The sequence below is a fragment of the Synechococcus sp. SynAce01 genome, from assembly GCF_001885215.1.
In the GTDB taxonomy this organism is placed as follows: domain Bacteria; phylum Cyanobacteriota; class Cyanobacteriia; order PCC-6307; family Cyanobiaceae; genus Regnicoccus; species Regnicoccus frigidus.
In genome coordinates, this window is sequence record NZ_CP018091.1 from 501,032 (window position 1) to 555,859 (window position 54,828).

General features: G+C 65.4%; 59 protein-coding genes, 1 tRNA gene, 1 other RNA gene and 1 pseudogene (2 of these 62 only partly in view). 34 read left to right on the top strand and 28 right to left on the bottom strand.

From position 1 onward, the window contains the following. On the top strand, positions 1-259 hold the 3' portion of the coding sequence (locus BM449_RS02600; protein WP_071799948.1) for a DUF3386 domain-containing protein. The gene continues 428 nt to the left of window position 1, outside the view; the window shows 259 of its 687 coding nt (coding positions 429-687); the start codon falls outside the window, past its left edge; the stop codon is at positions 257-259. Positions 260-325: 66 nt separating this feature from the next. Here the strand turns inward: BM449_RS02600 and BM449_RS02605 are convergent, their stop codons facing one another. After that, positions 326-556 (bottom strand): DUF6447 family protein, encoded by a 231-nt coding sequence (locus BM449_RS02605; RefSeq protein ID WP_071799949.1) that lies wholly within the window; start codon positions 554-556, stop codon positions 326-328. 45 nt (positions 557-601) lie between these two features. Further along, positions 602-2,341 carry an ABC transporter ATP-binding protein gene (locus BM449_RS02610; RefSeq protein ID WP_071799950.1) on the bottom strand — a complete coding sequence of 580 codons (1,740 nt, stop codon included), beginning with the start codon at positions 2,339-2,341 and terminating at the stop codon, positions 602-604. Positions 2,342-2,391: 50 nt separating this feature from the next. Between BM449_RS02610 and BM449_RS02615 the strand changes: the two genes are divergently transcribed. Together BM449_RS02615 and tpiA are read left to right on the top strand one after the other, a co-directional pair. Next, entirely contained in the window at positions 2,392-2,577 is a 186-nt protein-coding gene (locus BM449_RS02615) for an RNA-binding S4 domain-containing protein (RefSeq protein WP_071799951.1), read from the top strand. A 31-nt stretch (positions 2,578-2,608) separates the two neighbouring features. Then, the gene (tpiA, locus tag BM449_RS02620) at positions 2,609-3,349 is read left to right on the top strand and encodes a triose-phosphate isomerase (RefSeq protein WP_071801892.1); all 741 of its coding nucleotides are present in this window, start codon (positions 2,609-2,611) and stop codon (positions 3,347-3,349) included. On the opposite strand, the gene BM449_RS02625 is transcribed toward tpiA, so the two are convergent. Further along, positions 3,325-3,585 (bottom strand): hypothetical protein, encoded by a 261-nt coding sequence (locus tag BM449_RS02625; protein ID WP_071799952.1) that lies wholly within the window; start codon positions 3,583-3,585, stop codon positions 3,325-3,327. The two genes, tpiA and BM449_RS02625, sit on opposite strands and share 25 nt — an antisense overlap. Between BM449_RS02625 and BM449_RS14390 the strand changes: the two genes are divergently transcribed. The 6 genes from BM449_RS14390 to BM449_RS02650 are packed head-to-tail and all read left to right on the top strand — an operon-like array spanning position 3,578 to position 9,670. After that, a complete protein-coding gene (locus BM449_RS14390) occupies positions 3,578-3,814 on the top strand; it encodes a pentapeptide repeat-containing protein (protein WP_233830996.1) in 237 nt (78 codons plus the stop codon). The genes BM449_RS02625 and BM449_RS14390 overlap by 8 nt on opposite strands. Next, positions 3,805-4,944: an HlyD family efflux transporter periplasmic adaptor subunit gene (locus tag BM449_RS02630; RefSeq protein ID WP_083544355.1), complete on the top strand. Its 1,140-nt coding sequence runs from the start codon at positions 3,805-3,807 to the stop codon at positions 4,942-4,944. The genes BM449_RS14390 and BM449_RS02630 overlap by 10 nt, the downstream gene beginning before the upstream one ends. Next, the gene (locus BM449_RS02635; protein ID WP_071799954.1) at positions 4,922-6,868 is read left to right on the top strand and encodes an ATP-binding cassette domain-containing protein; all 1,947 of its coding nucleotides are present in this window, start codon (positions 4,922-4,924) and stop codon (positions 6,866-6,868) included. The genes BM449_RS02630 and BM449_RS02635 overlap by 23 nt, the downstream gene beginning before the upstream one ends. Next, complete coding sequence (locus BM449_RS02640; RefSeq protein WP_071799955.1) at positions 6,865-7,992, top strand: ABC transporter permease; 1,128 nt, start codon at positions 6,865-6,867, stop codon at positions 7,990-7,992. The genes BM449_RS02635 and BM449_RS02640 overlap by 4 nt, the downstream gene beginning before the upstream one ends. Continuing rightward, a complete protein-coding gene (locus BM449_RS02645; protein ID WP_233830998.1) occupies positions 7,989-9,125 on the top strand; it encodes an ABC transporter permease in 1,137 nt (378 codons plus the stop codon). The genes BM449_RS02640 and BM449_RS02645 overlap by 4 nt, the downstream gene beginning before the upstream one ends. A 41-nt stretch (positions 9,126-9,166) precedes the next feature. Beyond that, positions 9,167-9,670, top strand: a complete 504-nt coding sequence (locus BM449_RS02650; protein ID WP_071799956.1) for a cation transporter — start codon at positions 9,167-9,169, stop codon at positions 9,668-9,670. 276 nt (positions 9,671-9,946) lie between these two features. Here the strand turns inward: BM449_RS02650 and BM449_RS02655 are convergent, their stop codons facing one another. After that, positions 9,947-11,110 (bottom strand): glycoside hydrolase family 10 protein, encoded by a 1,164-nt coding sequence (locus BM449_RS02655; protein ID WP_071799957.1) that lies wholly within the window; start codon positions 11,108-11,110, stop codon positions 9,947-9,949. 271 nt (positions 11,111-11,381) lie between these two features. Between BM449_RS02655 and folP the strand changes: the two genes are divergently transcribed. Beyond that, positions 11,382-12,257, top strand: coding sequence for a dihydropteroate synthase (gene folP, locus BM449_RS02660; protein ID WP_233831000.1), 876 nt, complete (start codon positions 11,382-11,384; stop codon positions 12,255-12,257). Between the two features lie 5 nt (positions 12,258-12,262). On the opposite strand, the gene katG is transcribed toward folP, so the two are convergent. The 3 genes from katG to BM449_RS02675 form a co-directional block, all read right to left on the bottom strand. Next, positions 12,263-14,464, bottom strand: coding sequence for a catalase/peroxidase HPI (gene katG / locus BM449_RS02665; RefSeq protein ID WP_071799958.1), 2,202 nt, complete (start codon positions 14,462-14,464; stop codon positions 12,263-12,265). A gap of 222 nt (positions 14,465-14,686) precedes the next feature. After that, a complete protein-coding gene (locus BM449_RS02670; protein ID WP_071799959.1) occupies positions 14,687-15,457 on the bottom strand; it encodes an SDR family NAD(P)-dependent oxidoreductase in 771 nt (256 codons plus the stop codon). A gap of 103 nt (positions 15,458-15,560) precedes the next feature. Then, the gene (locus tag BM449_RS02675) at positions 15,561-16,166 is read right to left on the bottom strand and encodes a nitroreductase family protein (RefSeq protein WP_071799960.1); all 606 of its coding nucleotides are present in this window, start codon (positions 16,164-16,166) and stop codon (positions 15,561-15,563) included. Positions 16,167-16,296: 130 nt separating this feature from the next. Between BM449_RS02675 and BM449_RS02680 the strand changes: the two genes are divergently transcribed. After that, a complete protein-coding gene (locus BM449_RS02680) occupies positions 16,297-17,250 on the top strand; it encodes a glutathione S-transferase family protein (protein WP_071799961.1) in 954 nt (317 codons plus the stop codon). Positions 17,251-17,254: 4 nt separating this feature from the next. On the opposite strand, the gene BM449_RS02685 is transcribed toward BM449_RS02680, so the two are convergent. Next, positions 17,255-21,277 (bottom strand): magnesium chelatase subunit H, encoded by a 4,023-nt coding sequence (locus BM449_RS02685; protein WP_071799962.1) that lies wholly within the window; start codon positions 21,275-21,277, stop codon positions 17,255-17,257. 160 nt (positions 21,278-21,437) lie between these two features. Between BM449_RS02685 and dapB the strand changes: the two genes are divergently transcribed. From dapB to BM449_RS02710, 5 genes are all read left to right on the top strand, one after another. Then, a complete protein-coding gene (gene dapB / locus BM449_RS02690; RefSeq protein ID WP_071799963.1) occupies positions 21,438-22,310 on the top strand; it encodes a 4-hydroxy-tetrahydrodipicolinate reductase in 873 nt (290 codons plus the stop codon). A 4-nt stretch (positions 22,311-22,314) separates the two neighbouring features. Next, on the top strand, positions 22,315-22,959 hold the full coding sequence (locus BM449_RS02695; RefSeq protein WP_071801895.1) for a hypothetical protein: 645 nt from the start codon (positions 22,315-22,317) through the stop codon (positions 22,957-22,959). 68 nt (positions 22,960-23,027) lie between these two features. Continuing rightward, positions 23,028-23,294 carry a high light inducible protein gene (locus tag BM449_RS02700; protein WP_071799964.1) on the top strand — a complete coding sequence of 89 codons (267 nt, stop codon included), beginning with the start codon at positions 23,028-23,030 and terminating at the stop codon, positions 23,292-23,294. A 127-nt stretch (positions 23,295-23,421) separates the two neighbouring features. After that, positions 23,422-24,594 carry an FAD-dependent monooxygenase gene (locus tag BM449_RS02705; RefSeq protein ID WP_071799965.1) on the top strand — a complete coding sequence of 391 codons (1,173 nt, stop codon included), beginning with the start codon at positions 23,422-23,424 and terminating at the stop codon, positions 24,592-24,594. Between the two features lie 25 nt (positions 24,595-24,619). Then, positions 24,620-24,832: a DUF2949 domain-containing protein gene (locus tag BM449_RS02710; protein ID WP_071799966.1), complete on the top strand. Its 213-nt coding sequence runs from the start codon at positions 24,620-24,622 to the stop codon at positions 24,830-24,832. Positions 24,833-24,869: 37 nt separating this feature from the next. Here the strand turns inward: BM449_RS02710 and BM449_RS02715 are convergent, their stop codons facing one another. Next, positions 24,870-25,427 (bottom strand): adenine phosphoribosyltransferase, encoded by a 558-nt coding sequence (locus tag BM449_RS02715; protein ID WP_071799967.1) that lies wholly within the window; start codon positions 25,425-25,427, stop codon positions 24,870-24,872. Between the two features lie 50 nt (positions 25,428-25,477). Here BM449_RS02715 and BM449_RS02720 point away from each other — a divergent pair, with 50 nt between their 5' ends. From BM449_RS02720 to BM449_RS02735, 4 genes are all read left to right on the top strand, one after another. Beyond that, positions 25,478-26,053 carry a DUF3038 domain-containing protein gene (locus BM449_RS02720; protein WP_071799968.1) on the top strand — a complete coding sequence of 192 codons (576 nt, stop codon included), beginning with the start codon at positions 25,478-25,480 and terminating at the stop codon, positions 26,051-26,053. Beyond that, positions 26,050-26,697, top strand: coding sequence for a DUF4335 domain-containing protein (locus BM449_RS02725; protein ID WP_071799969.1), 648 nt, complete (start codon positions 26,050-26,052; stop codon positions 26,695-26,697). The genes BM449_RS02720 and BM449_RS02725 overlap by 4 nt, the downstream gene beginning before the upstream one ends. 109 nt (positions 26,698-26,806) lie before the next feature. After that, entirely contained in the window at positions 26,807-27,052 is a 246-nt protein-coding gene (locus tag BM449_RS02730; RefSeq protein WP_071799970.1) for a hypothetical protein, read from the top strand. 42 nt (positions 27,053-27,094) lie between these two features. Next, entirely contained in the window at positions 27,095-27,541 is a 447-nt protein-coding gene (locus tag BM449_RS02735) for a hypothetical protein (protein ID WP_071799971.1), read from the top strand. 12 nt (positions 27,542-27,553) lie between these two features. On the opposite strand, the gene BM449_RS02740 is transcribed toward BM449_RS02735, so the two are convergent. Beyond that, entirely contained in the window at positions 27,554-28,006 is a 453-nt protein-coding gene (locus BM449_RS02740) for an EF-hand domain-containing protein (RefSeq protein WP_162922834.1), read from the bottom strand. 268 nt (positions 28,007-28,274) lie between these two features. Between BM449_RS02740 and BM449_RS02745 the strand changes: the two genes are divergently transcribed. The 4 genes from BM449_RS02745 to BM449_RS02760 are packed head-to-tail and all read left to right on the top strand — an operon-like array spanning position 28,275 to position 31,732. Further along, complete coding sequence (locus tag BM449_RS02745; RefSeq protein ID WP_071799972.1) at positions 28,275-29,000, top strand: response regulator; 726 nt, start codon at positions 28,275-28,277, stop codon at positions 28,998-29,000. A gap of 3 nt (positions 29,001-29,003) precedes the next feature. Next, positions 29,004-30,425 (top strand): ATP-binding protein, encoded by a 1,422-nt coding sequence (locus BM449_RS02750; RefSeq protein WP_071799973.1) that lies wholly within the window; start codon positions 29,004-29,006, stop codon positions 30,423-30,425. Between the two features lie 19 nt (positions 30,426-30,444). Continuing rightward, positions 30,445-31,386, top strand: a complete 942-nt coding sequence (gene ppk2 / locus BM449_RS02755; RefSeq protein ID WP_071799974.1) for a polyphosphate kinase 2 — start codon at positions 30,445-30,447, stop codon at positions 31,384-31,386. A gap of 1 nt (position 31,387) precedes the next feature. Beyond that, the gene (locus BM449_RS02760; RefSeq protein WP_071799975.1) at positions 31,388-31,732 is read left to right on the top strand and encodes a hypothetical protein; all 345 of its coding nucleotides are present in this window, start codon (positions 31,388-31,390) and stop codon (positions 31,730-31,732) included. A 235-nt stretch (positions 31,733-31,967) separates the two neighbouring features. Here BM449_RS02760 and BM449_RS02765 read toward each other — a convergent pair whose 3' ends face one another. Continuing rightward, a complete protein-coding gene (locus tag BM449_RS02765; RefSeq protein ID WP_145536622.1) occupies positions 31,968-32,414 on the bottom strand; it encodes a hypothetical protein in 447 nt (148 codons plus the stop codon). 95 nt (positions 32,415-32,509) lie between these two features. Between BM449_RS02765 and BM449_RS14900 the strand changes: the two genes are divergently transcribed. After that, on the top strand, positions 32,510-32,926 hold the full coding sequence (locus tag BM449_RS14900) for a hypothetical protein (RefSeq protein ID WP_071801897.1): 417 nt from the start codon (positions 32,510-32,512) through the stop codon (positions 32,924-32,926). Here BM449_RS14900 and BM449_RS02775 read toward each other — a convergent pair. From BM449_RS02775 to BM449_RS02785, 3 genes are all read right to left on the bottom strand, one after another. After that, entirely contained in the window at positions 32,862-33,083 is a 222-nt protein-coding gene (locus tag BM449_RS02775) for a hypothetical protein (protein WP_071799977.1), read from the bottom strand. The two genes, BM449_RS14900 and BM449_RS02775, sit on opposite strands and share 65 nt — an antisense overlap. Before the next feature lie 188 nt (positions 33,084-33,271). Further along, a complete protein-coding gene (locus tag BM449_RS02780) occupies positions 33,272-33,562 on the bottom strand; it encodes a DUF6737 family protein (RefSeq protein ID WP_071799978.1) in 291 nt (96 codons plus the stop codon). 70 nt (positions 33,563-33,632) lie between these two features. Then, positions 33,633-33,875 (bottom strand): hypothetical protein, encoded by a 243-nt coding sequence (locus BM449_RS02785; RefSeq protein WP_071799979.1) that lies wholly within the window; start codon positions 33,873-33,875, stop codon positions 33,633-33,635. Positions 33,876-33,980: 105 nt separating this feature from the next. Here BM449_RS02785 and BM449_RS02790 point away from each other — a divergent pair, with 105 nt between their 5' ends. Both BM449_RS02790 and BM449_RS02795 read left to right on the top strand, forming a co-directional pair. Continuing rightward, positions 33,981-35,174, top strand: a complete 1,194-nt coding sequence (locus tag BM449_RS02790; RefSeq protein ID WP_071799980.1) for a glycosyltransferase — start codon at positions 33,981-33,983, stop codon at positions 35,172-35,174. Between the two features lie 196 nt (positions 35,175-35,370). Further along, the gene (locus tag BM449_RS02795) at positions 35,371-36,075 is read left to right on the top strand and encodes a sugar transferase (RefSeq protein WP_233831224.1); all 705 of its coding nucleotides are present in this window, start codon (positions 35,371-35,373) and stop codon (positions 36,073-36,075) included. Here BM449_RS02795 and BM449_RS02800 read toward each other — a convergent pair. From BM449_RS02800 to BM449_RS02820, 5 genes are read right to left on the bottom strand one after another with little or no spacing between them, the layout of a single operon-like run. Then, positions 36,069-37,142, bottom strand: coding sequence for a CobD/CbiB family cobalamin biosynthesis protein (locus BM449_RS02800; RefSeq protein ID WP_233831002.1), 1,074 nt, complete (start codon positions 37,140-37,142; stop codon positions 36,069-36,071). The genes BM449_RS02795 and BM449_RS02800 overlap by 7 nt on opposite strands. 44 nt (positions 37,143-37,186) lie before the next feature. Then, entirely contained in the window at positions 37,187-38,182 is a 996-nt protein-coding gene (ilvC, locus tag BM449_RS02805; protein WP_071799982.1) for a ketol-acid reductoisomerase, read from the bottom strand. Between the two features lie 53 nt (positions 38,183-38,235). Next, entirely contained in the window at positions 38,236-38,838 is a 603-nt protein-coding gene (locus tag BM449_RS02810) for an ATP-dependent Clp protease proteolytic subunit (protein WP_071799983.1), read from the bottom strand. A 57-nt stretch (positions 38,839-38,895) separates the two neighbouring features. Then, entirely contained in the window at positions 38,896-39,570 is a 675-nt protein-coding gene (locus BM449_RS02815; protein WP_071799984.1) for an ATP-dependent Clp protease proteolytic subunit, read from the bottom strand. A 31-nt stretch (positions 39,571-39,601) separates the two neighbouring features. After that, positions 39,602-40,714, bottom strand: a complete 1,113-nt coding sequence (locus tag BM449_RS02820; RefSeq protein ID WP_071799985.1) for a hypothetical protein — start codon at positions 40,712-40,714, stop codon at positions 39,602-39,604. Positions 40,715-40,820: 106 nt separating this feature from the next. Here BM449_RS02820 and hemW point away from each other — a divergent pair, with 106 nt between their 5' ends. Beyond that, complete coding sequence (gene hemW / locus BM449_RS02825; protein ID WP_071799986.1) at positions 40,821-42,113, top strand: radical SAM family heme chaperone HemW; 1,293 nt, start codon at positions 40,821-40,823, stop codon at positions 42,111-42,113. Here hemW and panB read toward each other — a convergent pair. Continuing rightward, a complete protein-coding gene (gene panB / locus BM449_RS02830; RefSeq protein ID WP_071801899.1) occupies positions 41,998-42,807 on the bottom strand; it encodes a 3-methyl-2-oxobutanoate hydroxymethyltransferase in 810 nt (269 codons plus the stop codon). The two genes, hemW and panB, sit on opposite strands and share 116 nt — an antisense overlap. 46 nt (positions 42,808-42,853) lie before the next feature. On the opposite strand from panB, the gene ffs reads away from it, so the two are divergent. Further along, positions 42,854-42,950, top strand: an RNA gene (gene ffs / locus BM449_RS02835) — signal recognition particle sRNA small type. 143 nt (positions 42,951-43,093) lie between these two features. On the opposite strand, the gene ftsZ is transcribed toward ffs, so the two are convergent. From ftsZ to miaB, 5 genes are all read right to left on the bottom strand, one after another. After that, the gene (ftsZ, locus tag BM449_RS02840; RefSeq protein ID WP_071799987.1) at positions 43,094-44,218 is read right to left on the bottom strand and encodes a cell division protein FtsZ; all 1,125 of its coding nucleotides are present in this window, start codon (positions 44,216-44,218) and stop codon (positions 43,094-43,096) included. A gap of 171 nt (positions 44,219-44,389) precedes the next feature. Next, complete coding sequence (locus BM449_RS02845; RefSeq protein WP_233831004.1) at positions 44,390-45,211, bottom strand: FtsQ-type POTRA domain-containing protein; 822 nt, start codon at positions 45,209-45,211, stop codon at positions 44,390-44,392. A 50-nt stretch (positions 45,212-45,261) separates the two neighbouring features. Continuing rightward, positions 45,262-45,672, bottom strand: a complete 411-nt coding sequence (locus tag BM449_RS02850) for a hypothetical protein (protein ID WP_071799989.1) — start codon at positions 45,670-45,672, stop codon at positions 45,262-45,264. Beyond that, on the bottom strand, positions 45,669-46,775 hold the full coding sequence (locus tag BM449_RS02855; protein WP_071799990.1) for a D-alanine--D-alanine ligase family protein: 1,107 nt from the start codon (positions 46,773-46,775) through the stop codon (positions 45,669-45,671). Before BM449_RS02855 ends, BM449_RS02850 begins: the two co-directional genes overlap by 4 nt. A 66-nt stretch (positions 46,776-46,841) precedes the next feature. Further along, on the bottom strand, positions 46,842-48,209 hold the full coding sequence (miaB, locus tag BM449_RS02860; RefSeq protein ID WP_071801900.1) for a tRNA (N6-isopentenyl adenosine(37)-C2)-methylthiotransferase MiaB: 1,368 nt from the start codon (positions 48,207-48,209) through the stop codon (positions 46,842-46,844). A 34-nt stretch (positions 48,210-48,243) separates the two neighbouring features. On the opposite strand from miaB, the gene BM449_RS02865 reads away from it, so the two are divergent. Together BM449_RS02865 and BM449_RS02870 are read left to right on the top strand one after the other, a co-directional pair. After that, positions 48,244-49,347 (top strand): dipeptide epimerase, encoded by a 1,104-nt coding sequence (locus BM449_RS02865; RefSeq protein ID WP_071799991.1) that lies wholly within the window; start codon positions 48,244-48,246, stop codon positions 49,345-49,347. Then, positions 49,341-50,312: pseudogene (locus BM449_RS02870) on the top strand (DUF1611 domain-containing protein); the annotation flags it as partial. The gene BM449_RS02865 and the pseudogene BM449_RS02870, both read left to right, overlap by 7 nt. Positions 50,313-50,398: 86 nt before the next feature. Here BM449_RS02870 and BM449_RS02875 read toward each other — a convergent pair. After that, a tRNA-His gene (locus BM449_RS02875) sits at positions 50,399-50,471 on the bottom strand. A gap of 62 nt (positions 50,472-50,533) precedes the next feature. On the opposite strand from BM449_RS02875, the gene BM449_RS02880 reads away from it, so the two are divergent. From BM449_RS02880 to BM449_RS02890, 3 genes are read left to right on the top strand one after another with little or no spacing between them, the layout of a single operon-like run. After that, the gene (locus BM449_RS02880; protein ID WP_071799992.1) at positions 50,534-50,959 is read left to right on the top strand and encodes a DUF4359 domain-containing protein; all 426 of its coding nucleotides are present in this window, start codon (positions 50,534-50,536) and stop codon (positions 50,957-50,959) included. A gap of 54 nt (positions 50,960-51,013) precedes the next feature. Further along, on the top strand, positions 51,014-52,342 hold the full coding sequence (locus BM449_RS02885; protein WP_233831006.1) for an amidohydrolase family protein: 1,329 nt from the start codon (positions 51,014-51,016) through the stop codon (positions 52,340-52,342). Between the two features lie 53 nt (positions 52,343-52,395). Beyond that, complete coding sequence (locus BM449_RS02890; protein ID WP_233831008.1) at positions 52,396-53,841, top strand: FAD-binding oxidoreductase; 1,446 nt, start codon at positions 52,396-52,398, stop codon at positions 53,839-53,841. Between the two features lie 45 nt (positions 53,842-53,886). On the opposite strand, the gene BM449_RS02895 is transcribed toward BM449_RS02890, so the two are convergent. Continuing rightward, entirely contained in the window at positions 53,887-54,423 is a 537-nt protein-coding gene (locus BM449_RS02895) for a pentapeptide repeat-containing protein (RefSeq protein WP_071799995.1), read from the bottom strand. A gap of 58 nt (positions 54,424-54,481) precedes the next feature. Beyond that, on the bottom strand, positions 54,482-54,828 hold the end of the coding sequence (locus BM449_RS02900) for a Mur ligase family protein (RefSeq protein WP_071799996.1). 961 nt of this gene lie beyond the right edge of the window; the window shows 347 of its 1,308 coding nt (coding positions 962-1,308); its start codon lies beyond the right edge, outside the window — the gene reads right to left on this strand; it ends in the stop codon at positions 54,482-54,484.

Genomic DNA, 54,828 nt, shown 5'->3' on the forward strand with positions numbered 1-54,828 from the left:
GATCTACACCGGCAGCACCACCGACACTGGTGCCGGCTACCTCAGCCACACCTACAGCAGCCTCTACACCGACCCCGCCAGCGGCGCGGCCAAAGGTGGCAAGAGCAGCTTCACCGACACCTTCGTGCCACTCGGCGGCCAGGGCCCCTGGGTGCTGAGCGAACGGGTGATCGCCACCGAGGCCTTCAGCGGAGCCGATGGTGAAAGCCAGCCGGCCAGCCGTCAGACCTTCCGTTTCGAAGAGCTCACGGCCCATTGAGCCCGCTGGCTTGAATCCCCAACGGTTGCTTCACGAAAGGTGGCTGAATTAGCCTTCAGCCGCCATTCAGCCGCCTTCGGGAAGCGCCGTGATGCCCTTGAGGCGTTCGTTGAGCTGGAACGCCATCGACTGCCGCCCAACCGCCAGCACCTTGAGGGTGTCTTCGTGGAAACGCAACTGGGCATCCGCCACCTGCATGCCACGCACCAGTTCCTTCACATCGTCTGGAAGGGTGTTGAGGTCGTAGCGCTTGCCCTCGAAGGTGAGCACCGGCGGGAGGGAAGCAGGATTGGTCAAGGCAGTAGCAAGCGAGGTGAGTGAACGTTACGGCCCGCCTGGCCCTCAGGCCGCGACCCGGATCAGCTGTCGATTGCAGAGTTCACGGTAACGGCCGTCGCGGGCCATCAACTGGTCGTGGCTGCCCTGCTCAACGATGCCACCGGCCTCGAGCACCAGGATCTGGTCGGCTCCCTGCACGGTGGCGAGGCGATGGGCAATCACCAGCACGGTGCGACCAGCCATCGCTTGCTCCAGGCCCTGTTGCACCGCCTGCTCGGATTCAGCATCGAGGGCGCTGGTGGCCTCATCGAGCAGCAGCACGGCCGGGTTGCCGAGCACGGCCCGGGCAATCGCCAGCCGTTGCAGTTGACCGCCGGAAAAATTGCTGCCCCGCTCCTCGATCCGGGCCGCGTAGCCACCCGGCAGGGCTTCGATGAAGTCAGCGGCATTGGCCAGCCGTGCTGCCTGGCGCACCTGCTCGCTGCTGGCTGGACGTCCGAAGCGGATCGCCTCTGCCACCGTTCCGGAGAACACGGAGCTCTGCTGGGGCACCAGGGCGATGGCACGGCGCAGATCGGCGGCGCGCAGGCCGGCCAGGTCCTGGCCGTCGAGCAGCACCCGACCGCGCTGGGCGGTGTTGAAGCGCAGCAACAGGGAAAAGAGGGTGCTCTTGCCGGCTCCCGACGGCCCCACCAAGGCGACGAGCTGGCCAGGGGCCGCTGTGAGCTGGAGGTTGCGCAACACCGGTTTGGTCGGGTCGTAGCCGAACCAGACGCCCTCCAGGCGCAGCTCCCCACGCACCGAGCCCAGCGGCCTGGCATCGATCGGATCGGGAGTTTCCACGGCCTCCGCTTCAATCGCCCGTAGGCGCCGCAGCGAGGCCTGACCCTGCTGAAACTCGTTGTAGTTGGTGGTGAGGTGGGAGATCGGATCGATCAGCATCAGCAGGGCCGCCACATAACTGCTGAACCCCTGGCTGTCGAGGCCTCCGGCCTGGATCCGCGAGGCGCCGATCAGCAGCACCGAGAGGATGCCGGCCGCTTCGATGAAGCCCACCACGGGGTGTTGCAGGGCCAGCAGCTTGAGGGTGCGGTAGCGGGCACGGCGGTGCAGGTCGATCTCCTGCTCGAAGCGTTGCTGCAACCAGGGTTCAGCGGCGTAGGCGCGCACCAGCGGCAGACCGCTGATCGCTTCGCCCAGCAGCCCCGCCAGTTCACTCACCTGTTTCTGGCTGCGTTCGGCAGCGGCCATCACCCGGGCACCGAAGGCACTCACCAAGACCGCCACCAGCGGGGCCAGCAGCAAGGTGGCCATCGACAGCTTCCAATCCAGGAAGACCATGTAGCCGAAGACCACCACCAGCTGCAGCAGGCTCGGGGTGCTGTCTTGGATGGTTTTGTAGATCACTTCACCGACCCGGTCGGCGTCCTCGGTGAGGCGATAGGTGAGATCGCCGGCCGAGAGCTTCTCGAGCGCGCCGAATTCCAGCTTCTGCAGGCGGGCGAACAACTGGCTGCGCAGGGCCTGGCTGACCTGCAGGGCCGGGGAGGCCAGCAGGGTGTCCTGGCCGAACTGGGCCAGTTTCTGCAGCAGAAACACCGCCAGGGCCTGCAGGATCACCCGCAGCACGGTGGGGAAATCGCCGGCACCGATCGCCGGGATCAGCTGACCGGCCAGCCAGGCCAGCAGGGGCCAGCAGGCCACAAACACCAGCATGCAAACCCCTCCGGCCCAGAGCCGGCGGCGATGGGGCTTCAGCAGCGGCAACAGACCACGGAAGCCGGCCGGGGAGGGTGCGAGCATCGGCAGACCTTATCAGCGCTGTTTCAGTGCCCCCGCCTGCGGCTGAACCCATGCGCCTGGATCAATTCCTCAAATGGCAAGGGCTCGTGGCCACAGGCGGCGAGGCGAAGTTTCGGGTGCAACAGGGGGAGGTCCAGGTCAATGGGGACGTGGAGCTGCGCCGGGGCCGCCAGCTCACCCCGGGCGACAGGGTGACGTTCGGGCGCCACAACCTGGAGGTTCCTGCCTCCACCTAAGTTGGCCATCGCTCCACTGGTAAGGGTTCCTGTGCATAAAGCGGTGATCGCCGGCAACTGGAAGATGCACATGACCTGCGCGCAGGCCCGGGCCTACGCCCAGGCGTTCGCACCTCTGGTGGCACACATCCCCGGCGACCGGGACGTGGTGCTGGCCCCCCCGTTCACCGCGATCGAGGCGCTCAGCCAGGCGCTCTCCGGCAGTGGGGTGAAGCTCTCCAGCCAGAACGTTCACTGGGACAGCGGCGGGGCCTACACCGCTGAAATTTCAGCTGAAATGCTCCTGGAGCTCGGCGTGTCCTACGCGATCGTGGGCCACAGCGAACCCCGCAAATTCCACTGCGAAAGCGACGAGCAGATCAACCTGCGGGCCCGCAATGCCCAGGCCGCCGGCCTGATTCCGATCGTCTGCGTGGGCGAAACCGAGGCCCAGCGAGAAGCCAGCGAAACCGAGCGGGTGATTCGCCGCCAGGTGGAGCAAAGCCTGGAGGATCTCGATGCCACCCATCTGGTGGTGGCCTACGAGCCGATCTGGGCGATCGGCACCGGCAAGACCTGCGGCGCCGAGGAGGCCAACCGCATCTGCGGCCTGATCCGCGGCTGGGTGGGCCATCCCGAGGTGGTCGTGCAGTACGGCGGATCGGTCAAACCCGACAACATCGACCTGCTGATGGCCCAATCCGACATCGACGGGGTGCTGGTGGGTGGCGCCTCGCTGGAGCCAGCCAGCTTCGCCCGCATCGCCAATTACCAGGTGGCCGTGAGCGCCTGAATACCGTGCGCTTGGCCTGGGGCCAACAACCGTCCGAGTTCGGGGCGCTCTGCCTGAAACAGACGCCTGGGGAGTTCCTTGAACAGCAGGAAACCCGAGAACTGCGACACGCAGGAGCTCACCAGAGTGTTCTCGTCGGCCTGCTTCTCCTCGGGGCTGAGGTCTTGGAGACGGTTCAGCGGCACCTTGCGATCAAAGTGGCCGCGGTTGAATTCGCTCTCCATTTCGTTGAGCACCGCCTCGAAGGCCGGGCGCTGGCCGTTGGGGTCGTTGCATGCCGCCTTCCCGATCTCGATGGAGCAGAAGCGGCGTGAGCAGGTCCTCGCGCAGTTGCGCGGGGCTAGCTTGCGCGAAGATTGTCTCTACGGCACCAACCTGCGCAACGCCGATCTGACCGCTGCCGATCTCAGCGGCGCCTGCCTGGTGGACGCTCGCCTGCCTGTCGGTCCCAAGGGATGCGGCTGAAGCTGCTGATTGGTGGTGGGGTGATCCTCGCGGTGGCTGGACTGGCGGGCTGGCTGTGGCTGGGGCGATCCAGCGGCGGCCCTTTGAAGCTGAGTGGACGCATCGAGGGCTACGAAACGGATCTCGGGGCCAGGATCGGCGGCCGTGTGGCTGAGGTCACGGTTCGCGAGGGGGAGCGCGTCAAGGCCGGGCAGCTGCTGGTTCGCCTCGATGACGAGGAGGTGCGCGCCCGCCTGCGCGGCGCCCAGGCGCGGCTGGCTTCCTCCCGCCAGCAGTTGAGCCAGGACCGCTCTCAGATCGATGTGGTCGACAGCCAGATCCGCGAATCCCGCCTGACCGTGGCCCAGGCCGAGCAGGACAACCTGGGCCGGGTGGTGCAGGCCAAGGCCTACCTGGCCAGCGCCGAAGCCCAGCTGGCCCAGGCCCAGGCCCAGCAACGGCTGGCCAAGGTCACCCTGGGGCGCACGGACTCGTTGGTGCGGCAGGGTGCCGCTTCGCGCCAGTCGCTGGATCAAGACCGCACCGCCCTCGAAACCGCCGAAGCCGTGGTGACCGCCCAGCAGCGCCAGGTGGAGGCGGCCCGCGGCGCCCTGGCGCTGGCCGCCTCCACCGGTCTCAATCCCTCCATCCGCGCGGCCCAGCTGCAGGCCCTGGGTGACCAGCGCCAGCGCGCCCTCTCCCGGGTGCTGGCCGCAGAGAGTGATGTGCGCAGTGCCCAGGCGGCGGAGCAGCAGGTGAAAGCGGAAGCCGCTTACTTGAGCATCCGCTCGCCCCTGGCCGCCGTGGTGATCTCCCGCAGCGTCGAGCCTGGTGCGGTGGTGGCCAGCGGCCGCATCCTGCTCACCCTGCTCGATCCCGCCACGGTGTACTTGCGCGGCTTCATTCCCCAGGGGGATCTCGGCCGGGTGCGCCTGGGGCAACGGGCCCGGATCTTCCTGGATTCCGATCCCAGCCAACCGCTGGCAGCCCGAGTGGTGGAGGTTGATGCCCAGGCCTCCTTCACTCCCGAGACCATCTATTTCCAGCGCGACCGGGTGCGCCAGGTGTTCGGTCTCAAGCTGGCGATCGACAACCCGGCCGGTAACGCCAAACCGGGCATGCCCGCCGATGCCGAAATCCTCACCCCCTGATCCCGCCGCCGCCACCGCTGTGGTGGTGAGCGTGGTGGGGCTGCACAAGCGCTACGGCAGCCGCCCGGCTGTGGCCGGTCTGGAATTCAGCGTGCGGGCCGGGGAAATCTTCGGGCTGATCGGTCCCGATGGCGCCGGCAAAACCAGCACGTTTCACATCCTCGCTGGGGTGATCGAGCCCAGTGATGGCCAGGTGCGGGTGCTGGGCCGGCCGCCCCACGAGGCCCGTGAGCGGATTGGCTACCTGACCCAGCAGTTCTCCCAGTACCCCGACCTCAGTGTTGAGGAGAACCTGCGCTATGTGGCCGGCCTGCGGCTGGTGCCCACCGAGCTCTGGCGGGAGCGGCGCGGCTCCCTGCTCAGACGCCTGGGTCTGGAGCCCTTCGCCGATCGTCTGGCCAGCCAGCTCTCCGGTGGCATGAAGCAGAAGCTGGCCCTCTGCTGCGCCCTGATCGACAGACCCCAGCTGTTGCTGCTCGATGAACCCACCACTGGAGTGGATCCGGTGTCGCGCCGCGACTTCTGGGACGTGCTCACCACCCTGGCGGAGGAGGGGGTCACGATCGTGGTGGCCACCCCTGATCTGGTGGAGGCCGAGCGCTGCCACCGCATCGCCCTTGTGCAGCAGGGGCGCCTCGAGAGCCTGGGCAGCCCGGCTGAGCTGAAACGGGAGCTGGGCCTGAGCCGGCTGGAGCTGCGGGGGGCTGCGCCGGTGGCGGCTGAACCGCTGCTGCGCGGTGGCGCGATCGTTGACGTGCAGACCTTTGGCGATCGGCTCGATCTGCTGGTGAACGATGCGGCCGCGGGCGAAGCCCAGGTGCGAGAGCTGTTTCGCCAGGAGGGTTTGCCGCTGCAGGAGCTGCGCCGCAGCAGCCCAACACTTGAGAATGTGGTCGTGATCCGCCAGCGCCGCCAGGCCGGGGAGCTGCCGCTGCTGCCCTTCCCCCAGCCCCAGGCCGTGCGCCGCCACCGCTCCGATCTCGCCATTGACGCCCGCAACCTGAGCCGCCGTTTCGGGAACTTCGAGGCCGTGCGGCAGCTGACGCTGGAGATTCGCTACGGCGAGATCTTCGGTCTGCTGGGGGCCAATGGTGCGGGCAAGACCACCACGATCAAGATGCTCTGCGGTCTGCTGGCCCCCAGCTCCGGCCAGATCGTGCTGGCGGGGGAGTCGGAGCAGCTGCGGGGGCCGGATCTGCTGCGGCGGATCGGCTACATGAGCCAGAAATTCACCCTCTACGACGATCTCTCGATCCGCGAGAACCTGGAGTTCTACGCCGGGGTCTATGGCATTCCCGGCCCCCTGCGCCAACCGCGCATCGACTGGGTGATTGCCAGCTGCGGCCTCCAGGGCCAGGAGCAGATGCTCACCGCGCGGCTGCCCGGCGGTTGGAAGCAGCGGGTGGCCTTCGGTGCGGCAGTGCTGCACGATCCGGAGGTGCTCTTTCTCGATGAGCCCACCTCCGGGGTGGATCCCCTGGCGCGGCGCCAGTTCTGGAGCCTGATCAACGACTTCGCCCGCCGCGGCACTGCCATCTTGGTGACCACCCACTACCTGGAGGAAGCGGAGCAGTGCAACCGGCTCTGCTTCATGGTGGCCGGCGAAAATGTGATCGAAGGCAGCCCCGAAGCGATCAAGGCTGCCCAGCCGGGTCAGGTGCTGGAGCTGGTGTTGCCGCCGGATCAGCTCCAGCGCGCCACCCTGCTGCTGCGCCGCCACTGGCAGTCGTGGCGGGTGAGCCGTTTCGGGGATCGGCTGCATCTGGTGCTGGATGATCCCGAACGGGAGATCGAGACGCTGCGGCCGCTGCTGGCCCAGGCGCAACTCAGCCTGGAGGAGCTGCGCCCGGTGCCCCAGTCGCTTGAGGATGCCTTCATCGGCACGGTGCAGCGGGCCCAGGCGCCAGAGAAGGAGCAAGCGTGAAGCGAATCCTGGCCCAGTGCCGCAAGGAGCTGCTGCAGTTCCGCCGCGACCGGCTCACCCTGGGGCTGGCGTTTCTGCTGCCGCTGCTCACCCTGCTCATTTTCGGTTTCGCCATTCGCCTCGAAACCAAGGTGATCCCGATCGTGGTTCAAGACTTCGATCGCAGTCCGCTCAGCGCCGCCTACACCGATCGCCTCTTCGCCACCGACCAGTTCAAGGCCGCTCCCTGGCTGGGCAGCGGCGACCCGGTGGCCGCTGCGATCGATCGGGGCCTGGCCAAGGCGGCGGTGATCATCCCGCCGGAATTCAGCCGCCGCATCAAGGCCGGTCAGGCGGTGGAGGTGCAGGTGCTGGTGGATGGCACCGACGCCAACAACGCCCGGGTGATCCGCAACAGCATCCAGGGCATCACGGCCTTCTTTCTCTCAGAGAAGGAGCTGCTCAACAATCCGCCGCCGGTGCGGGCGCTGACGCGGCTGTGGTTCAACCCCGGCCGTAAGGAGTCGCTTTACATCGTGCCGGGGGTTTATGCCGTGGTGCTCTGGATCTTTCCCTCTCTGCTGGCCGCTATCGCCATGGTGAAAGAGAAAGACAAGGGCACAATTTTGCAGGTCTATGCCTCGGGGATCCGCCCATCGGAGCTGCTGCTGGGTAAGTCCCTGGCCTACCTGCTGGTGGGGGTGAGTGTGGCTGTGGTGGTGATGGGGCTGGGCGGTCTGATCTTCCAACTCAGCTTCGCGGGCGACCCAACACCGCTGCTGGTGGGCACCACGCTGTATCTGGCGGCGGCGGTGCTGTTCGGGTTGTTACTGGGGGTGCGCAGCGCTAACCAGAATTCGGCGGTGCAGGGGGTGTCGCTGCTGGGTTTTCTCTCGGCCCTGCTGCTCTCGGGCTTCATTTATCCGCTCAGCAATATTCCGCCGCCGCTGTCGCTGGTGTCGGCCTTGATCCCAGCGCGATATTTCATCGTGATCAGCCGTGATGCCTTTGTCAGGGGAACGGGCTGGGCCGGTGTCTGGCTGGATGTGCTGATGATCCTGGCCCTCGGGGCGCTGCTCTACGTGGCCACGTTGCGCTCGCTGGGCTCCCTGCAGCTGGCCGATGGCGGCGAGGGTGGGTCGTGAGGATCCTGCGTCACTGGTGGCGGGTGCTCTCGGTCAGCCGCTTCTGGGCCCTGGTGCGCAAGGAGGTTCAGCAGATCCTGCGCGACCGGCAGCTGATCAAGTTGCTGATCATTCCGCCCACGTTGCAGCTGCTGATCTACGGCTTTGCCCTCAACCCCGAGGTGCACAACCTCAAACTGGGGGTGGTTGATTACGCGCAGGTTGCGGCCAGCCGGGAGCTGGTGTCGGCCCTCACCGCCAACCGCATCTTTCTGGCTTCCTCCTATCCCCGCAGTGAGCGGGAGCTGGCCCAGCAGGTGGAGCGCGGCGAGCTCACCGCCGGCCTGGTGATCCCACCGAACTTCAGCAGGCGGCTGGCGGTTGGCGACACCGCCGAGGTGCAGGTGTTCATCGATGGCGTCGACGCCAACAGCGCCGGCATTGCCAACGGTTACATCCAGCAGATCCTGCGCCGCTTTCGCCCGGAGCCGGGGGCATTGCCGCCCAGCGCGCCGGTGCGTACCCAGGTGAGCTTTCTCTACAACCCCGGCCTTACCAGCAGTTGGTTCTTTGTGCCGGGGGTGATCGGCATCGTGCTCACCTTGATCGCCACGCTGGTGTCGGCGGTGACGCTGGTGCGCGAGAAGGACACCGGCACGCTGGAGCAGCTGCTGATGACCCCAGCTGCGGCCTGGGAGATCTTGATGGCCAAGATCCTGCCTCTGGTGCTGCTGCTGATGGGCGATGTGCTGCTGGCGCTGTTGCTTGGCCGGCTGGTGTTCGGTGTGCCGATCCGCGGCAATCTGCTGCTGCTGTTGACCCTCTCGGGCCTCTATCTGTTTGTGGGGATCGCTGTGGGGATCATGCTCGCCACGGTCTGCCGCTCCCAGCAGCAGGTGATGCTCACGGCCTTCTTCATCACCCTGCCGATGATTCAGACCTCCGGGGCGATTGCTCCGATCGAGAGCATGCCGGCCTTCTTTCAGGTGCTCTCTCTGCTCAACCCCTTGCGCCACTTCATCGCGATCCTGCGCGGGTTGATGCTCAAGGGTGTCGGCCTGGAGGCCCTCTGGCCCCATGCCTTGGCCCTGCTGGTGATGGCGCCGCTGCTGATGGCGATCAGCGTGTCGCGCTTTCGCAGCCAACTGAGCTGATCGGCGTCAGTTTGGCGTCAGACATCGTTTCAGTCCCCGCCATGGCCCCAGCTCCTGCCGACCCTGGAGAGTCCGCCAACCCGGCGGTGGGGTTCGGCTGGGGGGCGGAGCGGCTGAGCACGCGGCCGGCCACACCTCGCTTCACCTATGGCTTCGGCCGCAGCACCCAGCTGGCCTCGCTGGTGAATGCGGTGCTGATCAGCTCCCTGCTGGTGGGGCTCACGGACTGGGGCTGGCTGGACCCGCTCACGGCCATCGGCGTGGGTCTGGCGGTGGCCTGGAGTGGTTGGCAGTTGCTGCGCGATGCGTTGATGGTGGCCCTGCGCTCCCTGTCGGCGGTGGTTGACGTGCATCACCTGCATGTCTGGGCGATGAGCACCTCCCAGAACGCCCTCACGGCCCGCATTATTCGCCAGCCAGCTGGGGGCAACGACATGGAGCTGCTGCATGAGGCCAAACAGCGCCTGGCCCGCATTGGCATCGCCCACAGCACCCTGCAGATGGAGCTACCACCAGCACGCCTGCCGCCGGCAGCCCAACTCTGAGCAACACTCAGATCTGATGTCTTAACGCCAGGGCGCTGGCCTACTCCAGCTTCTGGGCCAGGGTGGTGAGCATCTGATCAAGGTAACGCTCGGGAATCCCTTGGCGACGGGCGATTTCACCGGCCTGGAGCAGGCCATCGCCTCAATGAACATCAGCCAGCTCGATCAGGGCCACCAAGGGGTACTCCGTTTTGGTGCTGAAACTCACTGATCACCGCGTGCCCCCACCATCCTGACAAGGGATCTACGTTTTTTGCGTGGGGTTTGGGGTGGACGTCACAGCGGCGCACGCGGTGCGGGGCTGGGGAACAGGGAAAGGAAGCCTGCGCGGCGCAGATCTTCCGCTTCGGCGGTGGCATTCCAGAGCGATTCGAAATAGAAGAACGCCACACCCATGCCTTTCTGCTGGACCGTCTGCACCTGAGCCTGAATCAGCTGCATTGGTGCTGGCTTGGTGCGTAGCCCCGTCATCACTCCGATCGCGGTGGGAATCTTCTTCTGGGTTTCCGCGAGTTCGGGGCGGGCCACCTCGGTGGCGAAGCTGGCCACATCAGGCCGGTAGAGCTGCACGATCACTTCATCGACGATGTTGCGCCGCACCCAGCCTAGCCAGTCCTGCAACTGCAGCTTGTAGGCGAAGTCGTAGTAGTTGGGAGAAACGGAGACGATCGCATTGGCTTTTTTGGCTTTCACAGCTTTGTGCAGATGGACCATGAAGGCTGAAATCTTGTCAGCGCGCCACTTGATCCAGGCCTGATCCATCGGGTTGCTCGGCACCGCGCGCTTGGTTTCCCTGGTGTAAAGCGCTTTGGTGTAACTGTCGTAGCCAAATTCATTGGGCAGGCTCATGTGGTCATCGAACTGGATGCCATCGCCGTCGTAATTACCCACCACTTCCAGCACTAGTTCGGTGATGAACTGCTGCACCTCAGGCCTGAATGGATTCAGCCAAACCACTTCCCCTGCCGCGCTGATTGAGGTGCGGCTTCCGTCTCGCCGCTCAGTGAGCCAGGTGGGGTGTTTGAGGGCCAAGTCCGAGAATGGCGGCGCCATGAAGCCGAATTCGAACCAGGGAATCACGAGCATGCCTTTGGCATGGCCCTCGCTGATCACATCGGCGATAATGTCTTGGCCTTCCAAGCCTTTATAGGAAAACGACTGAATCTTGCGGTCCCTGGTGACCTCGCTGGTATGGATGGCGTAGCCGGAATTCCAGACCACCGGATAAACAGTGTTGAAGTGCATCTCCTTCAACTGATCCATCGCCGCTCGCAACTTGGTGCGATCACGCATGGTGGTCATGTCGTTGGTGGTCATCCAGACCCCCCGGATCTCGGCGCGGGCGCCCTCGGCGGCCGTAGGGGCGGGCAGAAGCGGCACCATCGCCAGCAGCAGCCCGCAGAGCATCAAGACCGGCAGCAGCCAACGCGTTCGTTTCATGGCGCCGTTTGGATCAAAAGCCGGCTGACGCTAGCGGCAGTTGGCGCCCTTCCCCAGAGCCAGAACTTGTCGGCCGTAAAGGCCAGCAGGTTCCGAAAACGGAGGGGGTGGGATTCGAAGCCGGCGAAGGCTCCCGCTTCCCTTCGCCGGTTTTCAAGACCGGAGCCATCACCCACTCGACCACCCCTCAAAGGGCCCTGTCAGTTTCCCATGCAACCCACGCCTGGGGGGCTGGGGCTGAGGATGAATCGCGCCAACGGCAGCACCGACCATGGCCTCCACCAGCGCAGCGTCGGCTCCAGAGGCCGCTCTCCCCTGGGGTTCGCGCACCTACGTGATGGGGGTGATCAATCTCACCCCTGATTCCTTCAGTGATGGTGGCCGTTTTGATCGGCCTGCAGACGCCCTGCATCAGGCCCGAGCGATGCTGCGCCAGGGGGCGGATCTGCTGGATCTGGGGGGGCAGAGCACCCGGCCCGGCGCCATGGAGATCAGCGCCGAGCAGGAGCTGGAGAGGGTGTTGCCGGCCCTGGAGCTGATGCGCTCCGCCTGCGCGCAGCCTGGCGGCCCCCGCTTCTCGATCGACACCTTCCGATCAGGGGTGGCCGCCGCTGCCCTGGCCGCCGGAGCCCACTGGATCAACGACGTGAGCGGCGGTCGCCGTGACCCCGCCATTCTTGGCGTGGTGGCGGAATTCGGCTGCCCTTACGTGCTGATGCACAGCCGCGGCGATAGCCGCAGCATGGATGGCTTGGCCGTGTATGGCGATGTGGTGGCCGAGGTGCGCCAGGAGTTGCTGCGCGCCACAGACATCGCCCTGGCGGCCGGGGTGCGGGCCGATCAGCTGATCTGGGATCCGGGGCTCGGCTTTGCCAAAAACACCGAGCAGAACCTGGCCCTGCTGCGGGGCTTGGCGGAGCTGCGCCGCGAAGGGTTCCCCCTGCTGCTGGGCCCATCGCGCAAACGGTTCATCGGAGCGGTGCTCAACGAACCCAGGCCCCGAGCCCGGCTGTGGGGCACGGCGGCCGTCTGCGCCCAGGCGATCACGCTGGGCACCGATGTGCTGCGGGTGCATGACGTGGGCCCGATTGTTCAGACCGCCCGGATGATCGATGCGATCGTCCGCCCGCCTTTGGCGCTGCGTTGATCCCGTCAGCAGGAGCTTTGCGAAACCAGATCACGGCTCATCACCTTGCTCCAGGCCGCCACGAAATCAGCCACGAACCTGGCGGATCCATCGTTCTGGGCATACACCTCCGCCAGGGCCCGCAGCTGGGAGTTGGAGCCAAACACCAGATCAACGCGGCTGCCGCTCCAGCGCAGTTCGCCGCTGTGGCGGTCACGCCCTTCAAAGCTGTCTGCGGCTTCAGAGGTTGGCGTCCACACCGTGGCCATATCGAGCAGGTTCACGAAGAAGTCGGTGCTGAGCGTGCCTGGCCTGTGGGTGAACACCCCATCGGTTGAGCCGCCGACATTGGCGCCGAGCACCCGCAGCCCTCCCACCAGCACGGTCATCTCCGGCGCACTCAAGCCGAGCAGCTGGGCCCGATCAATCAGCAGTTCCTCCGCCCGCACCGTGAAGCTGCGCTTCTGATAATTGCGAAAGCCATCGGCCTGGGGCTCCAACACCGCAAACGACTCCACATCCGTTTGCTCCTGGGAGGCATCGCTGCGGCCGGGGCTGAAGGGCACCTCCACGGCATGACCAGCGGCGCTGGCCGCGGCTTCCACCGCTGCGCCACCGGCCAGCACGATCAGATCCGCCAGCGACACCTGGGTGCCATCAGCCTGAGCGGCATTGAAACGCTGCTGAATCCCTGCCAGCACCGCCAACACCCGCGCCAGTTGCTCGGGCTGGTTCACCTCCCACTGATTCTGGGGGGCCAGGCGCAGGCGGGCGCCATTGGCGCCGCCGCGCTTGTCGGAGCCGCGATAGGTGGAGGCCGACGCCCAGGCCGTCGCCACCAGCTCCGCCACCGAGAGCCCTGAAGCCAGCACCTGGGCCTTGAGTGTGGTGATGGCGGCGACACCGATCAAGGAGTGGTTGATCGGTGGAATAGGGTCCTGCCAGATCAGATCTTCGCTGGGCACTTCGGGGCCGAGATAGAGCGCTTTGGGGCCCATGTCGCGGTGGGTGAGCTTGAACCAGGCTCGGGCGAAGGCATCAGCAAAGGCCTGCTGATCCTGGTGAAAGCGGCGGGAGATCGGCTCGTAGATCGGATCGAAGCGCAGCGACAGATCCGCGGTGGTCATCATCGGCCGATGCCGCTGTGTTGGGTCGTGGGCGTCAGGAATCAGGTGCTCATCGCGCACATCCTTGGCCCGCCACTGCCAGGCGCCGGCAGGACTCTTCTCCAGCTCCCACTCGTAACCGAAGAGCATCTCGAAGTAGCCGCGATCCCAGGTGGTGGGGTTGGGTTTCCAGGCCCCCTCGATCCCGCTGGTGGTGGAATCACTGCCCTTGCCGCTGCCGAAACGGTTGTGCCAGCCCAGCCCCTGCTCTTCAATGCTGGCCGCCTCTGGGGCGGGCCCCATCAGCTCAGGACTCCCGGCTCCATGGGCCTTGCCGAAGGTGTGGCCGCCGGCAACCAAGGCCACGGTTTCCTCGTCGTTCATCGCCATGCGGGCAAAGGTTTCGCGCACATCGCGACCCGAAGCCACCGGATCGGGCTCGCCATTGGGGCCTTCCGGGTTCACATAGATCAAACCCATCTGCACAGCGGCGAGGGGGTTCTCCAGCTCGCGTTCGCCGCTGTGGCGTGCATCACCCATCCAGCTGGTTTCGTTGCCCCAGTAGATGTCTTCCTCCGGTTGCCAGATATCGACGCGCCCACCCCCGAAGCCGAAGGTGGGGAAACCCATCGACTCGAGGGCACAGTTGCCCGTGAGCACGATCAGATCAGCCCAGGAGAGGCGGTTGCCGTACTTCTGTTTGATCGGCCAGAGCAGCCGCCGGGCCTTGTCGAGGTTGCCGTTATCAGGCCAGCTGTTGATCGGAGCAAAGCGCTGGTTGCCGGTGCCCCCACCGCCACGGCCATCCCCGGTGCGATAGGTGCCGGCGCTGTGCCAGGCCATGCGGATGAACAGACCGCCGTAGTGCCCCCAGTCGGCGGGCCACCAGTCTTGGGAGTCGGTCATCAGGGCGTGCAGATCCCGCTTGACGGCAGCGAAATCCAGCTCGTTGAAGGCCTCGGCGTAGTTGAACGCTGCCCCGAGCGGATTGGAGGCCGGTGCGTGCTGATGAAGGATGGCCAGGTTGAGCTGGTGGGGCCACCACTGCCGATTCGACTGATCCCCGGCGGTTGTGGGCGCGCCGGAGCGGCCCGCCAATGGGCACTGGCTGATGGCAGTCATCGACGGTTTCCTAGCAAGGGACGTGGGCTGGCGTCATCCCTCTCGACCGTATTAAGCAACGCCGGGGGGAGCAGGTGCCCAACACAATCCTTAGCGGCTGAGGGACCAGGCTAAGTGGCTCGATGCTCAGGGATTCCCTGCCTGCGTTGTCGGCTCTCTGACTCGAGGCAAATCAGAAACGAGCCCGATCATGGTCATCGCCAAGGTCGGCCTGCACGCACTCTAAGGAGCGATTGTCATGCCTCCATCCAAAGAAAGAGAGACCCCCTGAACAAAATCCGATGCGGCACTGGCCAGGAATAAGGCCACATTGGCTACTTCTGACGGCTCTCCAAAGCGATGCAGGGGTATTCTTTGCTCTTTCGATTGTCTGGGTTTTTCCATGGAAGGACTGTCCCAGATGTCATGGCCCATTTTGGTCAGGATAACAGTCGGGCAGAGTGCGTTGATATGAATATTGTGTGGCCCCCATTCAACGGCCATGGTCCTGGTCAGTTGGTTGAGGGCTGCCTTTGATGCCGCATATGCACCTAGTCCAGGAGTGCCGATGAAGGCTCCAATCGATGAGATGTTGACCACTTTGCCGTGTCCCCTCTTGATCATCTGGGGAACAATGGCCTGAGAAAGAATCAAGGCTGAGCGAAGATTGACTGAAAATACATCACTCCAGTCGTCCTGTGTGATTTCAAGGATCGACTGAACCCTGGCGATGCCGGCATTGTTGACAAGGACATCCCATTCCGGGGAAAAGGCTAGTGCTCTTTCACCTGCTCGTCCTGCTCCCTCGATCGACGAAACGTCTTCTTCGATCACCCAGCAGTTGCGATGATTGTTCTCGACAATACCTTTGATCCTGCTCAGTCCCTCTTTGTCCCTGCCGATCACTCCGATGTCTGCTCCAGCTTCGGAGAATCTTTCAGCGATTGCCGCACCCAGGCCTTTGGAGCCTCCCGAAATCAATGCCTTTTGGCCATCGAGTCGAAAATCTTTCATCCCTGTCTTCTTCTCCAGATCATGTTTGACTTCAGCTCCTTTCGGTGCTGGTTTCTGAACCTTCGAAATGAATTCGTTTCGATCCTCTCAACTCTTGCCAGGGTCAGAATCCGTTGTCAACCACCAGGGTCTCTAGGGCCAACTGGCCCGGCTTCGGGAGGGGGTCCTGGGTGCCCTTGCCGATGGCCACCATCGGCCCCATCACGTGATCCTCGGGCAGGTGAATCAGTTCAGCGAGCTTCTCGATCTCGAAGCCGATCATCGGGCAGCTCTGATAACCCAGGCCAGTAGCGGCCAGCATCAGGGTCTGCATCGCCAGACCGATCGAGCGCTGGGCCTCATCGCGCTGAAGCCACTCCCGGCCTTCGTGGAAGGGGCCCATCCAGCCCACCAACAGATCAGCCACCGGCTGGGGGGCATTGGCCCAGTAGCGCTCGGGTTGCTTGCTCCAGGCCTTGAGGTCTGCGGTGAACAGCACCAGCAGCGAAGCGTCGGTGATCTGGGCCTGGTCGTTGCCGTAGTCGCGGCGGATCCTGGCCCGCAGCGCCGGATCGCGCAGGATCACGAACCGCCAGTGCTGGATGTTGAAACTGCTGGGCGCCTGGATGGTGATCTCCAGCAGCCGCCGCTCCTCAGCAGCGCTGAGGCGATGGTCGGGATCGAAATGCTTCACCGCCCGCCGGGCATCGATGGCGTCGATCACATCCATGGCAGGAAGGGCAGGGTTGGCGGCGCTGTGACCCTACAGGCTGTTTTTGCCATCCTGCAGAGCCCTTAGCTCCAAGGGGCAATCAGAGGGCAAAGTCGCTCGTTACCCTGGGCGCCGCTGCAACTCGGGCATGGGTTTACTGGTGGATGGGGTCTGGCGCGACCAGTGGTACGACACCAGCAGCAGCGGTGGCCGCTTCATCCGCTCCACCGCGCAGTTCCGCCACTGGATCACGCCGGATGGCCGGCCCGGCCCCACTGGCGAGGGGGGCTTCCGAGCCGAAGCAGGTCGCTACCACCTCTACATCTCCCACGCCTGCCCCTGGGCCCATCGCACGGCGATCTTCCGCAGCATCAAAGGGCTCGCCCCGATGCTCTCGCACTCGGTGGTGCACTGGCAGATGGCAGACCAGGGCTGGACATTCGCAGCCGGCGACGGGGTGATTGCCGATCCAATTCAGCACGCCAAGGTGTTGCACGCGATCTACACCAGCGCCGATCCCGGCTACAGCGGTCGCGTCACGGTGCCACTGCTCTGGGATAAGGAAACAGGGCAGATCGTGAACAACGAATCCTCGGAAATCATCCGGATGTTCAACAGTGCCTTCAATGACATCGGCGCTGATCCTGGCGACTACTACCCCGAGGATCTCTGGGATGAGATTGATCAAATCAACCAGCTCATCTACGAAACGGTGAACAACGGCGTCTACCGCTGCGGATTTGCCACAACTCAGGAGGCCTACGACGAGGCGATCCAACCCCTGTTCGCCACCCTCGACCTGCTCGAGCAACGGCTCTCCGATCAGCCTTACCTGGTGGGCAGCCGCATCACCGAAGCTGACTGGCGCCTGTTCACCACCTTGGTGCGCTTTGATCCGGTCTATGTGGGGCATTTCAAATGCAACCTGCGCCGCATCGTCGACTATCCCAATCTCTGGCGCTACGTGCGTGAGCTCTATAGCTTTCCCGGTGTGGCCGAAACCGTGAACATGCAGCACATCAAAGGGCATTACTACCAGAGCCATCCCACCATCAACCCGTCCGGCGTGGTGCCGGCAGGGCCTTTGATCAACTGGACGTAGCCGTTCAGGGAGCCGTGACGCCCTCGATCCGGTCTTCGATCTCCTGGTAGATCTCCTGGAGCTGGGCGATATTCTCCTCGGAGGTTTCCCAATAGCCGCGGCCGTTCACTTCCAGTAGGGTGCCCACGATGCGGCGGAAGCTGTGGGGGTTGAGCTCCAACAGCCGCTTGCGCATCTCCGCGTCGTTGATGAAGGTGTCGTTGGCTTCCTCATAGACGAAGTTATCGACGGCACCGCTGGTGGCACTCCAGCCCAGGGTGAAGTTGAGGCGCTTGGCCACCTCGCGCACCCCTTCATAGCCGGAATTGAGCATGCCCTCATACCACTTGGGGTTGAGCAGCTTGGTGCGTGAATCAAGCCGGATCGTTTCGCTTAAAGAACGCACCTGGGCGTTGGCCGTGGTGGTGTCAGCGATGTAGCTGGTGGGTGCCTTGCCGTCGTCACGCAGGCCGGCGATCAGTTTGGTGGGGTCGGAATCGAAGTAGTGGCTCACATCGGTGAGCGAAATCTCAGCCGAATCCAGGTTCTGGAAGGTCACATCGGCGGTTTTCATCGCTGATTCGAACACGTCGCGGTTCTGGTTCATCTCACCGGGGTTGTCGGCGTTGAAGGCGAAGGTTTTGCGTGAGAGGTACATCTCCTGGAGATCTCCTTCCTCCTCCCAGGTGCTGTTCTCCACCGCCAGGTTCACATTCGATGAATAGCTACCGCTGGCATTGGAGAACACCCGCGTGGCCGCCTCCCGCAGCGAGATGCCCTGAGCTGCGGCCTGCTCCCGGCTGTGCTTGCGCACAAAGTTCATCTCCAGTGGCTCATCGGCCTCCGCGGCCATCTTCACGCCCTGATCAATCAGGCCCATCTGGTTGATGAACAGATCGCGGAACACACCGGAGCAATTCACCACCACATCGATGCGGGGGCGCCCCAACTCCTCAAGCGAGAGCAACTCCAGCTTGTTGACCCGGCCGAGGGAATCGGCCACGGGGCGCACGCCGATGAACCAGAGGATCTGGGCGAGGGATTCGCCGTAGGTCTTGATGTTGTCGGTGCCCCAGAGCACGCAGGCGATGGTTTCGGGCCAGGTGCCCTGCTCGGCCTTCTGGCGCTCGATCAAGCGATCCACCACCACCTTGGCGGCGGCAATGGCGGCGCGGGTGGGAATCGACTGGGGGTCGAGGGCGTGGATGTTCTTGCCGCTGGGCAGCACACCCGGGTTGCGGATCGGATCACCGCCCGGACCCGGGATCACGTATTCGCCATCGAGGGCCCGCAGCAGGCTCTCCATCTCCATGTCGGCGCAGATCTGCTCGAGGCAGAAGCGCAGGTAGCCGAACAACTTGTCGAGCTCAAGCGGATCCACGCCCGCAAAGCCCGAGGACCGGCAGGAGCTCAGCCAGGGGCTGGGGCGCTCATAGCCGAAGCGCTCCAGCAGGGCGAAGAACCAACCAAAGCGACCCTTGAGATCGACCCGGCCATCGCTGCCCGTGACCGCGCGCACCATCGAGCCCACCGCCGCGCGGCAGGCCTCAGTGATCGTCTGGTTGAGCTCCACATCGACCAGCACCCCGGCGTCGTTGCCGCGGTAGATGGCATCGATCGTGCGCCCGAGGCTTTCGGCGATCAGGCCCGGCAGGCTGCGATAGCCCTCTTCCTCACGCTCGAGAGCGGCGATGCTCACCAGGGTGGCAATCGCCTCCTCAGCGGTGGGTGGTTTGCCGATCGTGTGCAGGCCGCAGGGCAGCAGCCGGCTCTCGATTTCCATCAGCTGGCGGTACACCGCACCCACCACCGAATCGCGGCCCTCAAGGTCCAGCTCGGCGGCCTCACCCTCCGGCAGGGTCACGTCCTTGTCGAGGTTGCACTGGCGGGCTGTTTCCACGATCGCATTGACGATCTGCACACCCCTGGAGCTCTCGCGCAGCTGCTGGTAAGAGCCCACCAGTTCGCCCAGCTCCTTCAATCCCCTGTAAAGCCCGGCGTTCTCAGCCGGTGGGGTGAGGTAGCTGATCGTGGCGGCATAGCCCCGCCGCTTGGCGATCGTGGCCTCCGACGGATTGTTGGCGGCGTAGTAATAGAGGTTCGGCAGGGCGCCGATCAGTGAATCCGGGTAGCAGGTTTCGCTCATGCCCATCTGCTTGCCGGGCATGAACTCCAGCGAGCCGTGGGTGCCGAAATGCAGCACCGCATCGGCGCCCCAGACCTTCTCCAGGTAGGTGTAATACGCGGCAAAGCCGTGGTGGGGGCTGGCACTGCGCGAATAGAGCAGCCGCATCGGATCGCCTTCGTAGCCGAAGGTGGGCTGCACGCCCACAAAAATATTGCCGAAGTGGCGGCCGTAGATCAGCAGGTTGGTGCCATCGCTGTTGAGATTGCCGGGGGGCTTGCCCCAGTTCTCTTCCAGCCGCTCGGAATAGGGGGTGAGCCGCTCGTACTCCTCCACGCTCATGCGGTGGGCGATCGCCAGTTCCGGTGCGCCCTGGAGGGCCTCGGGATCATTGATCACCGCTTCCATCAGTGCCTTGGAATCCCGCGGCAGGTTCTGCACGTCGTAGCCCTGGCGCTTCATTTCCTCGAGCACCCGGTGGATCGAGCCGAAGACATCGAGGTAAGCCGCGGTGCCCACGTTGCCCTTGTCGGGCGGGAAGCTGAACACCGTGATCGCCAGCTTTTTGGTGACGCGGGGCTTGGTGCGCAGCGAGGCCCAGCGGATCACCCGCTCGGCGATCGCTTCGACCCGGTCCTGGAGGGTGTGGGCCTTGCCGGTGGCGTCATCGCGGCCGGAGAGCACGATCGGCTCGATCGCGCCATCGAGTTCGGGGATGGCGATCTGCAGGGCCACCTGCACCGGGTGTAGGCCCAGGTCGCTCTCCTCCCACTCCTGGGTGGTCTGGAACACCAGCGGCAGGGCCACCATGTAGGGCCGGTTCAGCTTCGAGAGGGCCTCGATGGCGCGGGGATGGTCCTGGCGGGCCGGGCCACCGATCAAGGCGAAGCCGGTGAGGCTCACCACCCCATCCACCAGCGGCTGGTCGGGATCGAGCGGGTCGTAGAAGAAAGCCTTGACGGGCTTGGAGAAATCGAGCCCGCCGCAGAACACCGGAATCACGGTGGCGCCGCGATATTCCAGTTCCTGGATCACCGCCACGTAGTGCGCCTCATCGCCGGTGACGATGTGGCTGCGCTGCAGCACCAGACCGATCACCGGACCGGCCTTGGCCTTCTCGCTGAGGTCGGCGCGGCTGGAGTTCCAGTTCAGATATTCCTTGAGGTCTTCGAACATCCCCGGCGCCAGGGGGTGCCAGAGGCCCAGATCCGGGAACACCACCGGTTCGGCCACCTCAAGCGCCGGCCGGCCAGTGTCGCCCTTGGGGAATACATATTTATCGGCCAGCATCAACAGCAGGTTGCGCAGGTTGTCCGGCGTTCCCCCCAGCCAATACTGAAAGCTGAGCATGAAGGAGCGGGCATCCTGCGCCTTCTCCACCGGCAGATATTTGAGAACCGTGGGCAGGGTGTTGAGCAGTTTCAACATCGCGTCCTGGAAGCCGGCGCCATTGGCCTCCTTGCGCTTCTTCATGAAGCTGGCGATGGCGCTCTTGCTCTGGCCCAGCTGGGCCATCGAGAAGGTGCCGAGCTTGTTGAGCCGCATCACCTCCGGCATGGAGGGGAAGACCACGGCGGCCTTGAGCCGATCGCGGTGGGGCGCCACCGCCTCCACCACCTTCTGGGCCAGATCTTCAATGAAGATCAGCGAGGCGATGAACACATCGGCTTCGGCCACATCGGCGCAGAAGGCGGCGTAGTTCTCCGGATCGCGCAGCTCCTCAATCAGGTAGCCGCTCAGGTCGACGGCCAGGGCACTGTTCTGCTCGTTGAGGCTGTTGGCCGCCTGGGTGAGGGCGTTCTGGTACTGGGGCTCGAGCACCACGTAGACCGCCCGCATCACGGCCCGACCCTCACTGCCGGCGGGGCCATGCTGGTCGTTCGGGCGAACACGGCGACTGGCGGAGCGGACCTGCGTGAACATCGGCGCCGGGGTGATTGAGCAATATGAAGAAGCTTACGGACTCCGCTGTTGGGGCGAGGCTTCTGAAGCCAAGGCGTAACAGGTCTTGCCTGGCCTTGCTGGCCCTCCGCCCGCGCGATCGGCCATAGGCTCAGCGGATTCGTGCCACTGCAAGCCCTTGATGACTGCCGCCAACGGGCCGTCCGATCACCCTGCAAGCCAGGTCGCTCCAATCGCCGTGGTGGTGGCTGGAGCTCTGGGCCGGATGGGGGCTGAGGTGGTCAAAGCGGTGACCGCAGCCGCCGACTGCCAGCTGGTCGGCGCGATCGACACCACCCCCGGCAAAGAAGGGGCGGATGTGGGACTGGAACTGGGCTTGGGTGAGCTGGAGGTGGCGATCAGCGCCGACCTGGAAGGGACTCTCTGTCAGGCCAGCCAGGCCGTTCGCCAGCAGCCCGCTGGGGCAGTGCTGGTGGATTTCACCCATCCAAAGGTGGTGTACGAGCACACCCGTGCCGCGATCGCCTACGGGGTGCACCCGGTGATCGGCACCACCGGCCTCAGCCCGAAGCAACTGGCGGATCTGGCCGGTTTTGCCGAGAAGGCCGGGATCGGCGCCGCCATCATTCCGAATTTTTCCGTCGGCATGGTGCTGCTCCAGCAGGCCGCCGCCGCCGCCGCCCGCTTCTACGACTTCGCCGAACTCACCGAGCTGCACCACAACCGCAAGGCCGACGCCCCCAGCGGCACCTGCCTCAAGACCGCCGAATTGATCGAGGAGATCGGCAAAAGCTTCAATGCCCCCCAGGTGGAGGAGCACGAAACGCTGGCGGGCTGCCGCGGCGGGCAGCGCGAGAGCGGCCTGCGCCTGCACTCGATCCGGCTGCCGGGCCTGGTGGCCCACCAGGAAGTGATGTTCGGCGCCGCTGGCGAAACCTACGTGCTGCGCCACGACACGATTGATCGCTCCGCCTACATGCCGGGGGTGCTGCTGACCGTGCGGCGGGTGCGCCAGCTCAACGGCCTGGTGTATGGCCTCGAACGACTGCTGTGACGCCATGCTGATCCCGCTCAAAGACGGCGAGCTGCATCGCCTGATCCCGGCGGTGGCCACCGGGCCCCAGTTCAACTTCTGCAGCGGCAACCCCCGCAAGATCCTGCAGCGGGTGCTGATCTCCGTGATCGGTGGGGTGCTGTCGCTGCTGATCGCCCAGAGCAGGATCGCGATGCGCTTCGGGCCGATCTGGCTGGTCTGCGGCTTCGTGTTTTTGCTCTATATCCTCTGGGGGCCGATCGTCGAAGCGGGGCGCCGCAACGCCACCCTGCGCCGGTACAAAGCAGGGGCGATCTTCGAAGGGGTGGTGGCCGACCTGTTCACGCGGGAGCGCATCGTGGAGCGCAAGGAACAGGCCGATGGGCGGGGCCGACTGGAGCTGGTGGAGAACCGCCGCACCTGGCTCTGCCTCCAGCTCGAAGACGAGGAGGGCTACCTGGGCCAGGTGCGTTTCCCGATGGACAAGAAGCACAAGACGATCCGCAAAGGGATGGCGATCCGTTGCCTGGTACTGAGCGAGCGGCCTGACTTCTCACGGATCGGGGCCCTCAGCGACGCCTGGATCCCTGGCCTGAAGCTCTGGGTCGGGGAGTACCCGTTTCTGTTGCGGCCAGCCTTTGAGGAGCTCTGCCTCCGCCGCCTGCGCTGAAGTTTCCATCACTTCCGTTACGAAGCGAAACAATGTGTTACAATTACGCCATACCAAACGAAGTCACCATGACCCAAGTCACCTCCATCGCACCCACCACCGACCGCGCCCCGATCCGTGGAGCCACCGTCACGATGGAAGACGGCGGTCGCCTCAACGCTTTTGCCACCGAGCCCCGCATGGAAGTGGTGGCACCTGAGGGCGGCTGGGGCTTCCACGAGCGCGCCGAGAAGCTCAATGGCCGCATGGCCATGCTCGGCTTCATCGCCCTGCTGGCCACCGAATTCGCTCTCGGTGGCGAAGCCTTCACCCGCGGCCTGCTCGGCATCGGCTGAAACGGGCTGAAACGGACGGTTTTCCGACCTGCTTGATCACCCTTGGATCCACTTCAACATCAAAGCCGCAACAGACTTCTGTTGCGGCTTTTTTTATGGGGTATCCGCAGGCCCCGCAGGCTGACCGATGCGCGCTCCACTGCTGGCTCAGGTGCTCGGAGCCGGTCCCACCGGTGCCCTGGCCGCCCTCGCCCTCGCTGAGGTGGGCTGGCAGGTGCACCTGGAGGATCCACTCTCTGCGGAGCAGTTGCTGCGGCGCCAGCGTGCTTACGCCCTGTCCCATTCCAGCCGTCTGCTGCTCCAGCGCCTGGGCCTCTGGCAGGAACTCACCCCTGACCTGGCTCCGTTCCGGTCGCTCCAACTCTGTGATCTCGAGGTAGGCGGGCGAGTGCCGTTCAGCAGCGCCGATCTTGGGCCTGCGGCCCGGCATGCACCGGCCACTGACTGCGTGGGCTGGGTGCTGCAGCACAGGCCCTTGATGGAGCTTCTCCTGGAGCGGCTCGAAGCCAACCCATCGGTACGGCTGTCCCTGGGAGAGGCTGGTAGCAGCAAGGGTTCTGCGCAAACGGCCGATCTGGTCGTGGCCGCCGACGGCAGCGATTCGCCCAGCCGCTCAAGCCTCGGCATCGGCAGCTGGCGGCTGCCCTACCGGCAGGCCTGCCTGAGCGTCCAGGTGCGCCTGCGCGGCTCAGCGCCGGATCAGGCCTGGGAGCTGTTCCGCGCCCAGGGACCGTTCGCGGTGCTGCCGCTGGGTGGCGATCACTTTCAACTGGTCTGGAGTGCACCGGCCCAGCGCCTGCGGGCTCTGGAGAGCCTTGATCCGGTGGCCTTCCTCGACCAGCTCGCCGGAGTTCTCCCTGATGGCCTGCAGGTCGAGGCCCTGCTCGATACCCCCCGCGCCTTCCCGGTCGCCCTGGGGATGGCCCATCGCTGTCACCGTGGCAACACCGTGCTTGTGGGGGAAACCCTGCACCGCTGCCATCCCGTTGGCGGCCAGGGGCTCAACCTCTGCTGGCGGGATGTGCGCGCCCTGCAGAAACAGGCGGAGCGGGCCGCCCGCGGCCGGCTGGCGGTGGCTGCCATCGGCCGCTCCTATGCCTGGAACCGCTGGGGGGATGTGCTGCTCACCCTGCTCGCCACCGACCTGCTGGTGCGCTTGTTCTCCAACCGCCAGCCGTTGCTGCTGGGATTGCGGCGCCTGGTTCTGGGCCTGCTGGGGAGCGGGGCGCCGCTGCGAAGGTTGAGCTTGAAGGCGATGACCCTGGGGCCTTGCCAGCTGACCGCTCCATGGTCAGAGTGAAGAGTCTCTCCCTGGCGTTTGCGTCATGGTGATCAGCACCACACCGCAACTGCCCCCGCCCTCTGCCCTGGTGCGCTACTTGCGCCTTGAGCTTGGTCTCAGCGACAATGCCCTGGATCTGGGCGTGAAGCAGGCCCAGCTGGAGCAAGCGCCCTTGCCGGTCATTCTCTGGCGTTTCGGTCTGATCAGCCTGGAGCAACTCGATCGGGTCCTGGCCTGGCAGGACAACCAGGACTAAACGATCTGGCCGGTCAAAAATTTCAGGCGTTAATCATTCAGGCGTAGACGATCAGTGATTCCACGGGCTGATCAACAGGCAGGCGCTGGCGTCCCTCCAGGGCTGCCAGTTCGGCCACGAAGCCAAAGCCGCAGAGCTGCCCGCCAGCCAGTGTCACCAGTTCGGCGCAAGCAGAGGCGGTGCCACCGGTGGCAAGCAGATCGTCGATGATCAGCACCCGAGGGGCTCCGCTGAGCGCATCGTGCTGGATCTCCAGCCGGTCGCTGCCGTACTCCAGGTCGTAGTCGACGCCACACACGGCGCCGGGCAGCTTGCCGGGCTTGCGCACGGGCACAAAGCCCACGGCCACCACCGTGGCCAGGGCGGTGCCAACGATGAATCCCCGCGATTCGATGCCAACGATCAGGTCGGGCTGGAGCCGTTCACAGACCTGGGCGAGCTGGCGCATCACCTCACCCCAGCCCAGCGGATCGCGCATCAGCGGCATCAGATCACGGAAGAGGATGCCGGGCTTGGGAAAATCGGGAATCTCCCGCACCAATCCGCGCAGATCGGGCGTCTGGACTGGATGAACTGGTGTGGAAGGGCTGGCCATGGCAAGCGGGCGCGTGACGAATCGGCTCGGGCGCTGGCATCATCGCAGCCATGGCCAATGCTTCTTTGGGCGAGTCTTCCCTGGCTCAACCTCCCCTGACCCAACGCCCTGCCGGCGCCCGGATCTCCCGCCGCGGCCTGGAGCGTCTTGACCTGATGTTGCTCAGCGTCGAAGCCCTCGACCTCAACGGCGGCGAGGCGATGGTCTGGATGGCGGCCCAGCTCGGCTTCGGCGAGCTCTTCCCCAACCGGGTCGAACTCTGGAAGCGGCGGTGTTACAACCCACTGCGACTGGCCTGCCGCCGCGGTGAACTGAGCGAACCGGAAACCGACGCCCTGATCAGCCTGCTCTGCGCCCTGGCCGACCGCCTCTATCCGATGCTGCGTCAATTGCTTTCCTCCACCGAGCCTGAGGCTGTCACCGGCCAGCGCTGGGGCCTGTTCCAGGGCCGGCTGGAGGAATTGATCCGGGAGCGGCTCAACCCCCGGCGCGGAGGTGTTCAGAAACTTCTCGATCCCGCCTACGGACCCCAGCTGCGGCGTCAGCTGATCCATGGCCTGGCCTTTGGCGCCGGCCAAGGTGGGTTCGATCGCCTCAAGGCCAGCCTCATGGATGCCTCCGCATGAAGCTGAGTTACCGCTTCGAGCAAACCAGTTGCCGGCTTCGCCTCGATGGCCTGCCGGACTACTCGGCCGCGCAGGGCCAGGACGTGATCGGCATCCTCACCGGCTGGGAGCTCTCCCTCGCCGGTCACCCGGCATTGGAAGGGAAACGGGAGCATCTCGCGGCCCTGATGCAGGCCGTGCTCCCCTATGCCCGCCATCTGGTCAGCGGGGTGCCGCGCCGCTTTGGAGCCCAAGACAGCCCGGTGCAGATCCAACCGATGGAGGGCGAAGCGAGCCTGACGAGCCACCGGGTGCTGGTCCGCAGCAGCCAGCCCGACACGTCCCCCCTTGAACTCGCCTTCGACGATGCCGAGCTCTCGGACCTGGTCCGCTGCCTGGATCAGCTGCGGCTTGATCCGCGGGTGCAGGTGGATTTCGAGCTTCCCGCCGAGCGACCGCTTCCCCGCCGGGAGATCCTGGAGCGCATCCCCCTGCGCCAACGCCTGGCCTCCCCCCTGGCGGCCATGGCAGCGCTGGCGATCACCACCTCGATCGGCCTGATGCTTCCCGTGCCACGCCGGCCGGCCATTCCATCGGCCAACCCGGCGGTCAGCCCAGCGGCGACGGAAGCCCGGCCTGAGGCAGCAGTGGATCCCGTCCCTTGAGGATCGCTGTTCAAGACCATCTGTTCAGGATCGTGCCGTTGGGGTCAAACTCTTGATGTGGACGCTGGCACGACGGCGAACGTGAAACAAAGCCCATGACGACAAGCCCATGACGGACAGCTGGTCAGAGCTGAGACGACGTGTCAGCCGTCTGGGAACCTCCCTTGATGTGGTGGTGCGCAGCGATCCGGAGGTTTGCGGGCTCAGCGGCAGCAATTTCCATCTCACCCTGCACCACGGTGGCCAGGGCGACTGCACGGTGGAGGGGCTCAGCCTGGTGGACTGTCCCAACGAACTGGTGTTGATCGAATTCGAGCGCTGGATGCGGGGCGCCGGCTACAGCCTCCATGGCTGAGCACCACCTCGGGGCAAGAGTGCCGCAGCGGAGCATGACGCCATGAATCTGCTCAGTGAACCGGGCTTCAAAGCCGGCCAGGACCGCAAGGTCTTCCGCAAACGCCGGCGTCGCTCGCCCTGGCGCGAACTGCTGCTCGCCTTGCTGAACATCGGCATCGGAGCCGGGATCCTGCTGCTCCTGATCCAGTTGCCCGAACGACTGGATTCACTGCTGTTGGTCAGCAAGGTGATCAGCGTCCTGCTCAAGGGGATCAGCCAGATCGGCCAGGGGATCGTCGCTTTGGCGGCTGGATTGCTGCAGACGCTGGGGATTCTGGTGGTGGTGAGCCTGGCGATCGCGGCAATGCTGCTGCTGGCCAATGGCCTGTTTCGAATCCTGCGCATGGCCCTACCGGGCGTCGGCGGTGTGTTCCGGGTGCCAGCCGAGCTGGCTCGCATGCTCTGGAGCGTGGTGCAGATCCGCAAACCCGATCGCGACGACCCATGAATCCGGAGCGACCTAGCGCCGCGGGGCCAGTGAACGGCGCAGTTGCCAGAACTCCTCGAGGGTGACGCTGCCGTTACGGTCCCGATCAGCCTCTGTGAATCGCTTGGACAGCCATGGAAACGCATCGGCCTCACGCAGGCTCAGTTGCCCGTTGCGGTTCTGGTCGGCTTTCTGGAACATCTTGCGCAGCCGCTCGCCGAGGTAATGGGTCCGGGCAGGGGCCAGGTCCAGGGGCCGCAGGTAACCCCGGCCGGCCGCGTCAAGCCGCTCGAAGTTCATTTCAAGAAACAGGTGCCCCCTGGCCTCCGCTGGCGTGATCCGGCCATCGCCGTTGCGATCAATCCGGCGAAACCAGCTCTTCATTCGTTTCTCGTAGCGCATCAGCTGGAGGGAGTCCTGGGCCTGGCCCACGCCAGCGCCGGGCCCGCAGACGATCCCAGCCAGGGCCGCCAGAGCAAGGGCCAACGCCAGGGCGCCCCGAATGGCGGCAGGAGGCCGGCAAAGACCCCGAAGCGGGCCGCATGGCAAGGCAGACAGCATCGGCTCACCCTATGGAAGAAGGAGCTCACGCTTCAATCGATTAGCTCTCTGCATGGCCCTAAGCCATGACCGAATCCAACCGACAGCAGTGCCAGTCATGGTTGGACAAGCCACAGCCAGGCTGGGCGCAGCCGAATCGGGAGCGGCTGCATTCCGGCTCCATACAGTTCAAGGACCGAACCACCCCCAAGCCATGAGCCGAGTCCACACGATCTGGGTGGTGGATGACGATCCGGAACTGCGCCAGCTGCTGGGCACCCACCTCACCGACCAGGGCTATGACGTGCGCTGCCTGACCGATGGCCGCCAACTGATGGCCAGGCTCGAATTCCAGCGGCCCGACCTGCTCGTCCTCGACCTGATGCTGCCCGGTGATGATGGGCTCACCCTGCTGCGCCGGCTACGCGATGGCCGTGACGATCTGCCCGTGGTGATGCTCACCGCGCGGGCCGAGGCCGTCGATCGGATCATCGGGCTGGAACAGGGCGCCGACGACTACCTGGCCAAACCCTTCCTGCCCCGGGAACTCACGGCGCGGATCGAAGCGGTGCTGCGTCGCCGCGGCACCATGCCGGCCGGCACACCCCTGGCCGATGGCGAGGTGATCAGCTTCGGCACCAACTGCCTTGATCTCTCCGCCCGCACCCTGGTGCGGGACGGAGAGGCGGTGGTGATCACCAGCGGCGAGTTCAGCCTGCTGGCCGCTTTTGTCCAGCACCCGCACCGGCCGCTGTCACGGGAGCGCCTGATCGAACTCGCCCGCGGCCCCGGCAGCGAAACCGACAGCCGCAGCATGGATGTGCAGGTGTCGCGGGTGCGCCGCTTGATCGAACCTGACCCCAGCCGTCCCCGCTACCTACAGACCGTCTGGGGCTATGGCTACGTGTTCGTACCTGACGGCTCCCCCCGGAGCCGCTGATCCATGGCGTCCTCCTTTCGACCTGTAGCCCTGTGGCTGCGATTGGGGGTGTTTTTTCTGGGTGGCTGGGCTTTCAGTCTTTTGGTGCTCCAAGCCCTGCTGGGGGCCCGGATCGGCCAGGCCCAAGTGGCGCAGATGGGCCCCCAGGTGGCCCTCAACCTGCGCCTCTCCGAGTTGGCCTTGGAACGCTTTCCGCCCGCTGCCGTCTCCCAGCTCAGTGGTCTGCAGCTGGGGGTGGGCATCCCACCAGCTTCTGACCAACAACGCGGCTTTCTCGGCCGCAACTCCGACAACACACTCAACCGGCAGGCGGCGCAACTGAAGCTCGAACTCTGTCGCCGCTTGCCGCGCTGCCCCCAGGTCGTTCCCACCCACGGCACGGCCCGGGGCGTCTGGATCGAACTGGCCTCGCCGCTGGAGCCGGTCTGGCTCTACGCCGGAATCCGGCCCCAGCTGGGTTGGCCACCCGACCCCTTGCTGGCCACCCTCTCGCTGATCAGCGGCAGCGTCGTGGCCGGCGCCCTGTTCCTGTTGCTGGAGGTGCAACGGCCGCTGCAGCAACTCCAGAAAGCCCTCGGCCGCGTCGGCCTCGTCCGCGAGCCCAACCCCCTGCCCCAGCGTGGGGCTCCGGAGGTGCGGCGCCTGGCCCGCCACTTCAACGCCATGCTCGAGCGCCTCTCCAACAGTGAGCAGGAGCGGGCCACGATGCTGGCCGGCATCGCCCACGACATCAAGACACCCCTGACCCGCCTGCGCTTGCGGCTGTCTTTGCTGCCGGCTGCAGGGCTGTCGGCAGAGGGACGCAGCAAGGCGGAAGCAGACCTGGATGATCTCGAGCGGATCACCGGCCAGTTCCTGTTGTTTGCCGGTGGCGGCAGCAGCGAGCCGGCCGTGGAGGTTCCTTTGCACGAAGTCCTAGCCGAGTTGGCGGCCCGCTACGACGGCCAGCCCCTCGATTTGGATCTGGCCGCCGTGACGGCCTCGATTCAGCCGATTGCCCTGGGCCGGGCCGTCGCCAATCTCGTCGACAATGCCCTCAGCTATGGCCAACCGCCTGTACTCCTGCGCCTGCTCCCCTGGCAGAAGGATGGCTTCGAGTTGCAGATCTGGGACAGGGGGCCAGGCATCGCCGAAGACCAGCGTTCCCAGGCGCTGATGCCTTTTCAGCGTCTTGACGTGGCCCGTGGCGGCCATGGTCACTGTGGATTGGGTCTGGCGATCGCCCAACGGGTGGCCCGCGCGCACGGGGGCGAGCTGAAGCTCGGCGTCGGTGCCGTGCCTGGGGGGGCGGAGCAGGGCTTTTGCGTCAGCCTCACCGGCCACTCGATCGAGCTGCCCGCCGGCAGCAAAGCGCCAGGGGGCTTGAAATCGGTATCAATTGAGCAGTCAAGGGCCAAGAGGCCGCTTAAAGGTGGGCCAGACTGATCCAATCAGGACTGACGCGATGGGTAAGGGCAAGCATCACAAAAAGTCGAAGGGAAAGAAGGGGGGATCAACCGAGCCGTCCAGCTCCGCCGCAGCACTGGCGGGCCTTGTTCTCAACGACCGCTATCACCCATCGACCCTGCTGGATGATATCGAGGAAGGACCATCCAACGGCCGACGGGAGAAGCTCTCCAAGAAGTTTTATGAGAAAGAACTCGAGCGTCTCCAAGTCGAGTTAGTGAAGATGCAGTACTGGATCAAGCACACCGGCTTTCGCATGATCCTGCTGTTCGAGGGGCGCGATGCCGCCGGGAAAGGGGGAACGATCAAACGGATCACCGAACCGATGAACCCCCGCGGCTGCAAAGTTGTTGCCCTTGGCACCCCATCGGATCAGCAGAAGACTCAATGGTATTTCCAGCGCTACGTGGAGAATTTCCCTTCAGCCGGTGAAATGGTTCTCTTCGATCGAAGCTGGTACAACCGCGCTGGTGTGGAGCGGGTGATGGGATTCTGCACGGAAGAGCAGGTGGAACAGTTCATGAAATCCTGTCCTGAATTTGAGAGAATGCTGGTCGATTCAGGCATCGTTCTTCTCAAATACTGGTTCTCTGTTAGTGATGAAGAACAGGAACTGCGTTTTCAATCGCGGATCGACGACCCAGCCCGCCGCTGGAAGTTGAGCCCGATGGATCTTGAATCGCGGGATCGCTGGCTGGAATTCTCCAAAGCCAAGGACCAGATGTTTGCCCACACCAACATTCCCGAAGCTCCCTGGTTCACCGTTGAAGCTGATGACAAGCGTCGCGCCCGCCTCAACTGCATTCGCCACCTGCTCAGCAAGGTCCCCTATGAAGACATGACTCCTGAGGCCATCGAGCTGCCGCCCCGCAAGAGTGGGGGTGACTACCAGCGGCCACCGATGAACGAGCAGTTCTACGTTCCCAACGCCTATCTCTGATATGGCCGAGTCTGATTCCGCCGATCGCCCCGCCATCCCGGCCACGGCCCCGCTGCGCGGGCCGGCTGGTTCCTTGATCTATTCCGGCAGCGATGGTCGTCAGTACATCGTCAGCGGCATGGCAGAAAGCCCCGGCCAGTTGGAACTAACCAAGGCTTTCGACGCCCTGCGCGGTGAAGCGGCTGGCCTTCGCGACCTGATCCATCGTTGTCGGCAGTGGGTGGAAGCCGCCTCCGCCCATGGCCTCAGCCGGCCAGAGGCGGCCTCGGTGCTGCTGGGTCAGTTAACCCAGGCCCTGGAGAACGGCGATGAACCTGGGTCGATCCCACCAGTTCCTCCTTGCTGACAGGCTGCCTTTCTGCTGAAAGCCTTCACTCCTGCTAACGCGTCGATCAGCCGAGTTGCTGAAACCAAAATCCCGCCAATTGCCAGCTGCTCCAAAGAAAGATCAGCAGGAAGAGCCAGTTCAGCCAGGGTGGTCGCTTGTCGTTCTTGAGATCCATCCGGTAAAGGGCAGCGACAGCAACGTTATCTGTGAGTCATCGGATCAACGAGACATCTGGATCAACGAGACACCCGGATCAACGTCCCTCGCAGGGCAGCAGCGGCTGATCGGCTTCCTGCTGGCAAAGTCCCCAGCGCCCTCCCTGGGGGCCTTCGTTGCTCCAGCGCACCACCTTGGCCTTGGCCATGCCCTGAACCTCTGTGGCCGTGTCCGAGGTAATCACAACAAGTTGGCTCTGGCGAGCAGTCCCATCAGAGCCAGTCCCATCACGGCGGTCGTTGGGACCGCGGTAGTCGTAGCGGCAGTAGACCGGGGCGCCGCCGGAACAGGCGCTGAGGCTGGCCAGGGTGTTGCCAGCACGCTCGCGGTCGAGGGCATCGGGTCGACGCTGAGGCGCTGGACGCCAGCCCTTGGCCCGCAGGTGGCGATCGGCCTCAACGATCGGCTGACCCACCCGAAGCAGGCTGCCGAGGTCGGCACGGACCGATCCGCTCACGGCATAGGCCGCGAACAGTGCAGCCATCAGGCGAGCCACCACGAACAAGACAGGAGCGACGGGAAGGACCAGGTTGATACGCAGGGGGCACTGACGGGGTGATTCACCATTTGTTCGCTGCCGTGGCTACCTGTGCCGTCTTCTCCTTTCTTGGCTTTCCAGACTGGGCACCGCTCCATCTCTATCTCGGTGACGGGGGCTACCCGGCTGCGGCGGCCCTGCGGCTGGCCGCCGCTTCAACCGATCGTGACGCCATGGCCTTCGGAGCGGCAGGCTTGGTGGCGGGGTTCCTGCGCTGCCAGCGCCAGGGAGAACCGGTTCCCTCGCCTGCGGACTGCGCCGAGTGCGACTACCGCTACTTGATCGTCTACCGGCTGGGAGGGACATGCCCCCTGAGAATTTCCGCCTGGGGGCGTGAGCTGGAAGGTCCGGGCTGGAAACGGCGCTGCGGCCCGATGCCCATGGAGGCCTTCCTCAGGCGTTTCCATCCGTGTCGACCCCTGAAGAAGCCGATCCCACAGGAAGCTTGGAGCGCCTGAGGTCGTGCAACCCCTCCAGCTGGTTGTAGACGGCAAGCAACTGCAGCCTGATGTGGTCGGTGTTCTCCAATCGGGAGAGATTGGCCAGCACCGTTTCGATCTGGGCCTTGCTGTCGATCAACAACCGGCACTCGCTGGTACCGGGCTCATAGCTCATGGGTCATGACTCAAGGATGGCTGAAACGGCTCGGAAACAACTCAAGAACAATTTGGCGAAAGTGAGGACAGTGGCCATGCGAGGAACATGGCTACGGCGAATCAAAGCTGGTCCTGAGGGGTCCTGTAGCCCCATTGACCCTACTGAAGCGAATCGGTCGATGCTGTGTTGTTGGCATGGCCACCAATTCACTCGGTCAGCTCTGAAGGCGCCGCTGCTTCCGCCCCTGCGGGCACCAGGACGAGGAACAACCACCACCAGGCCAGAACGGCCAGCACCACAGGCAGTGTGATCCACCAACGCTGGAGCAGAAGCCAACTTGAGCCACTGATGACGATGCCTGTGGTCAGGATCGTCCAGGGCTGGCACCACCAGGGTTTACTCGCCCAGAGGGAGACCCGGGCTGCAGGGCTGGCTACTGCAGGGCTGGCTGTCGGTTGGGTGTTGTCAGGGCCGGGGCTCAAGTTGCGGTCCGCCATCGTCTGCAGCCACTCAAGACGGCTCAGTCTTCCATCCCCGTGCAGCGAGGCCGTACTGGCCGGCGGGGCTTCAGGAATGGAACAGCAGCACCAGACCCTTGGGGATCTGGTGAAATTCCCGTTCCTCACGGCTGAGATCCAGGCCCACCTGCAGGCCTTCCTGCAGGGCCTCCTCAAAGGGAGGTTGGGCCGGAGCCTTGCCGGCCAGCCAGAGGGCGGCGATGCCGACCGAGGTGGCATGCCAGCTGAAGCAGCTGGTCAGGCCGATCGATGGTTCATCGAGGGCATCCTCCAGGAGTTCGCGAATCGCCATGGTGGGCACGAGCTGCGTTCAGCATCCGGATCAGAGAGCAGGAACGCAATCAGCTGAGAGCATTCGTGACGTGCGCGCCCTTCTGGCGCCCTCTACGGTGCCGAAATGCCTGCCCTGCCCAGCTCCATCGCCCTCGTGCACGAATGGTTCACGCCCCGTTCGGTGGGTGGGGCCGAACAGGTTGTGCGGGAGCTGGACCAGCTGCTCCACCCCCAGCTGTTCGCTCTGGTGGATGGGGAGAGCCGCAGGCCTGAAAGCTGGCTGGCTGGCCGCCGAATCCAGACTTCCTTCGTGCAGCGCCTGCCCTGGGGCCGCAGCCATGTACAGCAGTACCTGCCCTTGCTGCCGCTGGCGATCGAGCAGCTCGACCTCTCTGGCTACCCCCTGGTGATCAGCAGCAGCCATCTGGTGGCCAAGGGGATCCTCACCGCACCGGACCAGTTGCATGTCAGCTATGTACACACGCCGGTTCGCTACGCCTGGGACCAGATGCACGCCTACCTGGCGGGTTCGGCGGTCGCCCGCGGCCCGCTTGGTCCCTGGGTGCGCTGGCAACTGCACCAGTTGCGCCAGTGGGATGTGATCAGCAGTCGGCGCCCGAACCGGTTGATCGCCAACTCGCGCTTCACGGCGCGGCGGATCCAGCGCTGCTGGGGGCGCCCGTCTCAGGTTCTCCATCCCCCGGTGAATGTGGAGCGATTCCGCTGGGATCTGCCACGGGAGGAGTACTACCTCTCGGTCTGCCGGTTGGTGCCCTACAAGCGCGTTGACCTGGTGGTGCAGGCGTTCAACCGCAGCGGACTTCCCTTGATCGTTGTCGGTGAGGGACCGGAGCGACGGCGACTTGAGGCCATGGCTGGCCCCACTGTGACCTTTCTGGGCCATCGCTCCACCGAGCAGGTGAACGAACTGATGGGTCGCTGCCGCGCCTACGTCTATGGCGGGCTGGAAGATTTCGGAATCGCCGCCGTGGAAGCCATGGCCGCCGGTGCCCCGGTCATCGCCCTGGGACAGGGCGGACTGCTCGACAGCGTTCGCTGCCTGGCCAGCGGCGCCAGCCAACCGACCGGACTGTTGTTTGGCCAGCAGACCAGCACGGCCCTCGTCGAGGCCCTGTCTTTCTTCGAAGAGGGACAGCTCTGGAAGCGGCTGCCTGCTGAAGAGCAGCAGCGCTGGGCCGCCCAATTCAGCCCTGAGCGATTCCGCGACCGGCTGAGGGTCCTGCTGGAGCGTTACTGGGACCAGCATGTTGAAGACCAAGGCAACAACCGCACCGCCCTGCCTTTCCCCCTGGCCTGAAGCCTCTGTGCCTCTGGCCTGAGTGACCTTCGCCGCTGGTGGAAGCGGGAAATGATTTTTACAGTTTGAGCATGTCGGCGAGCTTGTAACCATTCACCAGCCCAACCCACTTCGGCCGAACCCGCGCGAGCAAGCCTCTGGAGTGGTGGCCCTGTTGGCAACGTCCACCGTTTACACCCCGTTGGTTCGTCCAGCCCTGAATCCAACGGCGGCGTTTCCCGCCAGCGAGCCATCAGGCCGTGCTGTTGTCCCGGCCCACGCGCTGATCGAGGCGCAGTCGAAGCGCTCGAGGGTCATCAAGCGAACAGGCGATCTGTTGTTGTCCCTGGCGGTGCTTGGGCTGGGCAGCCCTTTGTTTCTGCTGTTGGCCATTCTGGTCAAGTTCAGCTCACCGGGGCCGGTGTTCTACGTCCAGCGGCGGGTCGGGCGCAGTTACAGAGAGTTCGGCTGCATCAAATTCCGAACCATGCGTCCGGACGCCGATCGCATCCTGCACGCGCTTCTGGAGCAATCCCCCGGACTTTCCGCCGAGTTCAAGAAAGACTTCAAACTCAAGGCCGATCCGCGCATCACGCCCATCGGCCGGTTCCTGCGCCGCTCCAGCCTTGATGAACTTCCCCAGTTCCTCAACGTGCTCAGGGGACAAATGAGTGTGGTCGGGCCTAGGCCGATCGTCAGAGCCGAGCTCGAACGCTACGGAGACCAGATGGATACGGTGCTGGCGGTCCGGCCTGGCCTCAGCGGCCTCTGGCAGGTGTCCGGTCGCAACAACCTCTCCTACCCGAGCCGGGTCAGGCTTGATGTCAGCTACGCCAGACGCCAGACCTTCTGGCTCGATCTCACGATCATCATCCGCACCATCGGAGTGATCCTGTTGCCCATGGACAGGGGCGCCTACTGAGCCAGAACCCTGTCAGCGAGGAGCGCCAGGGCCAGGGCCATCAACAACCAAGCCACTTCCAGTCGCTTGTTCAACGACAGGATCCTCTCAACCCCGGCTTGATCGACCGCCGCGAATCCGACGCCAAGCAGCGGCTTGAGGCGACGTTCTCCCCGGTAGTGATTGACCCCTCCGAGCTGCACCTGGGCCGCCTGGGCATAGGCCGCCTGGGAAAGGCCGGCATTGGGGGAAGGGTCACTGCGGCCCTCCCGAAACGCACATCCCACCTGTCCCCACGCCTGCAGGCCCCGGCCGCTGACCAGGGGGAGGCTCAGGGCCACGAACCGGCAGGGCAACCAGGTGAGCAGGTCATCGAGGCGAGCGCCGGCCGTGCCGAGCCACTGCAACCTTCCGCGGCGATAGCCCAGCATCGAATCGAGGGTGCTGGAGGCCTTGTAGGCCCAGGCCAGCGTGAGTGGCCCTGGCAGGAAACCTTCGCCCGGATTTGGGGTTGCTCCCCACAGACCAACTCCCCACAGGCCGAATCCCCCCAGCCCAGCCCCCACCAGCATCCAGAACAGGGGAGCGAACAATCCATCCACGCCGTTCTCGGCGGCCGTTTCCGCCGCTGCCCGCAGAATGCCGGCCCCATCAAGATTCTCCACATCGCGGCCGACGATCCAGGCCAAGCGAGCACGGGCCCGCTCCAGCCCATGCTCGCTTGGCCCATCGCTGGCAGCCCCAGCCTTGTCAGCCCCAGCCTTGCGGCCAGCCAGACCCGCCAGAACGCCTCGCACGGCCCGATCCAGGCTTTCACCCGCCAGGCAACTGGCCAGGGCCAGCAACAGCAGCGGCTGGCCGATCAGAGGCTGCGAGCGAGCCAGGGATTCCAGGGCCCAACCCAGGCCGCCACTTCCGCCCACCAGCAGCACGGTGATCAGGCCACCGGCGAGCCGTAGGCGCCAAGGCTGATCACCTGCCCAGGCCTCGGCCCGTTGGCGCAAAACGGCGATCCACCAGCCCATCACCTGAACCGGATGCAGCCAGCCCGGCGGGTCGCCGATCAGCCGATCGAGCAGGCAGGCCACGGCGACGGCAAGCCAGGGGAGCAGGGCAGGGTGCGCGGATCCGATCAGGTGGTCTTGAGCCAGCTGAACATCGAGCGCAGCCCCTTGCCGACATGCTCAATCGGGTGCTGGGAATCACGCTGGCGGGCTGCGGTCATCGCCGGTTTGCCGGCCTCGCATTCGGCCACGAAATTCTTCGCGAAGGTGCCGTCCTGGATATCAACAAGAATGCGCCGCATCTCCGCCTTGGTCTCCGCCGTGATCAGGCGAGGGCCACTCACATAGTCGCCGTATTCGGCGGTGTTGGAGATCGAATCGCGCATGGCGGTGAGGCCGCCCTTGACCATCAGATCAACGATCAGCTTGACCTCGTGCAGGCATTCGAAGTAGGCCAGCTCGGGCTGATAGCCCGCTTCCACCAAGGTTTCGAAGCCGGCTTTCACCAGCTCACTCAGGCCTCCGCAGAGCACCGCCTGCTCACCAAAGAGATCGGTTTCGGTTTCTTCCTTGAAATTGGTTTCAAGGATGCCGGCGCGGGTGCCGCCGATCGCCTTGGCATAGGCCATCGCCAGACCGCGGGCCTGGCCCGTGGCGTCCTGGTGAATGGCGAACAGTGCTGGAACGCCCTGGCCGTTCTGATACTCCCAGCGCACGGTGTGTCCAGGACCCTTCGGCGCAATCATCACCACGTCCACATCGGCGGGAGGAACGATCTGGCCGAAGCGGATGTTGAAACCATGGGCGAAGCTGAGCACCTTGCCGGCGCTCAGGTGCGGCGCGATCTCGGCGGCGTACACCGATTTCTGGGTCTCATCAGGGAGCAGCACCATGATCCAGTCCGCCTTGGCACAAGCCTCGGCGACGCTGAGCACCTCAAGACCATCCGCCTTGGCCTTCTCCACCGAGCGGCTGCCTTCGTAGAGCCCCACCACAACGCTGACGCCGCTGTCCTTGAGGTTGAGGGCGTGGGCGTGGCCCTGGGAGCCGTAGCCAATGATGGCAACGGTTTTGCCGTTCAGAAGGCTGAGGTCGGCGTCGGTGTCGTAGAAGAGCTGGGCCATCCGGCTGATCGGGCAGGGCAGAGGCGGATCCTACGGTTGGGCCGATCCCGCCCTCAGGCTTCGCTGGGGTGCGCGATGACCCGATCGATCAGGCCGTACTCCATCGCTTCGGCGGCGCTGAGGAAGTAGTCGCGATCGGTGTCCTTGGCAACCTTCTCATCGGGCTGGCCGCACATCTCGGCGAGCGAGTGGTTGAGCATGTCCTTCATGCGCAGGATCTCGCGGGCTTCGATCTCGATGTCACTGGCCTGGCGTTGGCTGGTGCCACCGAGGGGCTGGTGGATCATGATCCGGCTGTGGGGCAGGGCCACCCGCTTGCCCTTGGTGCCGGCCGCCAGGAGAAAGGCGCCCATGCTCGCCGCCAGACCGACGCAAATGGTGACCACCTCCGATTTGACGTACTGGATGGTGTCGAAGATCGCCAGACCGGCGGTGACCGAACCACCCGGAGAATTGATGTACAGGTAGATCGGCTTGCTGCTGTCATCGGAATCCAGATACAGCATCTGGGCCACCAGGCTGTTGGCAATCCCGTCGTTGACTTCCTGGCCGAGAAAGAGAATGCGCTCTACACCCAGCCGGGTGTAGATGTCGACCCAACGCTCGTACTGGCTGCCGGGCAGACGGTAAGGAACGCTGGGGGTGCCGATGGGCATGGTGCTGGAAGTGGGGTAGGTGGAACGGGAGGGAAGGGAAAGGCAGTAGGTAGGCCGTCAGGCCGCGCCGGCCACCGGCGCTGGAAGTTCCTTCTGGCTGGTCAAGATCCGATCGATCAAGCCGTACTCCAGGGCCTCGGGCGGCGTGAGGTAGGTCATCCGATCGGAATCCTTGCTGAGTTGCTCGGCGCTGCGGCCGGTGTTCTCCGAGAGCATGTCGAGCATGGTGCGTTTGTTGTGCAGCACCTCCTGGGCCCTGATCTGGATGTCACTGGCCTGACCGCGAGCGCCGGAGCGGGGCTGGTGCAACACGATTGAGGCGTGGGGCAGGGCGGCGCGGTGGCCCTTGGCGCCGGCCGAGAGGATCATGGCGGCGGTGCCCATCGCCTGGCCGATGCAGATCGTGTGGACGGGGGGTTTGACGTAGCGAATCGTGTCGCAGATGGCGAAGGCTTCGGTTTCAAACCCGATCGCATCGCCGGTGTACCAACTCGTCCCGGTTGAGTTGATATAGAAAAAGATTGGCTTCTCGGGATTGTCGAATTCCAGATAGAGCATCTGCGCGACGATCAGCTCGGTCACATCCACGCCCATCTGGCGCTTGGCGTCGTCGTCGGAGAAGAGTGGCAAACCCAGATAGACGATTCGCTCTTTCAACAGCAGCGACGGCAGATCCGGCGGCGGTGTGCGCATCGCTGCCGAATCGCCGTAGTAAGGGGCCGACACCGACATCAGGTCTCAACGTTCAACATCAGGCCCGAGCCTAGCGGGGGCCAGCTGTGGGCCGAACCACAGCCCCCTCCTTGGGAACGTCTGGATCGCAGCGGGCAAAGACCATGCGGCCGGTCGAGGTCTGCAGGGCTCCGGTCACGGTGACGGGCAGCCGTTGGCCGATCCGCTTGCGGGCCGCCTCCACCACAACCATGGTGCCGTCCTCCAGGTATCCGACCCCCTGATCGGCTTCCTTGCCCTCGCGCACGATCTTCAGCTGCAGGGCATCGCCGGGTTGGACCTCTGGCCGCAGGGCGATCACCAGGGCGCTCAGATTCATCACCTTGAGTTCCTGCACCTCAGCCACCTTGGCCAGGTTGTAATCGGCGGTGAGCAGGGTGCCGGCCGTATCGGCGGTCAGCTTGAGCAACTTGTCGTCGGCGCCATTCCCTTCGTAGCGGGTGCTGTTCACCACCAGGCGGCGGCCGTAGCGCTCACGCAGCACCGCCAGCAGGTTGAGGCCACGGCGGCCCTTGCCGCGTTTTTCGTTGTTGCTGGAGTCGGCCAGCTGTTGGAGTTCGTCGATCACGGCCTGGGCCACGATCACCTGGCCCTCCAGCAGGCCCGAATCGAGCAGCCCACGGATGCGGCCATCAATGATCACGCTGGTGTCGAGGATCTTGGCGCTGGCGGGTTTCAACACCCCTTCGGCCACCAGCAGGGCGTCGGTGCTCGCGGGGTTGAACAGGCGCAGCAGGGTGCGTCCGTGCACCTCGGCCAGGTTGTAACCCAGCACCCCGAAGAAGACGTTGCTGAGCACCGCCGCCAGGGGCTTCACGAAAATCACCTCCCAGGGAAGCGGCAACAGCAGGATCGGGGCCAGCAGCAGGTTGGCCACCAGCAGGCCCATGATCAGTCCGACTGCCCGGCTCACCAGCAGATCGGTGGGCATCGCCCGCACCTGCCGCATCAGTCGGCGGCGCAACAGCTGAAAGAAGAATCCGGCCAACAGGCCGAAAAAGGCGCCGAAGCCAGCCAGCACCCAGCGCAGGCCCTCCAGGTTCGTGACCTGATCCAGCAACCCAGCAGGCAGCAGGTCGACGCCCAGCCAGCCGGTGGCAGCGCCGGAGATCAGAAACAACAGCAGGATCAGCGGGTCCACCATGGGTTGGTCTGGGCTGACCGTTGCTCAGAAGCTGCAGCATGGCCGATTCCGGTCGATTTGCCTTGCTCGGATTTCCATACCGTTGCCCGCGGCCGGCCCGCGTCCCATGCGTGAACCCCGCAGCGCCTACCTGCACATCCCCTTCTGTCAGCGGCGCTGCTTCTATTGCGACTTCGCGGTGGTCCCCCTCGGAGACAAAGCCGACGGCGCCCACTCCAACTCGATCGCCGCCTACCTTCCGCTGCTGCACTGGGAGATCAGCAGTGCCCCATCAGGGCCGCCCCTCTCCACCGTGTACCTGGGCGGTGGCACCCCCTCCTTGCTCACCCCCGAGCAGATCGGCGCCTTGCTCAGCCGCCTGGACTGCCAGTTCGGCCTTGCTGCCGGTGCGGAGATCAGCATGGAAATGGACCCGGCCAGCTTCGATCAGCGCCGCCTCACCGGCGTGCTGGCCGCGGGCGTCAACCGCGTCAGCCTGGGGGGGCAGAGCTTCGATGACGCCGTGCTGGAGACGCTGGGCCGCCGCCACCGGCGCGCCGACCTGCTTGAAGCCGCCGGCTGGCTGGCCCAGGCGCAGCGGCAGGGGTCGCTGGGCAGCTGGAGCCTCGACCTGATCCAGGGCTTGCCCCAACAGGACCTGAACCACTGGCACAACCAGCTGCGCCAGGCCGTGGCCGTTGACGCCCCCCACCTTTCGATCTACGACCTGATCGTCGAACCCGGCACCGTGTTCGCCTGGCGCCAAAAGCGTGGCGCGTTGCCACTGCCCGATTCCGACCTCGGCGCTGACCTGATGGCACTCACCTCCGAGCGGCTGAAGGCGGCGGGCTACGGCCACTACGAAATCTCCAATTACGCCAGGCCCGGCCATGTTTCACGCCACAACCGGGTGTATTGGAGCGGGGCAGGCTGGTGGGGTTTCGGGCTGGGAGCCACCTCGGCCCCCTACGGACGGCGATTGGCCAGGCCACGAACCCGGGCCGCCTATGGGGAATGGCTGAGCGAAGCAACCAACCGAGCAACCAGCCAGGCCGAGCCGGGCCCGACGCCAGGCCTCACGCCTGAGCAGAGCGCTTCTGAGCTAGGTCTACCGTTTGATGAGCTGTTGATGGTGGGCCTGCGCCGGCGCGAAGGGGTGGCGATGGGGCAGATAGCGATCGACTACGGCCTCAGCCGCCGCGCACTGGCCTCGCTGCGGCAGCGGCTGCAGCCGTTCCTTGAAGAGGGCCTGCTGCTGATTGAGGGGGACCGCTGGCGCCTCAGTGACCCGACTGGCCTGGCCCTCAGCAATGCGGTGCTGCGGGAGTTGCTGGGCTGGTGGGATGAGCGTTCTGGGCCCGCACCCACCTCTGAAGCGCCTCGATCGCCAGACCACGACCATCGATCAGGGCCGGGCTGAACGGAGGCTGGCGGCTGCCGAGCCCGAGCAGATCGGCGGTCACCCGCACCTGGCCGTCGCAGTCGTCACCGGCTCCGATGCCGATCACAGGGATCGCCAACTGCCGCCGCAGCCGGCCAGCCAACTCCGCAGGCACATGTTCGAGCACCAGGGCGAAGCAGCCCGCCGCCTGCAGATCCTCGGCCTGGCAGCACAAGCGCTCCTGGCTGATCGGGTCGTTGGCCTGGCGCCGATAGCCGAACCGATGCACCGACTGGGGAGTCAAGCCGAGGTGCCCCATCACCGGGATGCCACTACGCACCAGGCGATCAACCACCACAAGGGTTTCCGGTTCAGCCCCCTCCAGCTTCACGGCCGCCGCCGCCGTCTCCTTAAGAACCCTTCCGGCTGCCGCCACAGCCTGATCAGGCCCGCACTGATAGCTCAGGAAGGGCAGATCGCAGATCAGCAGGGGTTGCTGACCGGGCGCTCGGCTCAGGCCCCGGGCCACGGCGCGGGTGTGGTGAATCATCTCGTCGAGCGTCACCGGCAGGGTGGTGGGGTGACCCAGCGCCACCATCGCCAGCGAATCACCCACAAGCAGCGCCTCAGCGCCTGCCTCCTCCACCCAGGCCGCCGAGAGCGCATCCCAGGCGGTCAGCAGCCGGATCGGTTGCCCCGCCTGTTTGCGCTCGATGAGATCACCGGGACGGATCGGCACGACAGGCAGGGCTTCTAATCAGGCTTGCTATCATCGCTTCGACTCGGACCGATGCGGCCGGGACGCCCAAATCTGGTCAGAACCGGAAGGGAGCAGCCACACGGGATGCTCCAGGCAGGCGTCGGCTCCGGGTCACCCCTTTTGCAACTTGGCTGACTTCAGGACGTTGACCTTGAAGGTCAAATCTGTGGCATGCCAACGCAAGGCCAACGAAATCCAGCCGCACACAACGCAGCTGCACGGTCAGCAGGTAGGGAATGGCCGGCCCCGAAGCTCCGGGTCACTCGTCCTCGGTGCGGGTCTGGCGGTTCAGCAGGAAGGGAGGGATCTTGGCACCCCGTTGATCGCCGGCGGGTTGGGTCAGAGCAGCAGGCTTGGGGCTGGCGAAACTGGAGGTGACGTTGTCTTGGTGCCTGTAGGCAATGCCACTTTCAAAGCCGGTGGCAATCACGGTGACGTGAATCTCACCTTCGAGCTTTTCATCCACCACGGCGCCAACAATGATGTTGGCATCGGGATCAACCAGGTCGTAGATGACCTCGGCGGCATTGGTCATGTCCTCCAGGGTCATGTCCTTGCCACCGCTGACGTTGATCACGCAGCCCTTGGCCCCATCGATTCGTGCTGATTCCAGCAGCGGGCTGCTCATCGCGGCCTGGGCCGCTTCGGTGGCACGGGAGCGGCCTGAACCCACGCCAATGCCCAGCAGGGCTGTGCCGGCCATCGTCATCACCGAACGCACATCGGCAAAGTCAACGTTGACCAGGCCGGGTTTGGTGATGATGTCACTGATGCCCTTCACACCCTGACGCAACACGTCGTCGGCGGCGCGGAACGCTTCTTGCAGAGGCGAACCGGCGATCGCATCACGCAGCCGGTCATTGGGGATGACGATCAGGGTGTCGACATGCTCAGCCAGCCTGGCAATGCCTTCCTCCGCCTGCTTCTGGCGCTTGCGCCCCTCGAAGCTGAACGGCTTGGTGACGATGCCAACGGTGAGGGCGCCGCACTCCTTGGCGACTTCGGCGAGGATCGGTGCCGCTCCTGTGCCCGTGCCGCCACCCATTCCGGCGGCAATAAAGACCAGATCAGCGCCCTCAAGCGCCGCCAGCAATTCGGGGCGCGATTCTTCCGCCGCCTTCTGGCCGATCACCGGGTTGCCACCGGCTCCAAGCCCCCGGGTCAATTTCTGGCCCAACTGCACCCGCTTCTGGGACGCCGACTGCAGCAGCGCCTGAGCATCGGTGTTGAGAACCCTGTAGCCCACCCCTTCGAGATCGGAGGCGATCATCCGGTTGACCGCGTTACTGCCGCCGCCGCCGACCCCGATCACTTCGATCCGCGCGGTCTGGCTGGGCACGATGCCGTTGCTGCTGGGAGAAGGGGAGTGGGAGGGTGTGGTCACGGAAAAGTGCAGAGAATCTGGGTAAGTGGAGGTGGTATTGGCGTCAGGTGCAGTCTCCACGAAGAACCCTCATCCATTCGGCTTCGGCAGCATTATGTCTGCCAAACGTGAAACCCCATCTGTTTAAACGATCACTTTTGCTTGGAAGCCTGATTCGAGAACAATGACCGGTCAATTGGTCCCGGCCGTAACGGTCCCGGTGGAACCCTTGGCAGCCTCCTTGGCGGGGGCAGCCGGCAGGCCCAGTTCCGGCTTGTCGGGATCACTCAGATCAATCGATTGGATGGTTCGGCCCTTGAGTTGGCCTGGCAGCTCCCCGGTGAGGTGATGCATCAGCTCAAGGCGACGCAGGAGCTGGGCATCGGCCGGGCCCAATCTCACCTGGCCCAGCGCCTTGGTCCGCAGCAAAAGATGGCCATTCGGCTCGAAACGGATCTCTTGCAGTGGGCTGCCCAGGCTGTTGCGCCGCTCCAGGATCTGGGCCAACGCCGGACGGTGCCACTCCTGCCAGCCCAGCACCGAGACCATCGGCTGCGGACTGGTCCTGGTGAGGGCGACCTGCTGGTGGCTCAGGCTCATCCAATTGCCCAGACGATCGACGTAGCCCCGCTCAAGACCAGCGCCCTTTCCCCGCTGCGCCCGTGCGACGGCCTGGCGGTCGACCAGATCGATCCGCAACCGAGGAGGCAGCATCAGCCGCTCAACCTCGACGTTCTCCACCGGCAGCGCCGCCGCCAGCCTCTGCTGCAACTGCTTGGGTTGGAGGTTGAGCAGCAGGACGGGGAATTGCAGCCCAGCGGCCTCAACCACCTGATCACGGCTCACCTGCTGGCTGCCGATCACGTTCACCTGCTCAGGACCGCGCAGGCTCCAGCCATGGCGGAGTAGTCCGTAGCCGAGACCAGCCGCACAGGCCGAAAAGAGGGCCAATCTCCAGAGGTTGTGGAGCCGCTCCCGGCGGCGCTGATCGCGCAGCTGCCGCCTGCGCTCCACACCGGGAGCTAGGGGCTTTGGGGGGGTTGGGGACTTTGGAGACGTTGGACTCACAGCTCACAACGGGAGCGCGCCATCAGATCATCCATCCAGCGGCGTGCCCGCTCGGCATCGGAGAAATCCAGATCCTTCTGTTCGCCATTGCCGACCAGGCGCAGGCGGCAACTGCCCTGGCTTTCTTCGGTGAGCGGCGCGTCACCGGAGCCGAGGGCCATCAACTCCAGCAATTCGAGCTTGCTGATCACAAAACTGCCCTGGGGCTTGAGCTGGCCGGCCTCGAAGCTGCTCCAGGTGAGCACGCCATCGAGCAGCCGGGCGGCGCCGCAGCCATCAAGTTTGGCGAGCTCAGAGCCTTCAGCCCAGCAGCGGAACAGGCGCTGCCGGCGGCGCTCCAGCCAGCCAAGGGCGGTGAGCATCACAAAGACCACCAGCAGGGGCAACCAGAGCAAGCCGTGACTCATGGCGCCAACGCCTCTTCAACCATGCGGAACCCATAGTCTCCCGCCGCCTCGACCAACTGGTGCACCAGATCCACAAGTGATACACCGCTGGCCTCCCACAGCATCGGCACCATGCTCTGGCTGGTGAAGCCCGGCAGCGTGTTGATTTCGTTCAGCCAGAGGGTTTCAGCGCTTTCATCGTAAAAAAAGTCGACCCTGGCCAGCCCCGCCGCCGCCACCGCCTGGCAGGCCCGGATCGCCAGTCGTTGCAGTTCCGCCTGAATTCCAGCGGGCAAGCGGGCTGGGATCAGCGTGCGGCTCAAGCCAGCGGTGTATTTGGTCTGGTAGTCGTACCAGTCGGCCTCGAAGCAGATTTCACCCACCACCGACGCTTGCCACGTTGCTGCGGCGCCTGGCCCGCTCGCGCGCACCGCACATTCGAGTTCCCGCGCCGTTACCCCCTGCTCCACCACCAGACGGGGATCGAAGCGGGCCGCCTCTCGCAGGCCCTCCAGCAGGGAGCGGCGGTCTGTGGCCTTGCTGATTCCCACGGAGGAGCCCAGGTTGGCCGGCTTGACGAAACAGGGATAGCCGAGCTGACGCTCCAGCCTGCCCAGCAGCTGTTCAGGTTCGGCCTCAAGCTCAGCGGCCTGAACCGCCGCATAGGGGACCTGGGGTAATCCGGCGGCGGCGAAGGCGGCCTTCATCGCCTGCTTGTCCATGCCCACCGCCGAGCCGAGCACCCCGGAGCCCACGAACGGCACCTGCATCAGCTTGAACAGGCCCTGGATCGTGCCGTCTTCGCCATTGGGGCCATGCAGCACCGGAAACCAGACCTCCACATCCAGCGCTCCCTCGGGGAGCCCCTGGAAGCCATCCCGTTGCGGAGCCGCCGGGAGATCGGCAGCCGTGGCCGGCACGCCCTGGCCCAGCACCACCTCGGCAAGGGCGGGAGGCCACCAATGGCCCCGCTGGTCGATGTAATAAGGCTTCACCTCATAGCGCGCGGCATTGGGGCCGCTGCGCAGGGCGCCGATCACGGTGATCGCCGATCGGATCGACACGGCATGCTCACCTGAGACACCCCCGAACACCAAGCCAAGGCAGCGGGGGGAGCGGGGCATACGCAAGGGAAGGGCCGGATCGGCGCCAAACGTATCAGCGATCGGGGTTCTGCCCAGGGGCAGGGCTCAGCGCACGGCCAGGCCGCTGAGCGAGAAAGCCCGCACCGACTCGATCTGGACCATCACCCGATCACCGGCTTGGTAGATCTTTTCCCCGCCTGTTTGAGTTGCCGGGAAGAAGGTGAGCCGGTTGGTGCGGGTCCGGCCCATCAGCTGGGAGGGATCGCGGGGGTTGCTCCCCTCCACCAGCACCTCCTCGCGGCGGCCCAGGTAACGGCCACTGCGCCGGCGGGCTTCACTCTCCACCAGGGCATTGAGCTGCTGGAGCCGCTCCACCTTGACGGCCTCACTCACCTGTCCTGGCCAGGTGGCGGCAGGGGTGTTGGGGCGCGGCGAGTAGGCGGCGGTGTTGAGCAGGTCGAAGCCGATCTCCTCCACCAGGTCCATGGTGGCGCGGAACTGGGCCTCGGATTCGCCCGGAAAGCCCACAATCGCGTCGGCACTGATCGCCGCATCGGGCATCTGCTGGCGGATGCGCTCGATGATCCGCTTGTAGCGGCTGACGCTGTAGCCGCGCGCCATTGCCTTGAGCAGGGCGTCATCGCCGCTCTGAAAAGGGATGTGAAAGTGTTCGCACACCTTGCTCAGCGAGGCGCAGGCGTCGATCAGCCGTTCGGTGAAGTAGCGGGGGTGGCTGGTGGCGAAGCGGATGCGCTCGATCCCTTCGACGTCGTGAATGTGATGGAGCAGGTCGGTGAGCGTGTGCTGACGCCGACCCTCGGCAGTGATGCCGGGCAAGTCACGACCGTAGGCATCAATGTTCTGGCCCAGCAGGGTGATTTCGCGGTAGCCCCGAGCCGCCAGGGCTTCGATCTCCTGGCGGATCGTCTCGGGGGTTCGCGACTGCTCCTGACCCCGCACCGCCGGCACAACGCAATAGGTGCAGCGCTCGTTGCAGCCGTAGATCACATTCACCCAACCGCAGACCGCGCTGTCGCGGCGGGCCGTGGTGATGTCTTCAAGGATGTGATGCTCGCCGGTGGCCACCACCTGCTGACCGCTCTCCACCTGCTCCAGCAAGATGCCCAGGCGGTTGGCGTGCTGGGGCCCCATGACCAGATCCAGTTCGGGCACCCGCCGCAGCAGGCTCTCACCCTCCTGCTGGGCCACGCAGCCGGCCACCACGAGGGTGAGATTGGGATTGAGGCGTTTGCGCTGGGCCTGGCGGCCCAGGTAGCTGTAGACCTTCTGCTCAGCGTTGTCGCGGATCGTGCAGGTGTTGTAGAGCACCAGATCAGCGCTGTGCTCATCGGTTCCAGGGGCATAACCCATGGTTTCGAGAATCCCGGCCATCCGCTCGGAATCCGCCTTGTTCATCTGGCAGCCGAAGGTGGTGATCCAATAGCTGCCCCGGCGCGTCAGGGTCGGTGTCATCCTCTCAGTCTCAACCACGGCAAACACTGGGTCCATGCAAGGGCGCCTGCAGCGATTTTCGCTCATCAAAGACGTGCCGCTGGCGATCAGTCGCGGCACGACCGCTTCGGTCGAACGCCTGCTGGTGGAGGTGGAGCACGGGGGCCTGATCGGCCAGGGCGAAACCGGCGGCTTCGAAACAGGTCATCGTCACTTCAGCACTGACGCCGTGGCCGAGGAGCTGGAGCGGGTGCTGCCCCAGCTGGAGGGCCTGGGTGCCAACGGCACAGCCCAGGATCCCTCAGCCTGGCAAGCGCTGGAGCCCCTGCTGGCACCCCTCTCGCCACCGGCCCGCTGTGGCCTGGATCTGGCCCTGCACGACTGGTGGGGCAAGCGCCTCGAGCAGCCGCTCTGGCGGCTCTGGGGACTGGAGCGCCAGGCCTGCAGTCCCACCAGCATCACCCTCGGCCTCGGCTCCACAGAAGCGGTGCTCGCCAGGCTGGAGCGTTGGGGCCAGCAGCTGGGCGTCACTCCGATTCGCATCAAATTGAAACTGGGCAGCCCCGACGGTCCAGGCCATGACCGGGCCCTGGTGCGCACAGTTGGCCAGGCCCTGGCGGGGCCGATGGCCGGCAGCCAGGCCGAGCTCCAGGTGGATGCCAATGGCGGCTGGGACCTGGCCACCGCCTGTCAGCTGATTCCCTGGCTGGCCGAGCAGGGGGTGGTGCTGGTGGAGCAGCCGCTGCCCGCCCTGGCCGATCCGGACGCTGACACTGCCGGCTTCGCCGCCCTTGACACCCACTGCCCGATCCCGCTGGTGGCCGATGAGAGCTGCTGGGACCTGGCCGATCTGCTGCGGCTGGCTCCCCATGTGGATGGGGTGAACATCAAGTTGCTCAAAACCGGCGGGCTGCGTGAGGCCGTGCTGATGGCCCAGACGGCCCGCAGGCTCGGTCTCGATCTGATGCTGGGCTGCTATTCCGACAGCGCCCTTCTCAATGGCGCCGCGGCCCAGTTGCTGCCCCTGGTGCGCTGGCCGGATCTCGACAGCCATCTCAACTTGATCAACGACCGCTTCGAGGGACCCGATCGCTGCGGCGACCTGGTGCAGCCCTCGCTGCGCCCGGGCCTGGGCGTGATCGCCTCAGCGCGATGCTGAGCGCCACAGCGCCGATCGTGCTGCTGCTGCACGGGGGGCTCGACAACCTCTCCGGCAAGACCGGCCTGGCCCTGTTGCGCTACCGGCCGGGGCCGATCGTGGCGGTGGTGGATCCGGGCCATGCCGGCGGCAGCCTGGAGGCGATCACCGGCATCCGGCGGTCGGTGCCCGTGGTGGGCGATCTGCGCTCTTCCCTCGCCTATGGGCCCCAGGTGGCGGTGGTGGGCCTGGCCCCTTCCGGTGGAACCTTGCCAGCCGGGCTCCGCAACGACCTGCTGGTCGCCCTCGACGCCGGCCTGTCGGTGGCCAGCGGCCTGCACACCCGCCTTGGCGACGACCCTGAGCTGGCGGCACAATGCCAGCCGGATCGGTGGATCTGGGATCTGCGCAAGGAACCGCCGGGTCTGGAGGTGGCCAGCGGCCAGGCCGCTGGCCTGGGCGGCCAGCGGATCCTCACGCTGGGAACCGACATGGCCGTTGGCAAAATGAGCGCCTGCCTTGAGCTGGTGGCCGCAGCGAGGCGCCAGGGTTGCGCAGCCCGCTTCGTCGGCACAGGGCAAGCAGGCATCCTGATCAGCGGAGCCGGCGTGCCCCTCGATGCGGTCCGGGTCGACTACGCCGCTGGCGCCGTGGAGCAGGCGGTGCTGCAGGCCGCCGCAGGGGCCGGGCCCAACGCCACCTTGTTCGTGGAAGGCCAGGGTTCGCTCTGCCATCCCGGCTCCAGCGCCAGCCTGCCCCTGATCCGCGGCTGCCAGCCCACCGGCTTCCTGCTGGTGCACCGGGCGGGCCAGACCCATGTCAAGAACCATCCGAGCATTCCCCTGCCGCCCTTAGCCGAGCTGATCGCCACAATCGAGCAGCTGGCCACCCTCGGCCGATCGGACCCAGCCAGCCCGGCTCCGCAGGTGCGCGCCGTGGCACTGAACACGGCGCTGCTCAGCGAAGCGGAAGCCCAGAGCCAGGCCGCCGCCATCGAGACGGAAACCGGACTGACCTGCGCCGATCCGGTGAGAAGCTCCGCAGCAGCCGATCGGCTGCTGGAAGCGATAAGGGCGAGCGAGGGGATTCGAACCCCCGTATGGCGGCACCACAAGCCGCTGCCTTAACCACTTGGCGACGCCCGCCGTGGTCTTTGCCAATGTATCAAGCAGCCCTGCCCCCTGACTTGCCCCGTGCGCCATCCGCCATGACGATCCGATGGAGAACGTTGGCCATCGCCGCTGCGGGTCTCGGCGGTGGCGCCTTGGCCCTGGCCTTCACCAATCCAGGTCCGCCCGAATTTGAAGACTTTGCTTCCGAACAGCTGGTCGAGAGGGCGATTGGCGAGGTCTGCGGGCCCGATGGCCTACCGGCACCGCTAAGGCTTGTGATCAAGAATTGCCCGGAGCTGATCCGTGGCCAGCGCCAGATGCTCGGAAGCCTGGCTGGGCAGAGCAGCCGGCGCCAGAACTTCGGGCTGTTCAGCCTCTACCGCACAGCGATTGGCGGCCCGTCCGTGCTGCCCTTCCTCAGCCTTCCCACCTACCACGCCCTCACCTTGGCGGGGGCAGGCCAATTCGTGATCCTGAGGACATCCAGTGACGCCAACGACTCCTCCCCCGGCAATCCCTAATCAGGGCTTGGCAGCACAGCGCCGATGACGGACCCGACGTTGAACCCAGCGCAAGTGACCACGCCGGACGGCCTGCCGCCATTGAGGCTGCCGCGCAGCCTGCTCGACCCGCTGCGCAGCGACCTGCCCCGCGCCGATGGCGAAGGACTGGTGAGCGTGCGCCTCGGCCATTCAGCCGGCCGGATCACCAGCATCAGCGCCTACAGCCCCCAGCCGGGTGAGCTGTTGCCGCTGGCGCTCACGCCCCTACTTGAGCCCCATGCCCACCTCGACAAGGCCTTCACCTGGGAGCGCCACCCCAATGGCTACGGCACCATGGCCGGCGCCCTGGCGGCCAACCAACAGGAGCACCTCCAGCGCTCACAGGAGCAGGTATGGCAGCGGGGCGAACGGGGCCTGCAGCAGGCGTGGCGCCAGGGCTCCCGGGCCATGCGCAGCCATGTGGACAGCGCCGGGCCTGCTGCGGAGGCCAGCTGGGAGGCCCTGCTGGACCTGCAACAGCGCTGGCAGCAGCGGCTGACCCTGCAACTGGTGGCCTTGGTCCCGGTCGGGCACTGGGCCACGACCGCGGGGGCCCGGCTGGCCAGACGCCTGGCCAGCCGGGCCGGGCCAGCGACGGATGGGAGCTCCCTGCCGATCCTGCTCGGTGGGGTTCTCGGCGCCCCCTTCTCGGCCGATGCCGGCGAGCGAGCCGGATTGCAGGCTCTGCTGCGCTTGGCTGACGAGCTTGGCTGCGGTGTCGACCTGCACGTCGATGAAAGCAGCGGCGAAGGCGGCAGCGCTGGAGCAGGCGTCGCCCTGGTGGCCCGGCTGGTGAGGGAGCAGCGAATCGCCATTCCCGTGACCTGCAGCCACAGCGCCAGCATGTCCCAGCTTTCCAGCCGTCGCTGCTTGGACCTGGCCGACGTGATCGCCGAGGCGGGGCTGGCCGTGGTGGCCCTGCCTCCCACCAACCTCTGGTTGCTGGGCCACCACGGTGGGGACACGCCGAACTCGCGACCGATGGCGCCGATCCGCCAACTTCAGCGGGCCGGCGTGACTGTGGCAATTGGTGGAGATAACGTCCAGGATCCCTGGTTTCCAGGCGGTGATTTCGATCCGCTCGAACTGTTGCGGCTGTCGGTGACAGCCGCCCACCTAGCCCCATGGCAACGCCAGGGTCTGATGCCGTTCACCACCGCTGCGGCCAGGCTGATGGGGCTGGCCTGGGACGGGGTGCTGCGCGAAGGGGCGCCCGCTGACCTGATCCTCCTGGCCGCCAGCAACTGGAGCGACCTGCTGGCCCGCTGCCCGCAGCGGCGGGTGCTGCGCCAGGGCCAGTGGTTGCCCCCCCTGGAGGCTCCGGCCTTGCAGTCGCTGCTCGATGCCCTGCCCGTGGGGTAGGGCCACCTGTCAGAACAAGCTCACCATGGGCTTCGCCCTCTTTTCTTGCCGCCGTGTCCGTCAAGCCTGCCTTGAACCCCTTCCCTGAGGGCCTGCCCGAGGATCTGCCTGCAGCGGCCACGGCAGCCCAGTTGGCGGCGATCGAAACCGAACTCAGCGAGGCCAGCGGGGCCACCGGCTCAGGGCCAAAACTGGTGCATGACGGGCCAGAGCTGGCGCGCCTCTCGCGCGACTGTTTCGACTACTCACCGGTGTTGCAGCCCTTGCTGAGCGGCCGATTGGCCCAGCTGGTGGTCAAAGCCAGCCGCCTCGAGGAGGTGCTGGCCGTGGCCAAGGCCTGCAGCCGGCAGGGTGTTCCGTTGACCCTGCGCGGAAGCGGCACCGGCAATTACGGCCAGTGCGTGCCGCTCGCGGGCGGGGTGGTGCTCGACCTCAGTGGCCTGAACCGGATGCGGCAGCTCGAGGCCAGCTCTGGGATCGTCACGGCCGAAGCGGGCTGCCTGCTGGCCGACCTCGACCGTCAACTGTCGGTTTCAGGCCGCTCACTGCGGCTGGCCCCCAGCACCTGGCGCAGCGCCACCGTGGCTGGGTTCATCGCTGGCGGCTCCGGAGGCATCGGCTCCCTGCGCTGGGGATTCCTGCGCGATCCAGGCAATCTGATCGGCCTGGAGCTGGTGACCCTGGAGGCGGAACCCCGCCTGCTCCAGCTCGATGGAAGAGCAAGCCGGCCGATCAACCATGCCTACGGAACCAACGGCATCATCACGGCGGTCCGCCTGCCCACCGCCGCCGCCGTGAACTGGCAGCAACTGGTGGTGGAGTTCAGCCACTGGGAGCGCGCCCTCGAAGCCGCCCGGATGTTGCCTGGCACAGCCCTGCTGCTCCACAGCCTCTGCCTGCTGGAGGAAGCTGTGGCCCGTCAAATGCCAGCCATCGGCGGCCAAGGAGCAGGCGGCTGCCCAGCGGCCCGTGGCCATCGCCTGCTGCTGTTGGCGGCGCCCGATACGCTCGAAATCCTGCCCCACCTGCTGGCGGATCTGGGCGGGACCCTCATCTGGCAGGCGCCGGAACAGGGCCAGCGGGGGCTGCCGCTGCGGGAACTCTGCTGGAACCACACCACCCTGCATGCGCGGGCCCATGACCCGGGCTGGACCTACCTGCAGATGCTGCTGCCCCAACCGGAAGCACCCTTCCTCTCGGCCCTGAAACAGCGCTGGGGCGAGGATCTGCTCTGGCACCTTGAGGGGGTGCGGCAACAGGGGAGCCAGCGGCTGGCGGCCCTTCCGCTGGTGCGCTGGCGCGGCGCAGAGTCCCTTGCCGAGCTGATCGCTGAGGTCCACCAAAACGGCGGCCTGCTGTTCAACCCCCACGTCTTCAACGTCGAGGACGGCGGACTCGGTGTGGTCGATGCCGACCAGGTGTCAGCCAAACATTGCTATGACCCGGCCGGACTGCTCAACCCAGGCAAGTTACGGGGCTGGGCTGAGCGAAAGCGCTGAAAGCAAGCATTGAGGAAAACGCTCAACACTGCAGGCAGCCCGGGGTCAACGGCATTCGAGGCTGAGTCGGGTGCTGACGCCGGTGACCGGATGGGTGCCATGGGCCCGCAGGCAAAGTTGCCGTTGGTCGGCGCGATCGAGCAGGGCATCGCTGAAGTCGGCGTTCTCGATGCGGGCCTCACTGAAGTTGCTGCCAGCTCCAATCACGCCGCGCAGCAGGGCACCGCTGAAATCGGCACCGCTGAAGTCGACCCGGTCCATCAGGGCATCGCTGAGATCGGCCCCACGGAAATCGGCCCGCGAAAAACTGGCCTGGGTGAGGATCGAACCGCGCAGGTCGGCGCCGGCGAAGTTGGCATCGGCGGCGGTGGCCCCGGCAAAGGAACTGAAGGCCAGGGCCTGGCCACTGAAATCAGTGCCGCTCTGATCGGTGAGGGTGTAGTCGACCCGGTCCTGGAACAGGGCCTTGCCCTCGACCGCCAGCAGCGGTGCTGGAGATACAAGCGCCAGGCAGACCAGCGCAACGGCCCCGAGGCGGAGCAGCCAGCTCCAGGGCGGCTGGCCGTGGTCGATTCGCGCCATCTCTTCATCTCGCAACCACCGCCTCACTCTCACCCGGAACGGGTCCATTCCTCACCCTTCAGCTCGCCGTGTTGCTGAGTTCGCCGCCAGCGAGCAGGCTGCCCAGCAGATACAGCGACCCAGCCACGACCACAGCCTGCGGGCCGCCGCCGGCGCTGAGCTGGCGACTGGCGTGGATACTTGCGCAAGCTGTGGCAGCGGCGGCCAGGGCTTCAGGAAGATCGGCCGCGGCGCTGAGCTGATCGGCCAGCTCGGGGCAGGCGGCCAGCAGGGAGTCGCGATTCCAGCTGGGATGGCCGGGCACCGGCACCAGCCAGGCCCGCTCTCCAGGAGCCAGCAGGGCACCGAGCAGCTCGGGTGCCTGCTTGTTGGCGAGGATGCCGACCACCCACAGCCAGGAATGGG

Bases quoted from the DNA above. Each gene is read 5' to 3' on its own strand.
- BM449_RS02610 (WP_071799950.1), bottom strand. From the start codon at position 2,341: ATGCTCGCACCCTCCCCGGCCGGCTTCCGTGGTCTGTTGCCGCTGCTG.
- BM449_RS02615 (WP_071799951.1), top strand. From the start codon at position 2,392: ATGCGCCTGGATCAATTCCTCAAATGGCAAGGGCTCGTGGCCACAGGC.
- BM449_RS02630 (WP_083544355.1), top strand. From the start codon at position 3,805: ATGCGGCTGAAGCTGCTGATTGGTGGTGGGGTGATCCTCGCGGTGGCT.
- BM449_RS02635 (WP_071799954.1), top strand. From the start codon at position 4,922: ATGCCGAAATCCTCACCCCCTGATCCCGCCGCCGCCACCGCTGTGGTG.
- BM449_RS02650 (WP_071799956.1), top strand. From the start codon at position 9,167: ATGGCCCCAGCTCCTGCCGACCCTGGAGAGTCCGCCAACCCGGCGGTG.
- BM449_RS02655 (WP_071799957.1), bottom strand. From the start codon at position 11,110: ATGAAACGAACGCGTTGGCTGCTGCCGGTCTTGATGCTCTGCGGGCTG.
- folP (WP_233831000.1), top strand. From the start codon at position 11,382: ATGGCCTCCACCAGCGCAGCGTCGGCTCCAGAGGCCGCTCTCCCCTGG.
- katG (WP_071799958.1), bottom strand. From the start codon at position 14,464: ATGACTGCCATCAGCCAGTGCCCATTGGCGGGCCGCTCCGGCGCGCCC.
- BM449_RS02670 (WP_071799959.1), bottom strand. From the start codon at position 15,457: ATGAAAGATTTTCGACTCGATGGCCAAAAGGCATTGATTTCGGGAGGC.
- BM449_RS02675 (WP_071799960.1), bottom strand. From the start codon at position 16,166: ATGGATGTGATCGACGCCATCGATGCCCGGCGGGCGGTGAAGCATTTC.
- BM449_RS02680 (WP_071799961.1), top strand. From the start codon at position 16,297: ATGGGTTTACTGGTGGATGGGGTCTGGCGCGACCAGTGGTACGACACC.
- BM449_RS02685 (WP_071799962.1), bottom strand. From the start codon at position 21,277: ATGTTCACGCAGGTCCGCTCCGCCAGTCGCCGTGTTCGCCCGAACGAC.
- dapB (WP_071799963.1), top strand. From the start codon at position 21,438: ATGACTGCCGCCAACGGGCCGTCCGATCACCCTGCAAGCCAGGTCGCT.
- BM449_RS02695 (WP_071801895.1), top strand. From the start codon at position 22,315: ATGCTGATCCCGCTCAAAGACGGCGAGCTGCATCGCCTGATCCCGGCG.
- BM449_RS02700 (WP_071799964.1), top strand. From the start codon at position 23,028: ATGACCCAAGTCACCTCCATCGCACCCACCACCGACCGCGCCCCGATC.
- BM449_RS02705 (WP_071799965.1), top strand. From the start codon at position 23,422: ATGCGCGCTCCACTGCTGGCTCAGGTGCTCGGAGCCGGTCCCACCGGT.
- BM449_RS02710 (WP_071799966.1), top strand. From the start codon at position 24,620: ATGGTGATCAGCACCACACCGCAACTGCCCCCGCCCTCTGCCCTGGTG.
- BM449_RS02715 (WP_071799967.1), bottom strand. From the start codon at position 25,427: ATGGCCAGCCCTTCCACACCAGTTCATCCAGTCCAGACGCCCGATCTG.
- BM449_RS02720 (WP_071799968.1), top strand. From the start codon at position 25,478: ATGGCCAATGCTTCTTTGGGCGAGTCTTCCCTGGCTCAACCTCCCCTG.
- BM449_RS02725 (WP_071799969.1), top strand. From the start codon at position 26,050: ATGAAGCTGAGTTACCGCTTCGAGCAAACCAGTTGCCGGCTTCGCCTC.
- BM449_RS02730 (WP_071799970.1), top strand. From the start codon at position 26,807: ATGACGGACAGCTGGTCAGAGCTGAGACGACGTGTCAGCCGTCTGGGA.
- BM449_RS02735 (WP_071799971.1), top strand. From the start codon at position 27,095: ATGAATCTGCTCAGTGAACCGGGCTTCAAAGCCGGCCAGGACCGCAAG.
- BM449_RS02745 (WP_071799972.1), top strand. From the start codon at position 28,275: ATGAGCCGAGTCCACACGATCTGGGTGGTGGATGACGATCCGGAACTG.
- BM449_RS02750 (WP_071799973.1), top strand. From the start codon at position 29,004: ATGGCGTCCTCCTTTCGACCTGTAGCCCTGTGGCTGCGATTGGGGGTG.
- ppk2 (WP_071799974.1), top strand. From the start codon at position 30,445: ATGGGTAAGGGCAAGCATCACAAAAAGTCGAAGGGAAAGAAGGGGGGA.
- BM449_RS02760 (WP_071799975.1), top strand. From the start codon at position 31,388: ATGGCCGAGTCTGATTCCGCCGATCGCCCCGCCATCCCGGCCACGGCC.
- BM449_RS02765 (WP_145536622.1), bottom strand. From the start codon at position 32,414: ATGGCTGCACTGTTCGCGGCCTATGCCGTGAGCGGATCGGTCCGTGCC.
- BM449_RS02775 (WP_071799977.1), bottom strand. From the start codon at position 33,083: ATGAGCTATGAGCCCGGTACCAGCGAGTGCCGGTTGTTGATCGACAGC.
- BM449_RS02780 (WP_071799978.1), bottom strand. From the start codon at position 33,562: ATGGCGGACCGCAACTTGAGCCCCGGCCCTGACAACACCCAACCGACA.
- BM449_RS02785 (WP_071799979.1), bottom strand. From the start codon at position 33,875: ATGGCGATTCGCGAACTCCTGGAGGATGCCCTCGATGAACCATCGATC.
- BM449_RS02790 (WP_071799980.1), top strand. From the start codon at position 33,981: ATGCCTGCCCTGCCCAGCTCCATCGCCCTCGTGCACGAATGGTTCACG.
- ilvC (WP_071799982.1), bottom strand. From the start codon at position 38,182: ATGGCCCAGCTCTTCTACGACACCGACGCCGACCTCAGCCTTCTGAAC.
- BM449_RS02810 (WP_071799983.1), bottom strand. From the start codon at position 38,838: ATGCCCATCGGCACCCCCAGCGTTCCTTACCGTCTGCCCGGCAGCCAG.
- BM449_RS02815 (WP_071799984.1), bottom strand. From the start codon at position 39,570: ATGTCGGTGTCGGCCCCTTACTACGGCGATTCGGCAGCGATGCGCACA.
- BM449_RS02820 (WP_071799985.1), bottom strand. From the start codon at position 40,714: ATGGTGGACCCGCTGATCCTGCTGTTGTTTCTGATCTCCGGCGCTGCC.
- hemW (WP_071799986.1), top strand. From the start codon at position 40,821: ATGCGTGAACCCCGCAGCGCCTACCTGCACATCCCCTTCTGTCAGCGG.
- BM449_RS02850 (WP_071799989.1), bottom strand. From the start codon at position 45,672: ATGAGTCACGGCTTGCTCTGGTTGCCCCTGCTGGTGGTCTTTGTGATG.
- BM449_RS02855 (WP_071799990.1), bottom strand. From the start codon at position 46,775: ATGCCCCGCTCCCCCCGCTGCCTTGGCTTGGTGTTCGGGGGTGTCTCA.
- miaB (WP_071801900.1), bottom strand. From the start codon at position 48,209: ATGACACCGACCCTGACGCGCCGGGGCAGCTATTGGATCACCACCTTC.
- BM449_RS02865 (WP_071799991.1), top strand. From the start codon at position 48,244: ATGCAAGGGCGCCTGCAGCGATTTTCGCTCATCAAAGACGTGCCGCTG.
- BM449_RS02880 (WP_071799992.1), top strand. From the start codon at position 50,534: ATGACGATCCGATGGAGAACGTTGGCCATCGCCGCTGCGGGTCTCGGC.
- BM449_RS02895 (WP_071799995.1), bottom strand. From the start codon at position 54,423: ATGGCGCGAATCGACCACGGCCAGCCGCCCTGGAGCTGGCTGCTCCGC.